The sequence below is a fragment of the Brevibacterium sp. BRM-1 genome (genome assembly GCF_026802075.1).
GTDB classification, from domain to species: domain Bacteria; phylum Actinomycetota; class Actinomycetes; order Actinomycetales; family Brevibacteriaceae; genus Brevibacterium; species Brevibacterium rongguiense.
In genome coordinates this window covers 2,853,510-2,909,764 of record NZ_CP113788.1, presented here as the reverse complement: position 1 = coordinate 2,909,764, position 56,255 = coordinate 2,853,510, and the positions used below count along the sequence as shown (strand labels likewise).

48 protein-coding genes and 1 tRNA gene (2 of these 49 cut by a window edge) are annotated in these 56,255 nt (G+C 73.6%); 16 read left to right on the top strand and 33 right to left on the bottom strand.

Annotation, left to right across the window (positions count from 1 at the left end; genetic code table 11):
• Nucleotides 1–521, top strand: partial view of a hypothetical protein gene (locus tag BRM1_RS12810; RefSeq protein WP_160952507.1) — the 3' portion only. The gene continues 331 nt to the left of window position 1, outside the view; only the last 521 of its 852 coding nucleotides appear in the window; its start codon lies off the left edge, out of view; its stop codon occupies nucleotides 519–521.
• 209 nt (nucleotides 522–730) lie between these two features.
• Here BRM1_RS12810 and BRM1_RS12805 read toward each other — a convergent pair whose 3' ends face one another.
• From BRM1_RS12805 to BRM1_RS12785, 5 genes are all read right to left on the bottom strand, one after another.
• Nucleotides 731–2,233 (bottom strand): peptide MFS transporter, encoded by a 1,503-nt coding sequence (locus tag BRM1_RS12805; protein WP_268526409.1) that lies wholly within the window; start codon nucleotides 2,231–2,233, stop codon nucleotides 731–733.
• Nucleotides 2,234–2,540: 307 nt separating this feature from the next.
• On the bottom strand, nucleotides 2,541–3,050 hold the full coding sequence (locus BRM1_RS12800) for a GyrI-like domain-containing protein (RefSeq protein WP_268526407.1): 510 nt from the start codon (nucleotides 3,048–3,050) through the stop codon (nucleotides 2,541–2,543).
• Nucleotides 3,047–4,690 carry a long-chain fatty acid--CoA ligase gene (locus BRM1_RS12795; RefSeq protein WP_326957225.1) on the bottom strand — a complete coding sequence of 548 codons (1,644 nt, stop codon included), beginning with the start codon at nucleotides 4,688–4,690 and terminating at the stop codon, nucleotides 3,047–3,049. Before BRM1_RS12795 ends, BRM1_RS12800 begins: the two co-directional genes overlap by 4 nt.
• Before the next feature lie 117 nt (nucleotides 4,691–4,807).
• On the bottom strand, nucleotides 4,808–5,686 hold the full coding sequence (locus tag BRM1_RS12790; RefSeq protein ID WP_268526405.1) for an enoyl-CoA hydratase-related protein: 879 nt from the start codon (nucleotides 5,684–5,686) through the stop codon (nucleotides 4,808–4,810).
• 3 nt (nucleotides 5,687–5,689) lie between these two features.
• On the bottom strand, nucleotides 5,690–6,709 hold the full coding sequence (locus BRM1_RS12785; protein ID WP_268526403.1) for an NADPH:quinone oxidoreductase family protein: 1,020 nt from the start codon (nucleotides 6,707–6,709) through the stop codon (nucleotides 5,690–5,692).
• Nucleotides 6,710–7,061: 352 nt separating this feature from the next.
• On the opposite strand from BRM1_RS12785, the gene BRM1_RS12780 reads away from it, so the two are divergent.
• The 5 genes from BRM1_RS12780 (at nucleotide 7,062) to BRM1_RS12760 (ending at nucleotide 12,744) form a co-directional block, all read left to right on the top strand.
• Nucleotides 7,062–7,820, top strand: coding sequence for a hotdog domain-containing protein (locus BRM1_RS12780; protein WP_268526402.1), 759 nt, complete (start codon nucleotides 7,062–7,064; stop codon nucleotides 7,818–7,820).
• 150 nt (nucleotides 7,821–7,970) lie between these two features.
• The gene (locus BRM1_RS12775; RefSeq protein ID WP_268526401.1) at nucleotides 7,971–9,113 is read left to right on the top strand and encodes a thiolase family protein; all 1,143 of its coding nucleotides are present in this window, start codon (nucleotides 7,971–7,973) and stop codon (nucleotides 9,111–9,113) included.
• Between the two features lie 255 nt (nucleotides 9,114–9,368).
• Nucleotides 9,369–9,974, top strand: a complete 606-nt coding sequence (locus BRM1_RS12770; RefSeq protein ID WP_268526399.1) for a TRAP transporter small permease — start codon at nucleotides 9,369–9,371, stop codon at nucleotides 9,972–9,974.
• Nucleotides 9,971–11,464, top strand: coding sequence for a TRAP transporter large permease (locus BRM1_RS12765; RefSeq protein WP_268526397.1), 1,494 nt, complete (start codon nucleotides 9,971–9,973; stop codon nucleotides 11,462–11,464). The genes BRM1_RS12770 and BRM1_RS12765 overlap by 4 nt, the downstream gene beginning before the upstream one ends.
• Before the next feature lie 17 nt (nucleotides 11,465–11,481).
• Complete coding sequence (locus tag BRM1_RS12760; RefSeq protein WP_268526395.1) at nucleotides 11,482–12,744, top strand: C4-dicarboxylate ABC transporter substrate-binding protein; 1,263 nt, start codon at nucleotides 11,482–11,484, stop codon at nucleotides 12,742–12,744.
• Between the two features lie 18 nt (nucleotides 12,745–12,762).
• Here BRM1_RS12760 and BRM1_RS12755 read toward each other — a convergent pair whose 3' ends face one another.
• Both BRM1_RS12755 and BRM1_RS12750 read right to left on the bottom strand, forming a co-directional pair.
• The gene (locus tag BRM1_RS12755; protein ID WP_407925001.1) at nucleotides 12,763–13,950 is read right to left on the bottom strand and encodes a trans-sulfuration enzyme family protein; all 1,188 of its coding nucleotides are present in this window, start codon (nucleotides 13,948–13,950) and stop codon (nucleotides 12,763–12,765) included.
• 70 nt (nucleotides 13,951–14,020) lie between these two features.
• Nucleotides 14,021–14,980, bottom strand: coding sequence for a LysR substrate-binding domain-containing protein (locus BRM1_RS12750; RefSeq protein WP_268526392.1), 960 nt, complete (start codon nucleotides 14,978–14,980; stop codon nucleotides 14,021–14,023).
• 88 nt (nucleotides 14,981–15,068) lie between these two features.
• Here BRM1_RS12750 and BRM1_RS12745 point away from each other — a divergent pair, with 88 nt between their 5' ends.
• Together BRM1_RS12745 and BRM1_RS12740 are read left to right on the top strand one after the other, a co-directional pair.
• The gene (locus BRM1_RS12745) at nucleotides 15,069–16,211 is read left to right on the top strand and encodes a YeiH family protein (protein ID WP_268526389.1); all 1,143 of its coding nucleotides are present in this window, start codon (nucleotides 15,069–15,071) and stop codon (nucleotides 16,209–16,211) included.
• 198 nt (nucleotides 16,212–16,409) lie between these two features.
• Nucleotides 16,410–17,873 carry an SLC13 family permease gene (locus BRM1_RS12740; protein ID WP_268526388.1) on the top strand — a complete coding sequence of 488 codons (1,464 nt, stop codon included), beginning with the start codon at nucleotides 16,410–16,412 and terminating at the stop codon, nucleotides 17,871–17,873.
• Nucleotides 17,874–17,955: 82 nt separating this feature from the next.
• Here the strand turns inward: BRM1_RS12740 and BRM1_RS12735 are convergent, their stop codons facing one another.
• Genes BRM1_RS12735 through BRM1_RS12725 form a run of 3 tightly spaced genes read right to left on the bottom strand, consistent with a single transcriptional unit; the run spans nucleotide 17,956 to nucleotide 20,821 of the window.
• Complete coding sequence (locus BRM1_RS12735; protein WP_268526386.1) at nucleotides 17,956–19,167, bottom strand: MFS transporter; 1,212 nt, start codon at nucleotides 19,165–19,167, stop codon at nucleotides 17,956–17,958.
• Between the two features lie 5 nt (nucleotides 19,168–19,172).
• The gene (locus BRM1_RS12730) at nucleotides 19,173–19,883 is read right to left on the bottom strand and encodes a GNAT family N-acetyltransferase (protein ID WP_268526384.1); all 711 of its coding nucleotides are present in this window, start codon (nucleotides 19,881–19,883) and stop codon (nucleotides 19,173–19,175) included.
• Entirely contained in the window at nucleotides 19,880–20,821 is a 942-nt protein-coding gene (locus BRM1_RS12725; protein ID WP_268526383.1) for an ornithine cyclodeaminase family protein, read from the bottom strand. Before BRM1_RS12725 ends, BRM1_RS12730 begins: the two co-directional genes overlap by 4 nt.
• Nucleotides 20,822–21,144: 323 nt before the next feature.
• Here BRM1_RS12725 and BRM1_RS12720 point away from each other — a divergent pair, with 323 nt between their 5' ends.
• Nucleotides 21,145–21,456 carry a GNAT family N-acetyltransferase gene (locus BRM1_RS12720; protein WP_268526381.1) on the top strand — a complete coding sequence of 104 codons (312 nt, stop codon included), beginning with the start codon at nucleotides 21,145–21,147 and terminating at the stop codon, nucleotides 21,454–21,456.
• Between the two features lie 206 nt (nucleotides 21,457–21,662).
• Here BRM1_RS12720 and BRM1_RS12715 read toward each other — a convergent pair whose 3' ends face one another.
• On the bottom strand, nucleotides 21,663–22,037 hold the full coding sequence (locus BRM1_RS12715) for a DUF488 domain-containing protein (protein ID WP_268526380.1): 375 nt from the start codon (nucleotides 22,035–22,037) through the stop codon (nucleotides 21,663–21,665).
• A gap of 258 nt (nucleotides 22,038–22,295) precedes the next feature.
• On the opposite strand from BRM1_RS12715, the gene BRM1_RS12710 reads away from it, so the two are divergent.
• Nucleotides 22,296–23,753, top strand: coding sequence for an NAD-dependent succinate-semialdehyde dehydrogenase (locus BRM1_RS12710; protein ID WP_268526378.1), 1,458 nt, complete (start codon nucleotides 22,296–22,298; stop codon nucleotides 23,751–23,753).
• 110 nt (nucleotides 23,754–23,863) lie between these two features.
• On the opposite strand, the gene BRM1_RS12705 is transcribed toward BRM1_RS12710, so the two are convergent.
• The 4 genes from BRM1_RS12705 to galU all read right to left on the bottom strand — a co-directional run bounded on the left by BRM1_RS12705 (nucleotide 23,864) and on the right by galU (nucleotide 28,290).
• On the bottom strand, nucleotides 23,864–25,987 hold the full coding sequence (locus BRM1_RS12705; RefSeq protein ID WP_268526376.1) for a hypothetical protein: 2,124 nt from the start codon (nucleotides 25,985–25,987) through the stop codon (nucleotides 23,864–23,866).
• 144 nt (nucleotides 25,988–26,131) lie between these two features.
• A complete protein-coding gene (locus tag BRM1_RS12700) occupies nucleotides 26,132–26,713 on the bottom strand; it encodes a GNAT family N-acetyltransferase (protein ID WP_268526373.1) in 582 nt (193 codons plus the stop codon).
• Between the two features lie 51 nt (nucleotides 26,714–26,764).
• Entirely contained in the window at nucleotides 26,765–27,388 is a 624-nt protein-coding gene (locus BRM1_RS12695; RefSeq protein ID WP_268526371.1) for a hypothetical protein, read from the bottom strand.
• Nucleotides 27,385–28,290 (bottom strand): UTP--glucose-1-phosphate uridylyltransferase GalU, encoded by a 906-nt coding sequence (gene galU / locus BRM1_RS12690; RefSeq protein ID WP_160953392.1) that lies wholly within the window; start codon nucleotides 28,288–28,290, stop codon nucleotides 27,385–27,387. The genes BRM1_RS12695 and galU overlap by 4 nt, the downstream gene beginning before the upstream one ends.
• A gap of 22 nt (nucleotides 28,291–28,312) precedes the next feature.
• Between galU and BRM1_RS12685 the strand changes: the two genes are divergently transcribed.
• The 4 genes from BRM1_RS12685 to mscL all read left to right on the top strand — a co-directional run bounded on the left by BRM1_RS12685 (nucleotide 28,313) and on the right by mscL (nucleotide 31,162).
• Nucleotides 28,313–28,948, top strand: a complete 636-nt coding sequence (locus BRM1_RS12685) for a 5-formyltetrahydrofolate cyclo-ligase (protein WP_268526368.1) — start codon at nucleotides 28,313–28,315, stop codon at nucleotides 28,946–28,948.
• Nucleotides 28,949–28,998: 50 nt separating this feature from the next.
• A complete protein-coding gene (locus tag BRM1_RS12680) occupies nucleotides 28,999–29,466 on the top strand; it encodes an FmdB family zinc ribbon protein (protein ID WP_268526367.1) in 468 nt (155 codons plus the stop codon).
• Nucleotides 29,467–29,664: 198 nt separating this feature from the next.
• Nucleotides 29,665–30,318, top strand: a complete 654-nt coding sequence (locus BRM1_RS12675; RefSeq protein ID WP_268526365.1) for an SAF domain-containing protein — start codon at nucleotides 29,665–29,667, stop codon at nucleotides 30,316–30,318.
• Nucleotides 30,319–30,661: 343 nt separating this feature from the next.
• Nucleotides 30,662–31,162 carry a large conductance mechanosensitive channel protein MscL gene (gene mscL / locus BRM1_RS12670; RefSeq protein ID WP_268526363.1) on the top strand — a complete coding sequence of 167 codons (501 nt, stop codon included), beginning with the start codon at nucleotides 30,662–30,664 and terminating at the stop codon, nucleotides 31,160–31,162.
• Nucleotides 31,163–31,381: 219 nt separating this feature from the next.
• Here mscL and BRM1_RS12665 read toward each other — a convergent pair whose 3' ends face one another.
• The 3 genes from BRM1_RS12665 to BRM1_RS12655 form a co-directional block, all read right to left on the bottom strand.
• Nucleotides 31,382–31,669 carry a hypothetical protein gene (locus tag BRM1_RS12665; RefSeq protein WP_268526361.1) on the bottom strand — a complete coding sequence of 96 codons (288 nt, stop codon included), beginning with the start codon at nucleotides 31,667–31,669 and terminating at the stop codon, nucleotides 31,382–31,384.
• A gap of 8 nt (nucleotides 31,670–31,677) precedes the next feature.
• Nucleotides 31,678–37,245, bottom strand: a complete 5,568-nt coding sequence (locus tag BRM1_RS12660; RefSeq protein WP_268526359.1) for a DUF4011 domain-containing protein — start codon at nucleotides 37,243–37,245, stop codon at nucleotides 31,678–31,680.
• A gap of 135 nt (nucleotides 37,246–37,380) precedes the next feature.
• Nucleotides 37,381–38,319, bottom strand: coding sequence for an NAD-dependent epimerase/dehydratase family protein (locus tag BRM1_RS12655; RefSeq protein ID WP_268526357.1), 939 nt, complete (start codon nucleotides 38,317–38,319; stop codon nucleotides 37,381–37,383).
• A gap of 303 nt (nucleotides 38,320–38,622) precedes the next feature.
• On the opposite strand from BRM1_RS12655, the gene BRM1_RS12650 reads away from it, so the two are divergent.
• Nucleotides 38,623–38,695: transfer RNA gene (locus tag BRM1_RS12650), tRNA-Arg, on the top strand.
• Nucleotides 38,696–38,885: 190 nt separating this feature from the next.
• Here the strand turns inward: BRM1_RS12650 and BRM1_RS12645 are convergent.
• The 12 genes from BRM1_RS12645 to pdxH all read right to left on the bottom strand — a co-directional run bounded on the left by BRM1_RS12645 (nucleotide 38,886) and on the right by pdxH (nucleotide 52,963).
• Nucleotides 38,886–40,826, bottom strand: a complete 1,941-nt coding sequence (locus BRM1_RS12645) for an amidase (RefSeq protein ID WP_268526355.1) — start codon at nucleotides 40,824–40,826, stop codon at nucleotides 38,886–38,888.
• 6 nt (nucleotides 40,827–40,832) lie between these two features.
• The gene (locus tag BRM1_RS12640) at nucleotides 40,833–42,200 is read right to left on the bottom strand and encodes a metal-dependent hydrolase family protein (RefSeq protein WP_160953401.1); all 1,368 of its coding nucleotides are present in this window, start codon (nucleotides 42,198–42,200) and stop codon (nucleotides 40,833–40,835) included.
• A 42-nt stretch (nucleotides 42,201–42,242) separates the two neighbouring features.
• A complete protein-coding gene (locus tag BRM1_RS12635) occupies nucleotides 42,243–43,244 on the bottom strand; it encodes a low temperature requirement protein A (protein ID WP_268529856.1) in 1,002 nt (333 codons plus the stop codon).
• Complete coding sequence (locus BRM1_RS12630) at nucleotides 43,244–43,468, bottom strand: low temperature requirement protein A (protein ID WP_268526353.1); 225 nt, start codon at nucleotides 43,466–43,468, stop codon at nucleotides 43,244–43,246. The genes BRM1_RS12635 and BRM1_RS12630 overlap by 1 nt, the downstream gene beginning before the upstream one ends.
• Before the next feature lie 92 nt (nucleotides 43,469–43,560).
• Complete coding sequence (locus BRM1_RS12625; RefSeq protein ID WP_160953402.1) at nucleotides 43,561–45,063, bottom strand: polysaccharide deacetylase family protein; 1,503 nt, start codon at nucleotides 45,061–45,063, stop codon at nucleotides 43,561–43,563.
• 228 nt (nucleotides 45,064–45,291) lie between these two features.
• Nucleotides 45,292–46,299, bottom strand: a complete 1,008-nt coding sequence (locus tag BRM1_RS12620) for a universal stress protein (protein WP_160953403.1) — start codon at nucleotides 46,297–46,299, stop codon at nucleotides 45,292–45,294.
• Between the two features lie 91 nt (nucleotides 46,300–46,390).
• Nucleotides 46,391–46,894, bottom strand: a complete 504-nt coding sequence (locus BRM1_RS12615; protein ID WP_160953404.1) for an HNH endonuclease — start codon at nucleotides 46,892–46,894, stop codon at nucleotides 46,391–46,393.
• Between the two features lie 495 nt (nucleotides 46,895–47,389).
• Entirely contained in the window at nucleotides 47,390–48,247 is an 858-nt protein-coding gene (locus BRM1_RS12610; protein WP_268526349.1) for a C40 family peptidase, read from the bottom strand.
• Between the two features lie 518 nt (nucleotides 48,248–48,765).
• Nucleotides 48,766–49,530 (bottom strand): C40 family peptidase, encoded by a 765-nt coding sequence (locus tag BRM1_RS12605; RefSeq protein WP_268526347.1) that lies wholly within the window; start codon nucleotides 49,528–49,530, stop codon nucleotides 48,766–48,768.
• A gap of 365 nt (nucleotides 49,531–49,895) precedes the next feature.
• Complete coding sequence (locus BRM1_RS12600; protein ID WP_160953406.1) at nucleotides 49,896–50,573, bottom strand: metal-dependent transcriptional regulator; 678 nt, start codon at nucleotides 50,571–50,573, stop codon at nucleotides 49,896–49,898.
• Between the two features lie 128 nt (nucleotides 50,574–50,701).
• On the bottom strand, nucleotides 50,702–52,165 hold the full coding sequence (locus tag BRM1_RS12595) for an aldehyde dehydrogenase family protein (protein ID WP_268526345.1): 1,464 nt from the start codon (nucleotides 52,163–52,165) through the stop codon (nucleotides 50,702–50,704).
• Between the two features lie 66 nt (nucleotides 52,166–52,231).
• Entirely contained in the window at nucleotides 52,232–52,963 is a 732-nt protein-coding gene (pdxH, locus tag BRM1_RS12590) for a pyridoxamine 5'-phosphate oxidase (RefSeq protein WP_268526343.1), read from the bottom strand.
• Nucleotides 52,964–53,071: 108 nt separating this feature from the next.
• On the opposite strand from pdxH, the gene serC reads away from it, so the two are divergent.
• Nucleotides 53,072–54,208, top strand: coding sequence for a phosphoserine transaminase (serC, locus tag BRM1_RS12585; protein ID WP_160953409.1), 1,137 nt, complete (start codon nucleotides 53,072–53,074; stop codon nucleotides 54,206–54,208).
• Nucleotides 54,209–54,265: 57 nt separating this feature from the next.
• On the opposite strand, the gene BRM1_RS12580 is transcribed toward serC, so the two are convergent.
• The 3 genes from BRM1_RS12580 to BRM1_RS12570 all read right to left on the bottom strand — a co-directional run.
• Entirely contained in the window at nucleotides 54,266–55,258 is a 993-nt protein-coding gene (locus BRM1_RS12580) for an EamA family transporter (protein ID WP_268526341.1), read from the bottom strand.
• Nucleotides 55,259–55,383: 125 nt separating this feature from the next.
• Nucleotides 55,384–55,878 (bottom strand): DUF456 domain-containing protein, encoded by a 495-nt coding sequence (locus BRM1_RS12575; protein WP_160953411.1) that lies wholly within the window; start codon nucleotides 55,876–55,878, stop codon nucleotides 55,384–55,386.
• Nucleotides 55,878–56,255, bottom strand: partial view of an MFS transporter gene (locus BRM1_RS12570; RefSeq protein WP_268526339.1) — the 3' end only. Its footprint extends 879 nt past the window's final position; 378 of the gene's 1,257 nt are visible here — the last part of the coding sequence; the start codon falls outside the window, past its right edge; the stop codon is at nucleotides 55,878–55,880. The genes BRM1_RS12575 and BRM1_RS12570 overlap by 1 nt, the downstream gene beginning before the upstream one ends.

Here is a 56,255-nt window from a genome sequence, read left to right as displayed (position 1 = left end):
TGGGCCGCGGGACCGGCGCGGCGATGAAGCTCCACCAGCGGCTCTGGTGCCTCAGCCACGGGATCCGCCAGATGACGTGGACCTTCGATCCGCTGATCGCGCGCAACGCCTACTTCAACTTCCACCGCCTGGGCACGAGCGCGCAGGAGTACTTCGAGGACTTCTACGGCCAGATGCGCGACGGCGTCAACGCGGGCCAGGCCTCCGACCGCATGCTCGTCTCCTGGCGCCTGGACCGCCCCGCCCGGCGCGAGGCGCTGCCGGCCGACGTCGCCGAGCGCTGCAGCCCGGCCCTCACCTGCGATGAGGCGGGCGAGCCGGTGCTGACCGAGGTGCCGCGCACGGCCGATTACGTCTCCGCGCGCGTTCCCGCGGACATCGAATCGCTGCGCGGGGACAACCCCGAACTCGCCACCCGCTGGCGCGAGGCGCTGCGCACCGCGCTCACTGGCCTGCTGGCCGACGGGTGGGAGATCGTCGGCTTCACGCGCACCGGCGAGTACATCCTCACGCACGCCTGAGGCTCCACGCGCACGCCGAGCGCGCGCCCGGCCGCACGCCGACCCCATGCGCTCGGTCCCGAGCCGGCCCGACGCGCCCGGCTACGGGGCCACACCGCCCTGCCCGCGCCAGCCATGCTGTCCGGCTAGCGCAGCAGCGTCACCCTGCCCGCGCCGGCCATGCTGCCCGGTTAGCGCAGCAGCGTCGCCCGGCCCGCGCCTCGGCGGCCCTACCGGATGCCGCGCATCATGGCCAGCAGCGGCTTGGCGATGAGCAGGATGACGACACCCACGGCGATCGAGGCGAGCCCCAGCGTCGTCCAGTACGGGACCTGGTTGGCCTCGTCGTAGTACTCGGCGAAGACGCCGGAGAGCGCGGTGCCCACGGCCGAGGCGAGGTAGAACAGCGCGATCATCTGCGCCTTGAAGACCTTGGGCGAGAGCTTCGTGGCCAGCGAGAGGCCCACGGGGCTGAGCATGAGCTCGCCCACGACGAACAGCATGAGCACGAACGACACGTAGAGCACCGGGGTGGCGTTGGGGCCCGCGCCGGAGAACGGCAGGAACAGCAGGTACGCCCCGCCGATCGACAAGAGGGCAAGGCCGAACTTCACCGGTGTGGAGGGCTGCCGCTCGCCCAGCTTCACCCACAGCAGGGAGGCGAACGGCGCCAGGACGATGACCCATGCGGCGGGGATGAGCGCGATCCACGCGACGGGCGCCTGCCAGCCGAGGATCGTGCGGTTCATCCGGGTGTCCGAGTACGCGGTGAGGACGGAGAACACCTGCTGGTAGAGGGCCCAGAACACGACGGAGGCCAGGAAGAAGGCGATGAAGGACCGGGTCCGGGACTTCTCGTCGGCGCTGACGCGGCGGTTGGAGAGGATGACCGTGAAGTAGACGACGGCGGCCAGCGCGGACACGCCCGCGGTCCACCAGGCCAGGTTGTCCGGGTTCATCGCGCCGGTCAGCCACAGCAGCGCGATCGCGCACACACCGGCGAGGACCGCGAGGACGACGAGCCACACCCGGTTGAGGGCGATGGGGTCGGGCACGAGCTGCGCGCTCTCCGGCAGGCGCTTGCGGCCGGTCAGGTAGATGCCCAGGCCCAGCGCCATGCCCACGGCCGCCGCGCCGAAGGCGATGTGGAAGCCGATCGTGTCCTGCAGCAGGCCGGTGACGAAGGGGCCCAGCAGGGCGCCCACGTTGACGCCCATGTAGAAGATGGAGAAGCCGGCATCGCGGCGGGGATCGTTGTCCGTGTAGAGGCTGCCGACGATCGCGCTGGCCGTGGCCTTGAGCCCGCCCGAGCCCAGCGCGATGAGCACGAGGCCCACCGCCACGCCGCCGAACCCGGTGAGCAGGGCGAGCGCGATGTGGCCGAACATGATGATGAACGCCGAATAGAGGAGCACGCGCTCGCTGCCGAGCACGCGGTCGGCGATCCACGAGCCCAGGATCGTGGCGAGGAAGACGGCGCCGCCGTAGGCGCCCACGATCGCGAGCGCCACCGGCCGGTCCATGGCCAGGCCGCCGTCGGCGATCGAGGAGTACAGGTAGATCGCGAGCACGCCGGTCATGCCGTAGTAGGAGAAGCGCTCCCACAGCTCCAGGCCGAACAGCTGCGACAGCGGCAGCGGGTGGCCGAAGAAGCGCCGGTCCTGCTGGACGACCGCGTCGTCGGTGGCCGGCAGGTGCTTGAGGTGGGGCTGCTTCGAGCGGGGCTCGGTCATGCGGGCGGTTCTCCGTTGCTCTCCAGGGCGCGGCACTGCCCCGCGCGGGTGTGCGCGGGGCAGGGGTTCGGCTGCGCACGCGCGCAGGGCCGAGGGCGGGCCGCGCTGACGCGCGCGCTCCGCCCTCGGCCGTGACATGGCCACCGCGTGGGCGGCCGCCGGTCAACGGTGAGCCACCCTACACCCGCGCGGCACCGGCACCGTTCAGGTCGGATGGGCCGGTGGTCCGGGGTGCGAGCACCGGCGCCGAGGCGCGGGGCACCGGGCGGGGGCTGCGAGGCGCGGGGTGCAGGTGGGCACGCAGCGCTCAGCGCACCAGCGTGACGAGCTCGGTGCGCAGCCCGCGGGGATCGCCACCGGGCTGCGGCTGGTCGAGGTAGACCTCCCAGCAGGGCTGGACGGCCTCGCGGCCGGCGGCCCGGAGCTCCGCGACCAGTGCCTGCCACGCGGCGGGCAGCCCGTCGTAGCCGCCCACGTGGACGGTGCTGGCGACGGTGCCGGCCGGCAGCTCGAAGCCGCGGATCTCCACCTCCTCGTCGAGCGCGAACGGCTCCACGAGCGCGGCGCCCAGCGGCACGCCGATCTGCACGTCCACGGTCTCGCCCACCCGCGTGTAGAGCCCGTACGGGGCACCGGCGGGCTCGATGCCGCGGCCCACGAGCGCGGCGAAGAGCTGGGAGAACACGCGGTCGTAGAGCTCCGGCAGGCGGTCGAAGGCCACGTCCGCGAAGGCCGCGGCGGCGGTGGGCACCGCGGCGCGCTTGGCGATCTCCACCGCCGGGCCGCCTCCCGCGCCCGCCGCCGCGGCGCGGCTCACTTCTCCCAGTCCTTGCGCAGCAGCTTCTTGTCGAGCTTGCCCACGGAGGTGCGCGGCAGCTCGTCGGTGAAGATCACCTGGTCGGGCAGCTGCCACTTGGCGAACCGGCCGAGCAGCCCCTCGTTGACCTGCTCCTGGGTGAGCTCCTCGCCCTTGCGCGTGACGACGTAGGCCACGGGGCGCTCCTGGAACTTCTCATCCGGCACGCCGATCACCGCGGCCTCGAGGACCTTGGGGTTGTCGAGGATCGCGTTCTCCATGTCGATGGACGAGATCCACTCGCCGCCGGACTTGATGACGTCCTTGAGTCGGTCGGTGAGCTTGAGGTAGCCGTTCTCGTAGAACATGCCGACGTCCCCGGAGCGCCACCAGCCGTCGAGGAACCGGTCGGCGGAGTCGTCGAGCTTGAAGTAGCTCTCCGTGATCCACGGCCCGCGCAGCAGCACCTCGCCCATGGACTTGCCGTCCCAGGGCAGCTCGTTGCCCTCCGGGTCGACGACCTTGACCTCGATGCCGGGCACGTAGAGGCCCTGCGAGCGCTTGAGGTCCCACTGCTCCGCCTCGCTCAGGCCCGCCATGTCCGGCTTGAGCTTCCAGTTCGTCGTGACGAGCGGCGTGGTCTCCGAGGCGCCGTAGGCGTGGATGACATCGGCGCCGGTGGCGTCGCGGAAGCCGCGCATGAGCGAGAGCGGGGGCTCGGTGGAGCCGGAGATGAGGCGCGTGCTGCTGAGGTCCGGTGCCTCATCCTGGGCGCGGAAGTGCTCGAGCATGGGGGCGAACAGCGAGGGCGCGCCGTTGGCGATCGTCACGTGCTCGGCGGCCAGGGCATCCGCGACCTGCCCGATGTCCTCCGCGCTGAAGCGGCCCGGCAGCACGAGCTTGGCGCCCGCGGCCAGGGCCATCTGGGGGAAGCCCCAGGACAGCACGTGGAACATGGGCGTGACCGGCATGACGACCTCGTCGTAGCTGGCCTTGAGCGCGGCCATGATCGACAGGGTGTGCAGGTAGATGGAGCGGTGCGAGTAGTAGATCCCCTTGGGCCGGCCGGTCGTGCCGGTCGTGTAGCCCGCGTAGGCCGCCGTCGTCTCCTCGATGAGGGGGTAGTCGTACTCGTCCGAGGCCTGCGCGAGGAGGTCCTCGTAGAAGTGGACGTTGGGCAGGCTCGTCTCGATCTCCGAGGCCGGCCGGTCGCTCATGACCACCCAGCCCTGCGCGTAGATCTTGGGCGCCAGCGCCTCCGCGACCGGCAGCAGCGACTCGTCGACGAAGATCCACTTGGCCTGCGAGTGGTCCGCGACGTATTCGACGTCGTCCGGGGCCAGGCGCAGGTTGAGCTGGAGGAACGTGGCGCCCACGGCGGGCACGCCGAAGTACAGCTCGAAGTGGCGCAGGTTGTTCCAGTCGAGCACGCCCACCATCGTGCCCGCGCCGATGCCCAGCTCGCCCAGGGCGTTGGCCAGGCGGCTGACCCGCTTGCCGTAGGCGCCGTAGTCCGTGCGCGCCCAGCCGCCGTCCGCGGTGCGGTAGACGATCTCCTGGTGCGGGAACAGGCGGGCCGCCCGCTTGAGGAAGGTCGTCGTGTTGAGGGGGTAGCTGTCGCCCTGTGTCGAGGCGATTCCCTTGAGCATGTGCTGCGGCATCGCCGCTCCTAGTCTTCCGTGCCGGGTCGCCCCGGCGGTGCTGGGCTGGTGGGTGGTGGCTGGAGTGCGCAATCCCCGACCGGCGGGCTCGGGTGCGCCCGCCGCCGAGGCGCGGGGCTACTTGTCCGTGAACACGGGCGCGCGCTTCTCCCGGAAGGCCGCCGAGCCCTCCGCGAAGTCCGGGCAGGCCAGCAGTCGCTGCTGGCCCTCCTCCTCGCGGTCGAGGGCGGCGTCGAGGCCGCCCAGGGTGGCGGCGTTGATCGCGAGCTCGGTGGTGCCCAGGGCCTTGGTCGGGCCGGCCGCGAAGCCCGCGGCCAGTTCGAGCGCGCGGGTGAGGTACGCCTCGGGCGCGGCGACCTCGCTGGCCAGGCCCCACTCCAGTGCGCGGTCGGCGTAGACCTTCTCCGCGGACAGCGCCATGCGCAGGGCGCGGTGGCGCCCGGCGCTGGCCGCGACGAGCGCCGTGGCGCCGCCATCGGGCATGAGGCCGATCTTGGCGAACGCGAGCATGAGATAGGACTTCTCGCTCATCACCACGTAGTCGCAGATGAGGGCAAACGAGCAGCCCACCCCGGCGGCGGGCCCGGAGACCGCGGCGATGGACGGGATCGGCAGGTCGCGGATCCGCCGGATCGCCTCGTTGATGACGTCGAGGCCGACGCCCTTCGCGCGCGCGGCACCGTCCGCTGCACCCCCGGGGGCCTCGGAGCCCTCGGAGGATGCGCTCGCGGAGGACGCGCCGCCGCTGAGGTCGGCGCCGGAGCAGAACGCCCGCTCGCTGCCGGTGAGCACGAGGACGCGGGCGCGCGCGGCGGCGGTCTCGAGCGCCTCGAGGAGGGCGAGGCCCACGTCCCGGGTGAGCGCGTTGAGCGTCTCCGGGCGGTTGAAGGCCACCGTCATGACGCCGGCGGCGTCGAGGACGACGCGCAGGCCGTCGTTCGTCGTGAGGTCCTGGGCACCGGTGCCGGCTGCGCCGGCGGTGTTCGCGCTCGTCATCGCTCAGGCCTCCGTTCCGAAAGCGGTGCCGGCGGCGTCGCCGTCGCCGGCAGCGGGGTCGCCGGGGACCAGGAGGACCTTGCCGCGCACGGCCCGGCCGTCGAGTTCGGCGAGGGCCGCGGGTGCGTCGTCGAAGCCGTAGACGGCGTGGATGTGCGGATCGAGCCGCCCGTCCTCCGCATACGGCAGCAGGACCTTCCACTGGCTCTGGATGAGCGTGGGGTCCAGGTGCATGGCGGCACCCCAGGCGACGCCGGCGACGGAGATGTTGCCCAGCAGCAGGCGGTTGACCTTGACCTCCGGGATGGATCCGGCGGTGAAGCCGAGCACCAGGAGGGTGCCGAACGGGGCGAGGGTGCGCAGCGAATCGGTGAAGCGATCGCCGCCCACGGGATCGGCCACGAGGTCCACACCGCGCGGGAAGGCCTCCTTGACCGCGTCCTTGAAACCCTCCGCCAGCACGACGTGCTGGGCGCCCACCTCGCGGACGACCGCGGCCTTCTCCTCCGTGGAGACGACGGCGATGACCTCGGCGCCCATGGCGAGCGCCACCTGGATGAGCGCGATGCCCAGGCCACCGGCGGCCCCGTGGACGAGGACGGTCTGGCCCGGCTGCAGGCCGCCGCGCACGCGCAGGGCGAAGTCCGCGGTGAGGATGTTCATGGGGATGCCGGCCGCCGTGCGGAACGACATGGAGTCCGGCAGCGCGAGCGTGGCCGTGTCATCGGCGATCGCGTATTCGGCCCAGGAGCCCTTGCCGCCGATGAACGCCACCCGGTCGCCTACGGCGAATGCGGAGCCGGGCCCGGCCTCCTCGACGGTGCCGGCGCCCTCGGAGCCCGCGGTGTACGGCAGCTCGTGCTTCGCCTGGTACATCCCGCGGGTCTGCAGGAGCTCGGGGAACGTCACGCCGGCGGCGGCGACCCGGATGAGCGTCTGGCCGGGGCCGGGCGCGGGCCGCTCGACCTCGGCGCTCGCGACTGCCTGCGGGCCGGTGAGCTCGCTGATCTGAACGGCTTTCATGTGTCTCCTTCGACGGGTCCGCCGGGCGGCGGGGCGCACTGCACGGCGCTCCCGCTGCGCTGCGACGGCCGTGGGACACACGGTCGCCCGGCACGCGCGGGTGCTTGGCGCTGAGCCTATAAGGGGTTCGAACGATTGTTCAAGAAGTGGGCGGCGGCGCGCCGATCACCGGACGATTCTGGGTTCGCTCCGCGGCGCCGGGAGCGGGCGGAACCGCGGGCGCGGTAGTCTTCAATCCGCACGAACGAACGTCCGGTTCGTGGTGCGGCCGGCTGCGCCCGCCGCACCCGCACCCCGCCTGCACAGCCGCACCGCCCCACAGCCCCACGGTCCCACGAACGGAGAACACCCCATGACGAGCGCACCCCAGGCCGGCCCCGGAGCGGCGAGCACCGCGAACACCCCGGATGCCGCGGACGCTCCGGGTGCCCCGGGCGACGGTGCGGCGACGAGCGCAGACGGCGCCCGCGGCCTCGCCGAGCGGGCCGCCGCACTGGGCCGCGAACTCGCCACCGCCCTCGTCTCCGCGGACGACGAGGCCCGCCTTGCCGCACAGCTGCGCGAACTGGCCGCCCGCCTCGGCGGCCTGGCCGGTCCTGCGCCCGCGGACGGCACGCCCCCGGCGGACACCCGCGCCCGGCCGGCCGCGCACCACGGGCAGGAGCCTGCCAGCAGGAGTGGGGCCGTCGGGCCCGACGAGGACGATTCGCCCGTGCGGCGCGGCGACATCACCCCCATCAGCTCGCCGCGCAACCCGCTAGCCCCGCCGCTCGTCATCGAGCGGGAGGCCGACGGCTCCGCGGTGGGGCGGGCCAGCCTGCCGCTGCAGTACCAGGGGCCCCCGGAACGGGTGCACGGCGGGATCGTGTGCCTCATGCTCGACCAGGTGCTCGGCTCCGCGGCACACCCGAAGGGCGCGGCACCGGCGTACACGCGGGTACTCGAGGTCGAATACCTGGCCGCCACCCCGCTCGACGCGCCGCTCACGGTGCGCGGCTGGATCGAGCGGACCGAGGGCCGCAAGCGCTTCCTGGCCGGCACCGTGGCCCACGGGGACACGATCACCGCCCGCGCCACGGGCCTGTGGGTCGCCCCGCGCGAGGCGGGCTGAGACCCCGAACGGCACCGCACGGCGAAGTGTAGGCTGTTGCCGAACATTCGTTCAGTGCCCGCGAGCCCCCGGCTCCGGCCGGACGCCCCACCGGCGCACCGCGGACCCGAGCCCCTCACGCCTACCCGAGAACCCGACAAAGGAGTCGTCATGTCCGACGCAGTCATCGTGGCAGCCCGCCGCACCCCCACCGGCAAGCGCGAGGGCGCCCTGGCCGGCGTCCACCCCGCCGATCTGTCGGCCACCGTCCTCAGCGACCTCGTCGCCACCGCAGGCGTGGACCCGGCCATCATCGACGACGTCGTGTGGGGCTGCGTGACCCAGGCCGGCGAGCAGACCGGTGACATCGCGCGCACCGCCGCCCTGGCCGCGGGCTTCCCCGAGTCGGTCACCGGCGTCACCGTCGACCGGCAGTGCGGCTCGTCCCAGCAGGCCGTGCACTTCGCGGCCGCGGGCCTCATCGCCGGGCAGTACGACGTCGTCGTGGCCGGCGGCGTCGAGTCGATGTCGCGCAACCCCATGGGCTCCTCGGCGCAGGGCAAGGACGCGTTCGGCCCCAAGTACATGGAGCGCTACGACGGCGTGCGGCCCAACCAGGGCGTGGGCGCGGAGATGATCGCCGAGCGCTGGGGCTTCAGCCGCCAGCAGCTCGACGAATTCAGCCTCCGCTCGCACGAACTCGCCGCCCGAGCCCAGGACGCGGGTGCGTTCGACGGGCAGATCGTGCCGGTCGAGACGGCGGACGGCACCGTGTCGAAGGACGAGGGCATCCGCCGCGGCGGCACCCTCGAGGGCCTCGGCAAGCTCAAGACCGTCTTCAAGGAGGACGGCGTGGTCACCGCGGGCAATGCCTCGCAGATCTCCGACGGCTCGGCCGCGCTGCTCATGATGACCTCCGAGAAGGCCGCGGAGCTGGGGCTCAAGCCGCTCGCGCGCATCCACACCGCCGTGCTCGCCGGCGCTGACCCCGTCATCATGCTCACCGCCCCCATCCCGGCCACCGCCAAGGCGCTCAAGAAGTCCGGGCTGAGCATTTCCGACATCGGCACCTTCGAGGTCAACGAGGCGTTCGCGCCCGTGCCGCTGGCCTGGCTGCAGGAGACCGGGGCGGAGACGGACCTGCTCAACCCGCACGGCGGTGCGATCGCGCTGGGCCACCCGCTGGGCGGCTCCGGTGCGCGGCTCATGACGACGATGGTGCACAACATGGTGGACAACGACATCCGCTACGGCCTGCAGACCATGTGCGAGGGCGGCGGCCAGGCCAACGCCACCATCCTCGAACTGCTCTGAGCCCGGGACCGGGCGGCGGCTCGTCGAGCGCCGCCCGGGCCACGGGAGCGCTCCACCGGCACTCCCGCGCCGTGAGGGAGGTGCGCTGCCGCGCCACCCGCTGCAGCCCGCCGGATTCCGGAGGTGTCGAAACGGCATCGATTGCCGACGGCAGCGCTCAACCTTCCCCGAACGACCGTTCGAGCCGGTAAAGTCTCCTTCGATTCGCACCGCTGCGCCACCGCTGCCTGCTCATCGAAGACGAAGGCGACTCCGATGTCCAAACTCACGACAGCCCTGACGGCCCTGCTGTCCTACGTCACGGCCTGCGCGCTCATCCTCATGCTGCTCCACGTGGTGGCCCACGCCATCTCCCGGCACTTCTTCAACGCCCCGATCTACGGCACGAACGAGATCGTGTCGTTCTGGTACCTGCCCATCATCGCGCTGCTCGGCATCCCCGCCGCCCAGCTCAAGGGTGAACACATCGCGGTCACCCTCGTGATCGACCGGCTGGGCGAGGCGTCCGCGCGCATCCTGCGCACATTCGGGGCAGCCCTGGGCTTCGCCCTGAGCGTGGGCTTCGCCTGGTTCGGCCTGGCCAAGGCGATCGAATACACCGCATCGAAGGCGACCGCGGGAGTCACCGACATCGTGACGTGGCCCGTGTACTACCTCGTGCCCCTCGTCTTCGCGGGCCTCGCGCTGCTCTACCTGCTCGCCATCGGCCAGCTCTGGCACCTCGTGCCCGGGCAGGCGCCCGCCGTCACCCCCGACGCCGAGCTCACCGAGCTGACCGACCTCGGCGCCCCGGCCGCGGGGGCGGGCCATGGCAGCACCGAGCATCCGCAGCGACCCGAGGGCGGGGGTGGGCGCGCATGAGCACCTCGGCGACCACCGCCTCGGCCGCCCCGGCGCAGGCTGCGCGCCCCCGCCCCAGGCGCTTCGCCTCGCCCCTGGGCGCGCTCATCGGGCTCGCGGTCGTCGCCGCGTGCACCATCGGCCTGTTCCTGAGCCCCACGCTTGCCGTGGCAGGCGTGTGGTGCATCGCGATGATGCTCTCGCTCATGTTCCTCGAGGTGCCGGTCGCCCTCTCGCTCGCGATCCCCAGCCTCATCGGCGTCTACGGGATCGCCGGGATCCCGGCGGCCAAGAACATCCTCGCCACCGCGCCGTTCCACGCGGTCTCACAGTGGTCCTACTCGGTGCTGCCGATGTTCATCTTCATGGGCATGCTCCTCTCCCACTCCGGCATGACGAGCAAGATCTACCAGGCGACATCGGCCTGGTTCGGGTGGCTGCCCGGCGGCATCGGAATCGGCACGACGTTCGCCGGCGCCGGGCTGGCCTCCGTCTCCGGCTCGACCATCGGCATGACGTATGCGCTGGGGCGCGCGGGCATCCCGGAGATGCTGCGGGCCGGCTACGACAAGCGCATGGCCGTGGGCACCGTGCTCGTGGCGGGCCTGCCCGGCAACCTCATCCCGCCGTCCATCCTGCTCGTCGTCTACGCCGGCATCGCCAACGTCGCAGTCGGCCCGCAGCTCATCGCCGGCGCCGTGCCCGGTGTCCTCATCGCACTGACGTTCGCGCTGTTCACACTGCTCATCGGCGCGTTCGCCCCCCGCCTCGTGGGCCGCGGCCGAGGCGAGGACCGGGAGCCCGTCACCTGGCGGCGCCGCTTCAGGGCGCTCGGGGAGGTATGGGGCTTCCCCGTCATCATGGTCGTGCTGTTCGGCGGCATGCTCTCGGGCCTCTTCACCCCCACCGAGGCGGGCGCCGCGGCGGCCCTCACCGCGCTCGTCCTGTGCCTGTTCTACGCGCGCGGGCGCCAGCCGCTTAGGCTCATCGCCCAGGCTGCCTTCTCCACGGTCACGGCCTCCGCGGCGATCTTCTTCATCATGATCGGCGCGCACATGCTCACCAAGCTGCTCGCCATGACGGGCCTGGCGCAGCACATGACCGACCTCATCCTGAGGATGGGCCTGAGCCGGGTGGCCTTCCTGCTTGTCGTCATCGTGCTCTACCTCATCCTCGGCATGTTCTTCGACACCCTGTCGATGATGCTCCTGACGATCCCCATCCTGCTGCCGACCCTCGAGGCGATGCAGGTCAGCCCCCTGTGGTTCGGCGTGTTCGTCGTCCTGCTCGGCGAACTCGGGATGATCACCCCGCCGGTGGGCATCCTGTCCTACATCGTCCACGCGATCGGCAAGGAGCCCCAGGTGAATCTGGGGCAGACGATCTCCCTGCGCGACGTCTTCACCTCGCTCGTGTGGTTCCTGCCCGTGGCCGTCCTGTTCCTGTTCATCATGATCGCCTTCCCGCAGATGGCGACCTGGCTGCCCGGCCTCATGGCCGGGGGCTCCTGAGACACGCCGGAGGCACCATGAAGAAGATCGCCGCGCTGCTCACGGCCTGCCTGGCCAGCATCGCCCTGACCGGCTGCGCCGGGAGCATCGCCAAGGCCAGCCGCAGCGGCCCCGGCGGGGAGGGCTTCGGCTTCGGCGCCGAGCAGGCCGACGTCAACTCAATCGTCGACCGGCTCGAGCCCACGACGATCACGTTCCAGCCCTCGGCCAGCTCGCCGAAGTCGATCATGGCCGACAACGGCCTGTCCTTCAAGGAATACGTCGAGAAGCGCTCGCACGGCCGGATCAAGGTCGACATCGTCTGGGGCCAGGCCATCGCCGGGTACTCGGAGGTCCACGACTCGCTGGCCGACGGCCGCGTCGACGTCTCCTACACCCTGCCCGGGTATCTGCCCACCGACTACCCCGCCGTCAACGCCCTCGGCACCGCGATGTCCGCGCTGCCAGCGGCACAGCCCGTGTCCGGGGAGCTGATCGCCAACGGCTCCGCCGCGGAGCTCGGCTGGAACAACGAGCAGGTGCTCGAGGAATACGCCGACCGCGGCCTCGTGACGCTCCACCCCTTCATCGCCTCCGGCGGCTACTACGGCATCTGCACGGATCCCCTCACGTCGCTGGCGGACTGGAAGGGCAAGCAGGTGCGCATCGCCACCGCCTCGCAGGGCCAGGTCGTCACGAAGATGGGCGCCTCCCCCGTCTCGCTGGCCTTCCCGGAGACCTACGAGGCCCTGCAGCGCGGCACGGTGGACTGCACCCTGGGCCAGATGCTGCCGAGCGCGGAGAGCCACATCTTCGACGTCGCGCCGAACATCGCCTACACGACGAAGACGAGCTTCTCCCGCACCCCCGGGGCCTACCTCGCGGGCCTGACGTACACGAAGATGCCGCTGGCCTACCAGCAGATCGTCTTCGATGCGATGGGCGAATCCGCGGGCCGCAACATCGCGACCGTCATGAAGGGCACCGCCGACTCGGTGCGCCAGTCGCGGGCCGCAAAGGGCACGATCGAGGCGATGGACGACGAGGCGCAGACCGCGATCGGCGAATCCTTCAAGGGGCTCGTGCAGCGCGATATCGAGCGCGGCACCGCAGCCGGCGACATCCGCAGCACCGTCGACGAGGTGCAGGCAGCCTGGACCGCCCGCGTGAAGGAGATGGACGTGCCCGACGGCGACCTCGCCACGATGGACAAGTGGTACGACGCCGAGCAGGCGAACTTCCAGGGCTACGCGGACGCCATCACCTCGCTGCCGGGCTGGCGCTCGCACCGGCCCAGCTGAGCGCCCGCCAGCCCGCGCTCAGTCCGCGAGCGCCGCGCGCAGGGCCGCCGAGAGGTCGGCCCAGAGGTCCTCGACGCTCTCGATCCCGATGCTCAGGCGCAGCAGGCCCTCCGGGACGCTGGCCTGCTCGTCGGCGTTGCGGCGGCGGCGCTCGATGAGGCTCTCGACGCTGCCCAGCGAGGTCGCCGGGGTGAACAGCTCGACCGCGTCGACCACGGCATCGGCGGTGGCGGCGTCCGGCAGCTCGAGCGCGATGATGGCGCCGTAGCCGGTCATCTGCGCGCCGGCGCGCGCGTTGCCCGGATCGTCGGGCAGCCCCGGGTAGCGCACCGCGATGCCCGCGACGTCCGTCAGGCGCGTGGCGAGCTCCATGGCGTTGTCCCCGGCGCGCTCGACGCGCAGGGCGAGCGTGCGCAGGCCGCGCAGGGCCAGCCACACCTCGAACGGCCCGGCGATGCCGCCGGCCTGCGCCCGGTGGGCGAGCATGAGCTCGCGCAGCGCCGGATCGGAGGTCACCGCGATGCCCAGGATCACGTCGGAGTGGCCGGAGATGTACTTCGTGGCCGAATGGACGACGACGTCGGCGCCGAATTCCAGCGGCCGCTGCAGCAGCGGGGTGGCGAACGTGTTGTCCGCGACGACGAGCGCGCCGGCCTCCTGCGCCGCGGCGATGATCGCGGGCAGGTCCGCGACCTCGAGCATGGGGTTCGTGGGCGTCTCGACCCAGAGCATGAGGCGCGCCCGGCCGGTCTCGTCCCGGCCGGAGCCGTCCGCGGCGGCGGCCGTGAGGGCCGCGCGCACGGCGTCCGTGTCCGCGATGTCGACGGTGACGAGGCGCAGGCGGCCCAGCTGCTGCGCGGTGAGCGCACCGGACAGCGTGCCCATGTAGCTGTGCCGGGGGGCCACGAGCGTGCCGCCGGGGGCGAGGAGCTCCTGGGCCGCCGTGATCGCGGCCATCCCGGAGCCGAAGACCAGCCCGGGCAGCTGGGCGCCCTCGAGCCGGGCGAGGGCGCCCTCGAACGCCTCCCACGTGCTGTTGTGCGAGCGCCCGTACGTGCGGTCGTCCGGGCCCGGAACGCCGGTGGCCACGAACGTGGCGGAGAGCTCGATGTCGGGGCTGACGGCCGCGTTCGGCTCGCGCGGGGGCCGTCCCGCGTCCACGACGATGGTCTCCGGGGCCAGGCTGCGCTCACTCATGGCCCCCATCGTAGGCCCGCGCCCGCCGGTTTCCGGGCCGCTTCCACCGGCCAAGACTCCCCACGCAGGCGGGCCGCGCTCATTCCTCCGGCGCCGAGGCGAGGGCGAGGAACTCCTGCGCCGCGCCTCGGGGGCGGCGATCGGCGGGCCAGAGGGCGCGCAGCGGGCGGGAGAGGTCGAGGTCCGCGGCGAGCGGCAGCGAGGCGAGCCGGCCGGCCCGCAGCTCCTCGGCGACGGTGAGGGCGGACAGCGCGGCCGGGGCGAGACCCGCGGCGGCGGAGACCTTGAGGGCCGCGGTCGAGGTCAGCGCCGCCGCGATCGTGGGCCCGCCGTGGGCCGCGAGGGCTGCATCGACGACATCGCGGGTGCCGGAGCCCGCCTCGCGCACGAGCAGCGGCTGGGCCGCCAGGGCGGCGGCCCCGAGCGGCGGGCCGGCCAGGGCGGGGTGGTCGGGGCGGGCGACGACGACGAGCGAGTCGCCGCCGAGGACCCGCCCGCGCACGCCGCCTGGCACCCGGGGCGATTCGATGAAACCCAGGTCCGCGGCGTGCGAGCGGACATCGGCGGCCACCGCCTGCGAATTGGCGACGCGCAGGGCCACGTGCGCCTCCGGGCGCGCGGCGCGGAAGCGGGCGAGCCAGCCCGGCAGCAGGTATTCGGCGATCGTCTGCGAGGCGCTGATGCGCAGGTGCACCGTCTCCTCGCCGCGCAGGGCGGCCAGGCCCGCGAGCAGGCTGTCGTAGTCGCCCATCACCTGCCCCGCCCAGGCGGCCACGGCCGCACCGCGCTCGGTCAGGCGCGAACCGCGCGGGGAGCGCTCGAGGAGGTAGACGCCGTGCACGCGCTCGAAGGCGCGCAGCAGCCGCGAGGCGTTGGGCTGGGCCATCCCCACCTCGCGCGCGGCCAGCCCGATCGAGGCGTGGCCGCGCTCCTCCTGCAGCCGCGCGAGGCGGTCGAGCAGCGCGAGCACCCGGGGATCCGGATAGGCCGCGGGCACCCCCGCCGGGCCGGGGGCTGCCTGGGAGCGGGATTCGGCCATGCGCCCATCGTGCCATATCAATCCCGCATGACCCGGTGCGGCGGACGCGCCTACCGGCCGCGGCGTCCCGGCGGCATAGTGGGACACCATGAGCCCCCAACCCCCAGCCCCGCAGCCCGCGCAGACTCCCGCCCCGCACCCGACGGGCCCGCACGACGCCCGCCCGGCCGGAGCCTCGGCAGCCGCGGATGCGCCCGCGCCCTGGCCGCACCGCCTCGCCGCCCTGCTGCCCGGCCTCGCCCTGTGCGCGGCGGCCGCGGCGCTCGCGGTGGTGCTCTCCGGCGCCATCCCGTTCGCGGGCTCGGTGCTCATCGCAATCGTGCTGGGCGCGCTCCTGCGCAACCTCGTCGCGGACATCCCGGCCGTCTTCGCCCCCGGCATCGCGGTCACAGCAAAGACGGTCCTGCGCCTGGGCATCGTCCTGCTGGGCACCAAGCTCGTGCTCGGCGACATCCTCGACCTGGGCTGGGGCGCCATCGTGCTCGTCGTCGTGGTGGTGGGCGTCGGCCTGTCCGGCGCCGCGCTCATGGGCCGCTGGCTGGGGGTGGGCCCCGAGCTCAGCCTGCTCATCGGTTGCGGCTTCTCCATCTGCGGGGCCGCCGCGGTCGCCGGTGCCCAGGCCACGCTGCGGGCCAAGAAGGAGGACACCGCCGCGGCGGTCGCCCTCGTCGTGCTCTTCGGCACGCTCATGATCGCGGTGGTCCCCGGTGTCGCCGCCCTGACCGGCCTCTCGCCCCGCGCGGCGGGCCTGTGGGGTGGGGCCTCCACGCACGAGGTCGCGCAGGTGGTGGCCGTCGGCGGGATCCTGGGTCCCGAGGCCCTCGAGCCTGCCGTCCTCGTCAAGCTCGCCCGCGTGCTCATGCTCGCCCCGGTCATGGCGGTCCTGGGCGGACTGGCGCCGCGCATCATCCGCGCCCAGCGGGCCGCCGACGCCCACGGCCGGACCACCGCGCCCGAGGCGCCCGGCAAGCGCCCGCCGATCGTGCCCCTGTGGGTGCTGGGCTTCGCGCTCGCGGCCCTCGTGCGCACGCTGGGCTGGCTGCCCGCCCCCGTCGTGGGCGCGGCCGACACCGCCCAGACCTGGCTGCTGACGGCCGCGATGTTCGCACTCGGCTGCGGCGTCCACGTCCGCTCGCTGCTGCGCCTGGGGCTGCGGCCGCTGCTGCTGGCCGCGCTCACCACGCTGCTCGTGGCGGTCGTCGCCTTCGCCGGCGTCGCACTCCTGGGCTGAGCCTCTGCCGCGGCGCCGGGCGGGGCGCCCGCGAGCAGGGCTCCCCTCGTGCGCCCACCGGCCGAGGCCCCGCAGCACGGTGCCGAGCGGTGCCGGGCGGTGCTGGGCGGCCCGCCCCGCGCGCCTGCGGGGCCGGGGCCGATTGCCTGCGAGAATGGTGGCTCTCCCGCCGCTCGCCCCCACCCCCGGAGCCGCCTCATGGTCACCGCCCAGCTCGCCGCCCTCGCCATCTTCGTCGCGCTCTTCGCGCTCGGCGCGATCCGCGGGGTCCACATCGGCATCCTCATGATCGCCGGGGCCGCCGGCACGGGCCTGCTGCTCGCCCACATGAAGCTCGCGGACATCATCGCGGGCTTCCCGCTCGACATCATGGTGCTCCTCGTGGGCGTCACGTACTTCTTCGCGATCGCGCAGACCAACGGCACGATCGACAAGCTCATCGACCGCGCCCTCACGAAGGTCGGTTCGAACGCCTTCGCCCTGCCCATCGTGTTCTTCCTGCTCACCCTGGGCATCGCCGCAATGGGGGCGCCGCTGGCCGGCCTCGTCATGATGCCCGTGGGCATGCAGGTGGCCCGGCGCTACAACATCGACTTCGCGCTCATGGGCCTGGCGATGTGCTTTGCGATCGGCGCCGGCGGCTTCGCACCGACGAGCCTCTACGGCATCGTCACCTACGGCACCGCGCACAAGGCCGGGATCGCGCTCAACCCGCTGCTCCTCTTCGCGATCGCCCTGGCCACCTACCTCGTGCTCCTCGCCGCGGCGTACGTCATGTTCGGCCGCCGTGGCAAGCGCGCGGCGGGCCTGCGCCTCCACTCCCCCGACCTCGCCCACGCGGGCCCGGCCGGCAATCACCCCTTCGAACGCGAGAGCGCGCTGAGCAGGGGCGGCGCGACCACGGCGAGCGCGCAGTTCGGCGAGGGCGACGACGAGGCCGCCTACGGCATTTCGGCCGATGACCCGGACGCCGCCGCTGGGAGCACGGCCCAGCCCGCTGCCGAGGGCCAACCCGGCTCGGCCGCGCCCGCCGAGGCCCGCTTCACGGGCGTGCAGATCCTCACGATCGTCTTCATCGTGGGCCTCATCGCCGCCGTCGTCGCGCTCGCGGCCCTGGGCAGGAAGCCGGACGTGGGCATCCTGTGCTTCGCGTTCGGCGCCGCGCTCACGCTCATCGACCCGACGACGGGCAGGAACGCGATCTCGAAGATCGACTGGTCGACCGTGCTCCTCGTAGGCGGCATCATCACGTTCGTGGGCGTCCTCCAGGAGATGGGCGCCGTGGACCTGCTGGGCGAGGGCGCCAAGGCGATCGGCTCCCCGCTCGTGGCCGCATTCGTGCTGTGCGCGGTGGGCGGCCTCGTCTCCGCGTTCGCCTCCACCACCGGCATCCTCGCGGCCCTCGTGCCCCTGGCGCTGCCCATGATCGCCGATGGCCACCTGCCCGGCTGGGCGCTCATCGCGGCCCTGGGCGTCTGCTCGGCCGTCGTGGACGTCAGCCCGTTCTCCACGCTGGGGGCGACCGTCGTGGCCACCGCCCCGGATCCCGCGAAGCCGCGGCTCATCCGGATCCTCACGACCTTCGGCATGTCCATGGTGATCGTCGGCCCGATCCTGCTGGTGGGCGGGCTCGTCCTGCCCGCGATGCTCGCCGGCGGCTGAGCCGAGGGGAGTCGGCGGGGCCCGGTGCGCGCCCGGTGGGCGCCCACCGGGATTCTGCGTGGCTCGGCGCGCCCAGCGCGGTTCAGCGAGTCTCTGCGCGCGCCCGCCGGGCCGCCGGCAGGGCGAAGAGCGCGGTGAGCGCCATGGCGATGAGCACGGCCGTGGCCATGATGTTGATGCCCAGGAATCCGCCCAGGCCCAGCACGGTCCCGGCGAAGGCCGCCATGAGCGCCCCGCCCAGGTTCATCGCCGCATCGGAGAACCCCTGGAGCGAGACCCGCGCCGCCGGCAGCGCCTCGCGGGTCAGCAGCGCCGAGCCGCCGATGAGGAACATCGACCACCCCAGGCCCAGCAGCAGGAGCGCGGTGCTCAGCAGGCCCATCGACGAGGCGGGCCGCAGCGCATCGACGACGCCCAGGACGATCGTGAGCGCGAAGACGCCGGCCCCGGCGCCGATCACGCTGAGCGGGCCGAAGCGGTCGGCCATCCAGCCGAAGACGGGCGAGAGGCCGTACATCCCGGCGATGTGGACGCTGACCACGATGCCCACGGCGGCCAGTTCGAAGCCCTGGTGCTCCATGTGCACCGGCGTCATCACCATGACGTTCGTCATCATCATCTGCCCGGCCACGATCGTCACGATGGCCAGGAGCACCAGCGGCCGGCCGCGCACGGAGCGCAGGGCGGCCACGAGGCCCACCCGCTCCTCGGCGGAGGCACCGCCGTGCCCGCCGTCACCGGGCAGGCTGGCCGCGATGAGGGAGGCGAGCGCGAACGCGACGAGCGAGATGAGGTAGGGCCCTGCGAGCGGGGCAAGGCCCAGGGCCGAGCCGAGCGCGGCGCCGGGCGCCGTGAAGTTGGGCCCCAGCACGGAGCCCACCGTCGTGGCCCACACGACGAACGACATGGCCCGCGCGGCCGCGCCCGGCGGGGCGGAGTCGACGGCGGCGTAGCGGGCCTGCAGCCCCGAGGCCGTGGACGAGCCGCACATCATCATGCCGAGCATGAAGACGGGCATGGACGACAGCGCGGCGCCCAGCAGCACGACGAGCGTTCCGGCGGCCCCGATCCCGAAGCCCAGTCCCAGCGCGAACCGGCGTCCCCGCCGGCCGGCCAGTGCGGCCAGGGGGTAGGCGATGAGCCCGGCGCCCAGGATGACGCTCATCTGCGCGAAGCCGGCCATCGCGGTGTGGCCCGTGATCTTCTCCGCGAGCATCCCGCCCACGGCGTAGCCCGAGGCGGTGCCGGCCCCCGCGAAGAGCTGGACGGCGATGAGGGTGAGCAGGGCGCGCACGGCGCTCAGCCCCTGTCGGAGGCGGGCGGGGCCTCGTCGCCGGCCGCCAGCGGCTTGCTCAGCTCGACGAAGTGCAGGTCCTCGACCTTGGGCTGGCCGAAGCGCTCGTCGCCATAGGGGAAGGGGGAGGTGGCCCCCGTTCGCACCCAGCCGCGGCGCTCGTAGTAGGCGATGAGGTCCGCGCGCCGGTCGATGACGGTCATCCGCATGCCGCTCACGCCCCAGCGCCGCTGCGCCTCCGCCTCCGCGGCGGCCATGAGCGCGCTGCCCAGTCCCCCGCCCTGGCGTCCGGGCGCGATTGCGAAGGTGCCGAAGTAGGCGACCTCGCCCTCCCGGCGGATCTGCACGCACCCGAGCAGGGCAGACCCGGGCACCGCGAGATCGGGGGCGGCGGCTGCGGCCTCCTCGGCCAGGAGGATCGCGCTGTCGGGCTCGGCGAGCATCTCGAGGGCCATCGCGTGGTCGAGGCGCTGGCCGCCCAGCAGGTCGGCCTCCGTCGTCCAGCCCGCGCGCGAGCAGTCCCCGCGATAGGCCGATTCGACAAGCGCCACGAAGGCGGGCATATCGGCCCGGCCCGCCTGCCGCAGGGAGAACAGCGCGCTCTCCGCACACTGCGCATCCTCCGCGTTCGACGCATCCCCCGCGCTCGGCGCGCTCTCCGCGTCCGGGGCGGCCTGCCCGCTCGGGGCGGCCTGCTGTCCCCGCTGGGCGCTCATGCGCGGCTCCGCTCGTAGATGGCGGCCGCGATGGCCGCGTCCTCCCAGGACATCCCGGTCGTCTTGAACACGACGGGGCGCCCCTCGAGGACGAGGTCGCCGTGGGACTCCACCACCTGCTTGAACGTCAGCGCCTCGGCCAAGCGGCAGTGCCCCTCCCCCTCCGCCAGGACGACGTCGCCCGCCTCCGCCTGGGCCGAGTGGTGGGACTCGACGAGCACGGTGGCGCGGGCCAGCAGCTCGCCGGGCACCTCGCGCTCGGCCGGCGAGTGCGAACCCATCGCGACGACGATGGCGTCGTCGGACACCTCGGCGGCGGCGAACAGCGGCTCCGGTGCGGAGGTCGCGGTGACGATGAGCCCGGCGGCGGCCAGTGCGGCGGCGCGCTCCTCGTCTGCCACCTCGTCGGCCTCGATGCCGAGCTCGCGCAGCTCCCCGACGACCGCGGAGCCGCGGCCGACGGCGCGGACGATGACGGCCACGTGCTCGACGGGCACGACGGCGAGCGCGGCGAGCACGTGCGGCACGGCCTGGACGCCGTTGCCGAAGACGGCCATCCGCACGCCGGCGCCGAACCGGCGGCGCAGCACATCGGCCACTCCGGCCAGCGACACGGCGGGGGTGCGCAGGTTCGTCAGCGCGATGCCGTCGATGATGGCCCGCGGCTCGTGCGTGCTGCCGTCCAGCAGCAGGCAGATGCCCTGGATGCGGGGCACGCCGTTGGCGCCGTTGTCCGGGGTGACGGTGAGGATCTTCGCGGCCGCGTACTCGCCCACCTGAGCGGGCATGAAGAGGAACTCGCCGTTGGCCAGCGGTGCGCTCAGCCGGGGCGAGTCCTCGGCCGGGTCGAAGCCGGCGGCAACGGTGTCGCGCAGCACCGCGATGGCCTGCCGGAAGTCCACGGCGCGGCTCACCGCCTTCGCGTCGATGAATTCCACGTCTCCTCCTGGTGCGGTCGTCTGGTGCAGTCGTCGGGCAGGATCTGGGGCACGGTCTGGGCCGCGGCCTCGGGCAGGCGCACCGCGCCCGCGCTTGAGCGCCACCCTACGTGGACGCGGGCGTTCCGGGGCACCGCGTCCGCGCGCGAGATGACGGCGGGAGGGGTGTCAGGAACCCGGGGGGGGAACTCCGGGGCCTCCGGAGTACGGGCACTCGGGGGGATGGAGCAGGCACCCCCGAGCGGACAGCACCGAGCGAACGGCACCGAGCGCGGCGGCCACCCGGCCCGGAATAGCCGGGCACCCCGCGCCGTTTGCCCACCATGAGCGATGAGCGAAGCACCGAGCAGACCGCAGGCGGCGTCACCGTGGCCCACAACGAGGCGCGCGAGCGGTTCGAGGGCCGCCTGGGCGACGAGCTGGCCGGCTACGCCGCCTACGCCGACGCGAACGGGGTGCGCGACTTCAACCACACCGTGACCTTCCCCCAGTTCTCCGGTCGCGGCGTGGCCGGCGCCATCGTGAGCGCCGCGCTGGACGCCACGGTGGCCGCGGGCCTGAAGATCCACCCGAGCTGCTCCTACGTCGACGCGTACGTGCGCAAGCACCGCGAATGGGACGACGCGCTGGTCTGAGCCCGCCCCTCGCACCCCGGTGCTGACCCGAACCCCCGCGCTGGCATGAGCCCCGGTGCAGGTCTGAGCCCCCGGGACTGGCATCGCCCGTGCACCGGCATGAGCAGTGCCTTGCCCCGCGCGCCGATGCGGCCCGCCTGGCGCGCAGCGCAGCCCGAGCGTGCCCGCCCCTCAGTGCTCATCCCTCAGTGCTCAGTGCTCAGTGCTCAATCCAGCGTGAGCTTGCCCAGGTAGTCGGCGAGCACGCGGGCGTTGTTGTGCTCGGTGTCCTTGGCCCCGAACAGCAGCACGAGCCGAGGCCGCCCGGATTCGCGCGCCCGCTCCAGCAGCGCGCGCGGCGCCTGCGTGCCCGCCAGCTCGTGCTCGTAGGTGCGGCGGAAGTCGCCCCACGCCATCCCCTCGTGGTGGAAGCGCCGGCGCAGCTCCTCGCTGGGCGCCACGTCCTTGTCCCACGCCACTCCCGGCAGCGCCGCCTTCGCCACGCCGCGGGGCCACAGCCGGTCGACGAGCACCGCGCAGTCCCCCTCGGCCGGCTCATAGCCGTAGACCCGCGCGGTCCCTATGCTCAGCTCACCACTCATGCCCCCACGGTAGCCCCGACCAGCGGCACCCCCGCACGCCCGCACGCTCGTGCACGGCCAGGGCGCCCGGCTACGGCACCCGCCCAGGACACCCGGCCACGGTGCGCAGACGACCCCGAGCCCCGGGCACCGGATCCCTCGGTGGGCAGGCGGTCAGGCCGAGGCCGAGCCAGTGCCGAGCGGCCGGCGGACAGGGAGCGCGAGAGCCGCGAATCCGCGGCTACACTGACCGCAAGCCCCCAACCGAAAGGCACGATCATGGACCTGCAGGCCATCCTCGACTCGATTGAGACCGGTGTCTTCATCGGCGGCACGTGGCGCCCGGCGGAGGGCGGCAAGACCATCGAGGTCATCAACCCCGCCACCGCCGAGGTGCTCACCACCGTGGCCGACGGCTCGGAGAACGACGCGCTCGAGGCCATCCGCGTGGCCGGAGAGACGCAGCAGTCCTGGGCGGCCACCGCCCCGCGCGAGCGCGGTGAGATCTTGCGCCGGGCATGGGAGCTGCTCATGGAGCGCCAGGACGAGATCGCCGCCGTCATGACCGCGGAGATGGGCAAGAGCTTCGCCGAGGCCAAGGGAGAGGTCGCCTACGGCGCCGAGTTCTTCCGCTGGTTCTCGGAGGAGGCCGTGCGGATCGGCGGCGACTTCACGAAGTCGACCGACGGCGCCAACCGCCTCATGATCTCCCACGAGCCCGTGGGCCCAGCCGTCCTCATCACCCCGTGGAACTTCCCGCTGGCGATGGGCACGCGCAAGATCGGCCCCGCCATCGCCGCCGGCTGCACGATGGTCTTCAAGCCCGCCAAGCTCACGCCGCTGACCTCGCTCATGCTCGCACAGGCGCTGCAGGACGCGGGGCTGCCCGCCGGTGTGCTCAACGTCGTGACCTCCCAGTCCGCGCGCCGGGTCGTCACGCCGTGGATGGAGTCGGGCATCGCTCGCAAGGTCACGTTCACCGGCTCCACCGAGGTGGGCATCGGGCTGCTCGAGCAGGCGGCGCAGAACGTCATGAAGACGTCCATGGAGCTGGGCGGCAACGCCCCGTTCATCGTCTTCGAGGACGCGGACATCGACAAGGCCGTCGAGGGCGCGATGCTGGCCAAGATGCGCAATGTGGGCGAGGCGTGCACCGCGGCCAACCGCTTCTTCGTGCACAGCTCCGTGGCCGATGAGTTCTCCCAGAAGCTCGCTGAGCGGATGGGCGCCATGACGATCGGCAACGGCCTGGACGAGGGGGTCGAGGTGGGACCGCTCGTCGAGGAGCCCGCGCTGGAGAAGGTGCAGGCGCTCGTCGACGGCGCCGTGGAGAAGGGCGCCACGGTGCTCACCGGCGGCAAGCGCGTCGACCGCCCCGGCTACTTCTTCGAGCCCACCGTGCTCACGAACATCGCCGAGGACTGCGAGCTGCGCCGCGAGGAGATCTTCGGCCCGGTGGCGCCCATCATCACGTTCGACACGGAGGACGAGGCGCTCGCGCAGGCCAATTCCACCGACTACGGCCTGGCCGGCTACATCTACTCGGAGAACATCGGGCGCGCGCTGTCCGCCTCCGAGCGGCTCGAGGTGGGCATGATCGGCCTCAACACCGGGCTCGTGTCCAACCCGGCCGCGCCCTTCGGCGGCGTCAAGATGTCCGGCCTGGGCCGCGAGGGCGGCCGCGTGGGCATCGAGGAGTTCCTCGAGACGAAGTACGTCGCGGTCCCCCGCGACTGAGCGCGGGGCTCTCCGCACACGACGAGGGCGGTCTCTCCAGTTGGAGGGACCGCCCTCGTCGCGTGGGCGCCCGGGCACGCCCCGCTCGGGGCTCGCGCGGGGCCGTGCGCTCAGGCCCGGCGGCGGGCCAGCGCGTCGTCGATCTTCGCCTGTGCGCTGTGGGCCGTGGAGCCCGGCCGGGGCGGCCGGTCCGTGCCCAGGGCGGCGCGGCCGTGCGCCAGGGGGTCGGACGCCGAGGCGCCAGCCGCGGCATCCGCCTTGGGCTCGGCAGCCTCGCCGGTCCGGGCGGCGTCCTCGATCTCCGGCCGGTAGCCGAGCTCGGCTGCGAACCGCTCGGCCAGCGATTCGCGGGCGGCCGGGGCCGCCGACGACGCGTCCGCGACGACCGGCTCCACCGGCTCGCGGGGGGCCTGCGGCACCTCGGTGTAGGTGGGGGCGGGCACGCGGGCGGGCTTCCAGCCCACGGACCCCAGGCGATCGGCCAGCGGGTCGCGGTGCTTGGCCGTGCGCTCGGTCTCCGCGGCCTCGGCTGCGGATTCCTGGTGGGCCACGCGCACGGGCTCGGCCGGACCCAGGTGCAGTTCCGGAGCCGCGTGGCGACCGGCGGTGCTTGCGGCGGGCGCGGTTTCGGCGTCGGCCTGGGTGGCCTGCGCCGCAGTCGAGGGCCCTTGGGTGGACTGCGCCGGGGTGGACTGCGCCGCGACGACGGGGATGGGCCCGGTCGCGGCCTCTTCGGCAGTGGTGCGGGCGCGGGCCGCGCGGCGGGCGGCGGCGTGGGCGACCGCGGCCCCGGCAGGCTGATAGGCACGGAGCTCGCGCTCGGCGGTGCCGTGGTCGGCGGTCCCCGCCGCCTGCGGCTGCGCACCGCGGGAGGTGTGCTCCGTCTGCTGCGTGTGGGCGGCGGCGCGGCGCTGCGCGGCATCGGCCACGGAGATGACCTCGCGCACCGGGGCCGCCGCGGCGGGGCGGCCGGCCTGCGCGCGGTCCTCCCCGGGCCCGGCCAAGCCGGCGCGGTGCCGGGAGCGCGCCTCGACGGCGGCGGGCCGGGTGCCGTGGTTCCGGCGACCGGCTTCGCGGGAGGTGCGGGGCGCAGCGTCCTGGGTCGGGGCGTCCTGGGGTGCGGTGTCCTGGGGTGCGGTGTCATGGGACATCCGGCCCGCGTCGTGGGACTCCGCCGGGGCGCGCAGGCCGTTGAGGGCCATGACGACGAGCAGGCAGCCCAGCGCAAGGGCCAGGCTGAGCACCGGCACACCCCACGACAGCGCGGTGAAGAGGCAGCAGGCGGCGGTGATGAGCGCGAGCAGCCCGAAGGCGGCGAAGCCGAGCCCCAGCGCGCGCATGGCCCGGCGCGGCGGCGCCTGGCGCCCGGCTGCCTCGCGCGCGGGTGCCTGCGCGGTCGAGCGCGCGCCCGGCTCGGCGGGAGCAGGGCGGCGGGCCGCGGCCGCACCTGTCGGGCCGGGGCGGCGGGCGCTCGCGGGGCGGGCCTGCCGGGCGGGGCGGGGAGAGCGTGAGTCAGTCATGGCGGCATCCATCGGGTGCGTCGGGGCGGCGGGCGCGGGGCGGCGGTGGTCGGGGCGGTGCGTGTCCGGGCTGTGCGAGGAGACCGGGCTGTGCTGATCGGGGCCGAGCGAGGAACCGGGACCGTGCGGAGAAGCAGGGCTGTGCGAGGCAACAGGGCCGTGCGAGGCAACGGGGCTGTGCGCGGTACCGGAGGGCGAGCTCGGGCCGCGCGGTGCGGCGGCCGCCGGGCCGGAGCTCAGCACCGTGAGCGGGGGCAGCGCGGCTCCCTGGCCCGCGGCGAGCGGCAGCTCGGCCAGCACGGGCTCGGCCAGCGACGACTCCGCCTGCGCAGCCTCGGGACGTGCGGCTTCGGTAGGCGCGGATTCGGTTCGCGCAGACTCGCCCCGCGCCTCGGCGGCCGCGATGCCGGCCTCGCCTGCGACGACGGCGAGCGCAGCGCGCTCGCGGCGCAGGGAGAGGGCGGGGGCTTCCTGGGCGAAGGCAGGGGCGGCGGGCAGCCGGACGCTGCCGGGGGGTGCGGTGGCCATGCCGGGGGCGTTGGCGCTGCCGCGGCAGGCGCCCGGGGTGCGGGCCGTGACGGGCGATGCGGTGTCCGGCAGGGTGTGGCGGTCCGCGGGCTGGGCGGCCGCGGGATCCCAACGGCGCAGGAGCGCGGGCAGGGTGAACGCGAACAGCACGGCGACGACGATGACGATGGTGATGCTTGTGTCCACACGACAACGATATGCGGGCCGCGCAGGTCACGATCGGATCACATCGGGTGTGTCATGAAAGTGGCCCATAAACTTCCCCGGCCACCACGGCTGTCACCGCTCTCGGCGGCCCGTGAGGGCGGGCAAGCGGCCCCGGCGGGCGGCTCAGCGGCCGAGCGCGCGGGGCAGCAGCCCGCCGGGCACCTCCTCGGCCGTGACCGCGAAGCTGCGGTGGTCGGCCCAGGCGCCGTCGATGTGCATGTAGTCCCGGCGCAGGCCCTCATCGCGCAGGCCCAGCTTCTCCACCACGCGCAGGCTCGCCGCGTTCTCCGGCCGGATGTTGATCTCCATCCGGTGCAGCCCCAGGTGGAACAGGCAGTAGTCGCAGGCCAGCGCCACCGCCACGGGCGTGTGGCCCTGCCCGGCCACCCGCCGGTCGATCCAGTAGCCCAGCGCCGCGGAGCGCAGGGAGCCCCACTGGAAGCCGCTGACCGTCAGCTGGCCGCGGAACGCGCCGTCGACCTCCATGGCCAGGGGCAGCAGGGCGCCGCGGCGGGCCTGCCGGTCGAGCAGGCGCCGCAGGTGCTTGAAGTCCGGCAGCGCGTAGTCCGGATCGGGGCTCGTGGCCTCCCAGGGCCGCAGCCAGTCGCGGTTGGCCCGCCGAACCTCCGCGTAGGACGCCGCGTCGGAGCGGGTCAGTGCGCGCAGGCGCAGCGGCCCGCGCGCCAGGGTGATCGGCCACTCCATCACGGCCCGCCCAACGCGGCCGCGCGGCCGGCTCCGTCAGCCACACCCGCCTCAGACGAGGGGATTGTCCGGCGGGGCGGTGGGCCGCGGCATCCGCAGGATCGTCGCATCGGGCCGGTTCTCGTCCTCCGGCAGGTCCGCGGCGGTCTCCGCGCCCGGCGGCACGACCTCGAACGCGGAGGGGTGCTCGGACGCATACCCGCGGACCTCCGCGTGCGCGGCGACGAGCTCCGCGAGCGACTCCGCCAGCACCTCGCGCTGGGCGGGGAGGGTGACGGCCAGCGCGCCGCCCAGCCAGCCCGCGGCCGGGGACTCGAACACGGCGCGCGCGTACCCGGTCTCCACCTGCACGCCGCGCAGCATGTCGACGACCCCGGGCAGCGGCGCCGTGAGCACCGAGCGCAGCGCGTCCGCGACATCGGGCTGCGGGCCCACCGTCAGGCCGCCCACCACGGCGCACAGCTCGAAGCCGGCGACCACGGCGGGGCTGAGGTCGGCCAGCTGGGCCTGGGCGTCGTCGAGCACCGTCTCCACGACGTCGTAGCCGTGGTCCTCGAGCACCTCGCGCGCGGTGGAGCGCACCGGGAACGGCACGGCGGTGCTGGAGACGACGAGGAGCACGCGCGGGGCGCTCGCCTCGTCGTCACCACCGCCGGAGTAGCTGCCGGTGCTCACGCCCGCCGGTCCGCGACGTAGTCGGCCAGCCAGGCGTTGAGGTCCTCGCCCAGGTCATCGCGGCGTCCCGCGATCGTGATGACGGCCTTGAGGTAGCTGAGCTTGTCGCCCGTGTCGTAGCGGTCACCGGAGAACACGACGCCGTAGACGCCGTGGGAGTCCGGATCCTGGGCGAGGGCCTCGAGCGCATCGGTCAGCTGGATCTCATCCCCGCGCCCGGGCTTCGTCTCGTGGAGCACCGGGAAGATCTCGGGGCTGAGCACGTAGCGGCCGATGATCGCGAGGTTCGAGGGCGCATCGGCGGGATCCGGCTTCTCCACGAGGCCGGTGATGCGCACGGCGCCCTCGACGTCGGTCTGCTCGACCGCGGCGCAGCCGTAGAGGTTGATGGTCTCCGGGGGCACCTCCATGAGCGCGACCACGGAGCCGCCGGTGGCTTCCTGGACGCGGATCATCGTGGGCAGGATGGGGTTGCGCTCATCGATGAGGTCGTCGCCGAGGAGCACGGCGAACGGCTCGTCGCGCACGTGGAGCTCCGCCTTGAGCACCGCGTGGCCCAGCCCCAGCGGGTCGCCCTGGCGCACGTAGTGGATGTCGGCGAGCTCCGAGGCGTGCTGGACGGCAGCCAGCTTCTCCTCGTCGCCCTTCTTCGCCAGGGTCCGCTCGAGGCCGTCCACCCGGTCGAAGTGGTCCTCGAGCGGCCGCTTGTTGCGCCCGGTGATCATGAGGACGTCCTTGAGGCCGGCGTCCACGGCCTCCTCCACGACGTACTGGATGGCCGGCTTGTCGACCACCGGCAGCATCTCCTTGGGCGTGGCCTTCGTCGCGGGCAGGAAGCGCGTTCCGAGCCCGGCTACGGGGATCACGGCCTTGCGCACGGCGGTTCGCTGTTCGTTGTCCATGCTCCGATTCTAAGGTGAACGCATGTCCCCCGATTGTGCCGCAGATGAGAAGGCGAAGCTGCGCGCCCGCGTGCGCGCCGCGCGCCGCTCCACGGCGCCGGCTCAGGCCGCGCTGGCCGATGCGCAGCTGAGCGCCCACGTGACGGCCTGGGCGACCGGTGCGCAGACGCTCATCGCCTACGCGGCGCTGCCCTTCGAGCCCTGCGTCGATGCCGCCCTCGAGGCCGCCCGCTCCCGCGGGGCGCGCGTGCTCCTGCCGATTGCCCGGCGCGGGCGGGCGCTGGGGTTCGGCGCACTGGGCGGGCCCATCGAGGGTCTCCCGCGCGCCGGCCGCTGGCAGATCCGCGAGCCCGCGCCCACGCACACCGCCGCCGAGGCGCTCCTCGCCTCCTCCGCCCCGTCCACCGCGCTGCTGGTCCCGGGCCTGGCCTTCGACCGGGCGGGGATGCGGCTGGGCAACGGGGGCGGCTTCTACGACCGCACGTTCGGACCCGATGGCGAGGCGGGCCCGCTGCTGGCGCGGCTGCGCTCCGCCGGGCTGCGCGTCGCCGGGGCCTGCCGGGCGGCGGAGGTGCTCGACGCACTGCCGTGGGCACCGTGGGACCTGCGCGTGGACGCCGCGCTCACGGAGGCCGGGTGGCAGGAATTTCGCGCATAGGCCAGCGCTTATACTCGTCACGGCTTCGCACGAGACCACGAAAGGCGGCCATGCCCACCTACTCCTACGCCTGCAAGAACTGCGGCAACGCCTTCGACATCCACCAGGCCTTCACCGACGATGCGCTCACGACGTGCGAGAAGTGCGGCGGGCCGCTGCGCAAGGTCTTCGGCAATGTGGGGGTCTCGTTCAAGGGCTCCGGTTTCTACCACACGGAATCGGGTTCCGGGAAGTCCGGCTCCTCTGCAGGCAGCCACGGTGCCTCGGGCACCGGCTCCGGTTCCACGGGCGGTGGCGACTCGGCCCACGGCGGCTCCGGGGACTCCGCGGGAGCCGGGGGCACGGCGGCGGGCGCGGCGAAGGAATCCGGTGGCGCGAGCTCCGGCTCGGGCGCCGGTGCGTCGAATGGTGCGGGCGGATCGGGCAGTGCCGGCGGTTCGGGCGGTGGCAAGGCCGGCGCCGCGCCGGCCTCCGCTGGTTCCGGCGGCCGGGCGACGCCTTCCGGCACCCCCGCCTGACTGCCCGCCGGGGCGGCGGTGGGCAGTCAGGGCCTCTGCCGTTGCGGGCCACGGCCGCTCCGTTGCGGGGTACGGCCTCCCTACCCCGGGGTCACAGCCTCGCCGCGCCGGGGTCACAGACGCGCACACTCCGCCGCGACGGTGCACAGGCCGGGCCGGCCGCGCACCCGGCCGCCGCGGGCACCCCACGCTGAGGCCATGAGATTCCCGTTCCCGCGTGCCCTCCCGGCACTGCGCGGGCGCCCCCAGCGCCGCATTGCGGCGGCGCTGTGCTTGGGAGCCGCCGTCGCGCTCATCGCCTGGCTCGCGATCCCGCGTCAAGCGGGCACCGCGGTGGCGGTGGCCGCCCACGACATCGCGTCGGGCACGCAGCTGGCCGCCGGGGACGTCGAGGTGCGCCGCTATCCCGCCGAGCTCGTGCCCGCCGGTGCGCACGCGAGCGCCCAGGATCTGGTGGGCAGCACCGCCGGCGGCGCACTGGGCGCCGGCTCGCCCATCACGGATGCGGGCCTGCTGGCACCCGGGGCGCAGCCTGCCGCGGCGGGCGAGGTGCTCGTGCCGGTCTCCGTGGCCGATGAGGCCGCCGCATCCGTTCTGCGCCCCGGTCACCACGTGCGCATCTACTCGACCGCGGAGCAGAAGGGCACAGCCGACGGCGGCTCCGACGCCCTGCCCGGGGCATCGGATGGTGCACTCGTCGACGACGCGGTGGTGGCCGCGGTCAAGCGCGATGCCGGCTCCGCGCTGGCCGGCGGCCCCTCCACCGTGCTCACGCTCGCGGTGCCGGCCAAGCGGGCGGCCGCCCTCGCGGCATCCGCCGGCGCGGGGCTGGGGTTCGCGCTGTTGAACTGAGCGCAGAGCGCACCGCACTGAGCACGGCACCCAGCGCACTGCGCCCAGCGCACTGCGCCCGGCGCCCGCCGCGCTGAGCAGGGCAGCCGCCACTCAGAGCACGGCACCCGTCGCCCCGATCCAGTTCCGCGACTGCCACGCCCCCGCGATCGGGCCACCGCCTGTGCCTTTCCCGCACCGGCACATTCCCCCGCACCGGGCGCGAATTGTCGCGCAGGGGCGTATGCGGCGCACGTCACGGGCGTGTCTGCGGCATAGGCGCGGAATTGCGCGGATTATGGTTCAAAGTGGTATCGCATATATACGAGGGGAGCCATTCCCCGAATCCGAAAGGACTTCCCGCATGCTCAAGGGATTCAGGGATTTCATTCTGCGCGGCAACGTCATCGAGCTGGCCGTCGCGGTCATCATCGGCGCCGCGTTCACCGCGATCGTCACCGCGATCTCCGACAAGCTCATCCGGCCGCTCATCGCCTCGCTCGGCGCTGCGGACATGGGCGGCCTCGGCTTCGCCATCCGCCCCGGCAATGACGCCACGTTCCTGGACTTCGGCGCCGTCATCACCGCGGTCATCAACTTCCTCATCGTGGCCGCCGTGGTCTACTTCGTCATCGTGCTGCCCATGAACAAGTTCAACGAGATGCGCGCCCGCGGCCAGGTCGCCGAGGAGGTGCCGCCGACCTCGGAGGAGCTGCTCCTCGAGATCCGCGACCTGCTCGCCGCACAGCAGCAGGGCGGCGTCGCCCCCCACGTGAGCCAGCAGGGCGGCGTCGCCCCCCACGTGAGCCAGCAGACCCCCGGCACCCCGATCGTCGATCAGGGCGGCACGCCCCCGCGCCACTGAGACACCCCGCGCCGCTCGGACGGCGAAGCACGAAGGGCCGGCTCCCCACGGAGCCGGCCCTTCGTGCGTTCCGCACACGCATCTGCGCGCTCACCGCGTGGGCGTTCGCACACTCCACGCAGACGCGAGTGCGCACCACCGCGGCCCGGCGCACTCGCCCGACCCCGCGGCCCCGGCTGCGGGCCGGCCCCGCCCAGTTCAGGGCACACCGGTGCGCTCCTAAACGGGCGGCAGCGGGGACTTGGGCTGCCAGTGCGGCGGTCGGTCGCCCAGCAGCCGTTCGTCGTTGGCGCCGGCCCCGGATCGCGGGGCGGGGGCATCCGGGGCGGCCTCGTTGCGCACCGTCGCCCGGTAGGCCTCGACGGCCCGCCGCAGGCGCTCGCGCCGCTCGGCCTCGCGCCGCTGGGCAGCGTGCTCCTCGGCGCTGCTCCCCGCGTCACCGGCGCCCTGAGCGACCCCGGCAGCGTGGGCACCGCGGTGCGCGGCGCCGCCCGGCACGGTGCCCATCCGGGGCCTCAGTCCCGTCCGGGGCGGTTGCGATCCCCGCGCTCGGCATCCTCGTCGGTCTCCGCCGGCCGCAGTCCCGCATCGATGATCTCGTCATCGCGCAGCATGCCCGTGTCATAGCTCGGCATGACGTCCTCGTGGCTGATGACGGGCCGGGCAGACGCGCGCTCGGAATCCGTTTCCCGGGCCTGGGCGACCTCCCCCGCGGGACCGTCGGCCGCGGGATCGGCGCGGCGCGCGTGGCTGCGGGAGCGGTAGCGCTCGACGACCTCGGCGACGGCGGAGGCCTCCGGACCGCGTCGCTTGAGCGCGAGGGTCTGACTCAGCTGCTCGGCAAGCTCCGGTCCATCGCGGAAGACGCCGTCGGAGCGGATCCAGTCGAGCATCGCGAAGAGGTCGGACTCGTCGTAGGCGCGCAGGGAGAGCCCCGGCGTCATCTTGGGCCGGGCGCCCTGGCGGCCCACGACCACCGCGGCGGCGCGGGCGGCGCTGAGGACGGCCTCCGGGGAACGGCGCTCCACCGTCTCGCTCCACGCCTCGAAGATGCGATCGGCCTCGCCCTGCGGGTCGACGAACGCATCGGTCGACCACAGGCGCAGGTAGGTCCAGCCCCGGCGCTGGAGGGCGGAGCGGCGCAGGCGCTCGCGCTCGCGGATGCTCGGCAGGCCGCTGTAGGCCCGCCCGTCGCCCTCCACGGCCACGGCCATGCCCTGGTCCTCCGTCCCGCCCACCGGCAGCGCGAGGTCGATGCCCCGGTAGTCCTCGACCGGTGCGACACCGCGGCGCAGCAGACGCTCGGCGATATCGCCCATGAGCGGATCCGGTGCGGCCGATTCGGCGCGCGCACCGGCACTCGGCAGGCCGCTGGCGGCCGCGGCGAGGAGGTCGGGCAGCACGGCGGCACCGTGGTGCAGGCGCCCGCGATCGAAGTCGCCGGGCTCAAAGCAGCTGACCACCGTGAGCTTGCGCCGGGCGCGGGTGACGACGGTGGCGAGCAGGCGATCGCCGCCGGGCTGGGAGAGTGCCCCGAAGCTGTAGACGACCCGGCCCTGGAGTGTGCGCCCGTAGCCCAGGGAGAAGATGACGGCGTCGCGGACGATCCCCTGCACCTGCTCGGCGTCCGTGACGACGAAGGGCTCGCGCCCGCTGTCGTTGAAGAACGAGGCGACGTAGGGGTAGTCGCGGATCGCCTGCTGGATGCCGGCGGCCACGCGCTGGGCGTGCCACGGGGTGAGGGTGACGACCGCCAGCGACTGGCGGGCGCGGGTGCGCGCGTGGCGCAGCACGAGGTCGACCACGCGCCGCACCTCGGCGTCGGGGCTCTCCACCTGCCCCGTCGCGCTGTCGGGGGCGCCCAGCGCATCCGGCACATAGGCGAATTCCAGCCCGGAGCCCTCGTGGGTGTGCGCCGTGGGCAGGCTGCGCAGGGTGGAGGCGTAGAACTGCTCATTGGCCAGCTCGGTGAGGCTCTGCGGGCTCACCCGGTGGTTCGTGTGCAGCCGGTAGGCGGGCAGGAAGCGGCTGAGCTCGACGAAGACGCTGGGGTCCTCGGCCTCGCGCTGGCCGCGGCGGTCCACGGCCACGGAGAACTCGCGGGGGCCCAACAGGTGGTCATCGCCGAGCGCGATCACCTGGCCGGCGCGCGCGATGGCGGGGATCACCTCGGGCACGGACAGCCGGTTGGCATCGGCCAGGATGACGGTGTCGAACAGGGGCGCGTCGACGAAGTACTCGGGGACCTGGAACGGGCTCATCATCCACACCGGGGCGAGCGCCTTGAGGACGTCCGGTGCGGTGGAGCTGAGCTCGTCGACGTGCAGGTGACGCGAGCGCAGCGCGGCCCGGATCGCCTCGGCCTGCTCGCGGTACTCGGCGATCGCGCGCTTCCAGCCGGTGGCGTGGCTGTAGCGCAGGCGCTCGGCGCCGGCGGCCACGTAGCGGCTGTCGGCCTCGGCGAAGGCCTCGGCCGCGGCGTGCAGCCGCTCGCCGTCGTGACCACCCACGCGGGAGTCCTCCGCGGCCATCTGCTGGAGGACCGTCGCCCAGTAGGCGAGGTCGAATTCTGCGCCCACGAGGGCGTGGCGCACACGGCGCTCGCGCAGGTCGTCGACGAGCTCGCCGAACCCGGCGCCGCGCAGGCGCTCCTCGAGGCGGGTGCGCCGCGGCAGATCGGCCAGGCTCTCGCGATCCTCGCCCAGGGCGGCGAGGCGGCCCTGCATCTCCTCGACGAGCATGGCGTCGAGGTCCCCGCCGTCCGGGGTCTGGGACAGCACGGGGCGCAGCGCGTCGATGTCCGTGCGCACGTCGTCGGAGATCTTCACGGCCGCGCCGAGCGCCTCGGGCATGCGGGGCAGCCCGTCGCGCCCGGAGACGGTGCGCAGTGCCGCTCGCTCATCGCGGGCCGCGACGAGCGCGCCGTGCAGATCGTCGGCCTGGACGCCGGTGCGCACGAGCTCGCGGGCGGCGCGCTTGTGGCGGCCGCGGTCCAAGAAGCCCATCTCGATGCCGTGCTCGCGGCGGTACTCCCCCGTCCCGGTGGCGGCGATGAGCGGCTCGAGGTCGACGGTGAAGGCCTCGGGCTTGAGCGTCGTCAGCGTCTTCTCCACCGCGGTGAGCACGTGGAGGCTGCGGTTCCATTCGGCGGCGCTGCGCGGCGGGTTGAGCCCGGCCTCGCGCAGCACGGGCTCCACCGCGGCCACGAGGTCCGGCACGCGGCGCGCCGTGCGCTCGGCGATGCTGCGGGCGCGCTCGGCCTCCTCATCGGAGTCGAAGCGGGCGCCCAGCCACACGGTGTCCTCCGTGCCCAGCGTGAACGCCCCCAGGTCGGAGAGCTCGACGAGCGCCGCGCGCAGCTGCGCGCGCTCCTCGGCCGGCAGGCCCATGACCTGCTCGGAGAACCGCACGCCGGTCGAGGGGCCGGGGTCTCCCCCGGTGAGCTCCGCGAGCTTCTCCATCGTGTCGTAGACGGACGTGTGCCAGGGCTCGCGGACGCGGTGCAGCGCGTGCTCGTGGTCGCGCAGCGTCTCGCGCTGGGCGTTGAGGTCCGCGAGGAGGTCGCCGAGCTCCGGGCGCTTGGCGCGCTCGGCGGCGCTGATGAGCGAGATGAGCCGCTGCTTGAGCTCTCCCGCGCTGGCCCGCCCGTCCACCGCGAAGTCGGGCAGGCCGGCCTCGGCGAGGCGCTCGGAGAACTCGTCGAGCACATCGGAGCTCTGGGCGATGTAGAGAACGCTGTGGCCCGTGTGGGCGAGCGCCGCGGCAAGCGCCACGGCGGTCTGCGTGGCGCCCGTGCCGGGCGGCGTGTGGGCGACGAGCGAGGTGCCCTCGAGCGCGGCGTCGATGACGGCCTGCTGATCGCCGTCGACGTCGATCGCGAGGAACTCCTCCTGCGGCAGCCGGTCGGGCAAGGGCAGCGGCTCGGGGTTGAGCACCGTCATGCGCGCGGCTGCGGGCGGCTCTGGCTCGCGCTGGGCGCGCTTGGAGCCCACGTCCGTGCGCGGGGGCAGCAGGCGGCGCGGGCGGGCGGTCGTCAGGGCCGAGCCCGAGGCGCGCTCGTCCTCGTCTGCGCCCTCACCAGCGGCGGCGGCGTCGCTTGCTGCGGGGTCCGATTCATCGGGGTCCGCATTGTCGGCGCCCGCATCGTCGGCATGGCCGGCAGCGGCAGTGCCGGCAATGGCACGGTCCGTCTCGGCGGGCTCTGTGCCGGCGGGCTCCGAGTTGTCTGCGGGAGTGCCCGCAGTGGCAGCGGCGTTGAGGTCGGTGGCAGCGGAGCCGACACCGGAGCCATCGGGGGCCACGTTCGATGTGTCGGTGCCGGCTGCGGCGGGCTCGCCGACTGTATCCGCTTCGCCGCGCTGGACGTGCATGAGCTCGGTGCTCGTGGTGCGCTGCGCTTCGGCGACCGTGGGGAACTCGACCTCTTTCGAGGTATCGACGACCGCACCGTCGGCGGGATCTATGACCGTCTCGGACGCCGTCTCATCCGGCGCCGTGCTCTGCGCGGCACCGGTGGAGTGAGCTTCCGCCCCCGAGGCGGCGGCGTTCGGGTCATCGGTGCTGGGCGTGGCGATCTCCGCACCTTCGGCAGACGAGGCACCGGGGACCCGGCGATCCGCCTTGTCCGCTTCTGCCTCGTCCTCGCGGGCAGGGCCGCCGTCTGCGGTCTCGGCGGTCTCCGCATCCGCTCGGGGTGTGCCGACTGCGTGGCTGCCGGCGTCGCTGGGCCGGTCCGAACCGCCGGCTGCACCGGCGGACTTCGTCCGCTCGGACGCCTCCGCATCGGCGCCCGCGGATTCCAGGTCGGCCGCGGCGTTGGAGGACTCCGGGGCCCCGGCATCGGCCGCTCCGGCCGCACTGGGGGCGTCGTCCCGCTCAGCGCGTGACTCGCTGGTCGCGGTCGGGTCGGCCGGGCGCACTGCGGCTGCCTTGGCCTCGTCGGCTTCGCGCTGTTCGGCCGCGGAGGCGACGCTCACCCCATCGGCGGGCAGGCCGCTGTCGGTGCGCACGGGATCGGCGGGGGCGGCCGGGGCGGAATCCTCGGCGGCTGCTCCACCATGGGAGGAGTCGTCGGCGGGGGCATCCTCGCGGGCCTCGGCGGCCGTATCCGCTCGTGCACCGCTCTGTGCCGCGGCCTCGGCCGGCGCGGTGTCAGCGGCACGCACAGTCCCATCGGTGACCACAGCACCGCCGGTCGGCACAGTGTCCCCGGCAGGTTCCGGGCTGTCGGACCGGGCATCGGCCTCGTGCACAGCGGCCGGGTTCCCGTCGGCCTCTGCCGCACCGGCATCGGCGGGCTCCTCGGCCGCCGGTGTCTGCGCACCGGAGCCGGCCTGCGCCTCGGCGGCGGGGGTGCCCAGCGCGCGGCGGGCGGCCACATCGCCGGCGAGTGCGCGGATGACCGGGTGCTCGGCGGGCACGGTGTCCTGCGTGAACGGGGTGGCGAGGTTGGCGAAGGTGGAGACGACGAGGCGCTGGTTGACGAGCAGCCCGGGCACGGACTTCGTCGCGGCGCGCAGCCGCTCGTAGACGGGGGCGGGGTCGAAGCCGTGCGAGAAGCCGGTGGCGGCGACCCACTCGTCGACGTCGATGCGCACGCCGTGCGCGCGCTCGAGGAACTCGACGAGGGCGGGGTTGACCGTGATGTCGTCGGCGAGCGCGATCTCGAAGTCCTCGACGCGGGAGCCGCGGGGCACCAGGCGCACGTGGCGCAGCAGGATCGGCGCGGCGTATTCGCGACGGCCGCCGTCGGCATCCTCGGACCAGGTGGCGAAGCCGATCGCGAGGTGGGCTGCGGTGATGCCGCGCTCGTAGCTCAGCTGCTCGGCCTTCTGGCGGATCGAGCGGGCGCGACGGCGCGCATCGGCGAGCAGGTCCGGGTCGCGGACCAGGCTCGACAGGCGGGTGGAGCGCCCGGCCAGCAGCTGCGCGAGACCGGAGGGGTGCGCCCCGCTCAGGTCGATCGAGCCGTCGCGGGAGTCGCGGTACTGCAGCATGGTGTCGCGGCCGCCGAGCCTGGCGGCCTGTTCCTTCCACGCGGCAATCGACGCGCTGACGGTCGGTGAGGAATCTGCATATGCCACGGACACGACACTATCGGCCATGGCGCCCCGGCCGCGGCTGCCGCACCGCGGGCCGGGCGGATTTATGTCCGGGCGACCCGAGTCTCGGGGCCCTCGGCCGCGCTCGGGGACCTCGACTCCCTGCATGCTCCGCGATCAGCGGACGGGTTGCGCGAGGAGCTCCTCGATGCCCTCGCGGTAGCCGGTGACGCGGAAGCCGGGGAATCGGGCGGCAAACTTCGCAGAGTCGAAGATGTTGTCGTGCGCGTAGCGGGGCAGCAGCTCCCTGACCTCCCCGAGGGCGGGGACGAGGCGGCCGCCGATCGTGAAGACGGGCCGTGGCAGCACCGTCCACCCGATCGCTCTGCCGGCGGCACACGCGGCAAGCCCGATGAGCTCCCGGTAGGTCCGGCGGTCCGGGTCGATCGGCAGGTGCCAGGTCTGGCCGTACGCGTCCGGAGTGTTGCCGAGCAGCGCCATGGCCCGCGAGGCATCGGGGGTCCAGATGAGCGAGCGCTTCGTGTCCGCGCTCACCGAGACGAGCGGTCGCCGCTGCGCGCGGATGCGATCGAAGACCAGCCGGTTCGTGAGGCTCTTCGTCTTCCCCGGGCCATAGAACTCGGGGGCGCGGCAGATGAGCGCCTCGATCCGACCCGCGTCCATCTCGCTTTGGAGCATCGTGGCCAGCCGTGCCCGCACCCGCCCCTTGGGTCCGTTCGGCGCAAACGCGACCTGCCCGTCGACCTGCGGTGCCGGTGTGCCCGGGTACATGTAGGTGTTGTCGAAGAACTCGAGTCTGGTGCCGTGCCGCTCGCAGGCGTCGATGGCATTGCGCATCATCACGGGGAACCGTGCCTCCCACTGCGCCGCGTCCATCGGCAGGCCGACGGTGAAGTAGGCCGTGTCGCTGCCGGCCACGGCGCGCACGGTCGCCTGCGCGTCCAGCAGGTCAGCCGCGACGAGCTCATCGGCGTCGGCGACCCGGTGCGGGTGCCGTCCGACCAGGCGGATGTCGGCCGTGTAGTGGGCGCGCAGCTCACGGACGAGCTCATCGGCGATGGGGCCCCCTGCCCCCCAGAACGGTCTGCATGGCATTCCCCTTCACGTGAGACCGACGCCGCGGGCGGAGCCCCTTCACCGCCTCGGATGGCGTTGCCCCACGCTACTCCTCGCCTGCCCGGCCGGGCGGTGGCTGGCCTCCGGGCGGCCTCTCTCACTGCACTGCAGCACCGCGGGGCGGTCGCAGGGAATCGAGGGCCCCGCAGCCTTACGACCACCCCGGGGGTCGCGTTCGCTGGGGCTCGGGGCGCGGGCCTGCTGATACGATGGCGCAGGCTGTTTCGCGCGGCTCGCGGTACCGGCCCCTGCCGGACGGAGGCGCGGGTGCCGAAGCGGTTTGCCCCCGTAGCTCAGGGGATAGAGCACCGCTCTCCTAAAGCGGGTGTCGGCAGTTCGAATCTGCCCGGGGGCACAGACACTGACCAGCCGAAACGCTGAAATGCGTGGCGGATCCACCTGTTCTGCAGGGCAGATGCTGGGCCCATACAGCGCAGGGACCCCCCACGCGCGTTCGGCAGCCGGGCCAGCGCATGGCAGCTGGGCTCGCACACACTTCGCATGCAGCGCCACGGTGCGCTGTGTCGCCGCGGCCGTCCTCGTCTCTACTCGACGTCAGATGCCCTCGCACCCAGCGCCGTCGCACCCGAGCGCATCGCGGCGGCCAGCGGGGCGATCGCCCGGACGTCGCTGGCATCGGCGGGCAGCCCTGCGGCAGCGAGGGCTGCGCGGACGTCGGCAGCAGCGACCGCCCCGGCACCGCCCGCCTGCGAATCGGCGGCCTCGCCCTGTTTCCCATGAGCGACCACATCTCCATCCGGATCGCTCACCGGCGGCGTTACGGCATCTGGGTCCAGCGCGGGAACCAGCAGGTGGTGGGCCGTGCGCTCCTGGAACGCCTCGCCCAGCGCGAGGATCGCGTCCTCCCCGCCGCGGGCGCCGATGAGCTGGAGGGACACGGGCAGTCCGGCGCCCGGCGACCCCTCCGGCACGAGGCCCATGGGCAGGGCGAGCGCGGGGTGGCCCGTGATGCACACCGGGGCGGTGAGGTTCCAGTCGTCCTGCGGGGTCCCGCCGGCGAACGTGTACGGCGGCGCGGGCTGCGGCCACGTGGGCAGTGCCAGGGCGGCCAGTCCCGCCTCGGCGAACAGGGCCTCGAGTGCCCCGCCCGCCCGCTTCCCCGCAGCGAGCGCCGCCGTGTACGCCGCATCGTCCACGAACGCCCCCAGGGCGGCCAGCCTGCGGAACGAGCGGCCGTACTCGTGCCACCGGGGCCCGAGCGTCGCGCGGTGGGAGTCGTACATCTCGCGCACCATGACGAGCAGCGTCAGCCCGATCATCGCGTCGATGTCCGGGGCGGGCACCTCCACGAGGATCGCCCCCGCCGTCTCGAGTTCGCGCAGCGCCTCCCGGAAGGCCTCTGCGACCGCGGGCGCCATGCGCGGATCGTCGAGCAGCGCGGCCGGCACCCCGATGCGCCGGTCTGCGGCACCGTCTCCGGTCCGGGCAGCAGGGCCCGCCGCCTGCGCGGCTGTGCCGCCACCGTCCGCGGTCGAGGCGCCGGCCGGCCCGCCGTCGGCGCGCCCCTCGGGCGCGGCTGCGGACGGCAGGCCGGCCGCGGCACTGGCGGTCCCGGGGCCGCCGCGCATGATGTCGAAGAGCAGCCGGCAGTCGCGGGCGCTGCGCGCCATGGGCCCCACGACGTCCAGGCTGGGCGCGGCGGGCAGGATGCCGTCCACGGGCAGCGCACCGTGCGTGGGGCGCAGGCCCGTGATCCCGCAGAACGCCGCGGGGATCCGGCAGCTGCCGGAGGTGTCCGTGCCGAGGCCGGCGGGGAAGAGACCAAGCGCGATCCCGATCGCGGTGCCGCAGCTCGAACCGCCGGGCCAGCACCCCAGGTCCCAGGGGTTGCGCGGCAGGGGGAAGTCGAGCGCCGGATCGGGACGGCCGGCGGCGTGCTCGGCCATCGTCGTGGTCCCCGCGATCCCCGCTCCCGCCGCGCGCAGCCGGGCGACGACGGCGGCATCGGCACCGGCGCTGAAGGCGGGGTCGAAGACGCGGCTCTGGCCCGTGGGCACGGCCTCGCGCACTGCGATGAGCGCCTTGATGCCCAACCGTGCACCCGCCAGGGCGCCCGGCTCGCCCGCGCGGGCTGCCTCGCCCCCGAGCGCGCCTTCGCTCGCGGTCCCGGCTTCGCCCGCGCTGGTCCCGTCCCCCGCACGCGCGCCTTCGCTCGCGCCGACGCCCCTGACCTCACCGTGGTGTGCGGCCCCCCTGTCGGCACCGCGGGAGTCGGATGCCCCGCAGCGCTCGAGGAACGCGCCCACGATGGGGTCGTAGACCTCGGCGGCGGCGGAGCAGGCGGCGGCGAACTCGTCCGGGTCGAGCCGGCCCGAGCGGAAGCCCGCGAGCTGCGCGCTCAGGTCCGGGTACGCCGCGCACAGCTCCCGCCAGCGCGCCAGCTCGGCACCGCGTGCCGGCTCAGTGCCGCGCACCGCCTGAGAACCGCGCCCGTCGGGACTCGCGGCGTCTGCGTCCGCGCCCATCCGAGCTCAGCCCAGCGCGGGGCGGACGGGAGCGAAGCCGAACCAGTCGGCGGTGTCCTTGACGAGTGCCCCGCCCTGGATGACGGCCTTCACGTTGTCCGGTTCGGCGAGCGAGTCGATGTCGGCCAGCGGGTCGAAGTCGACGACGATGAGGTCGGCGAGCTTGCCCTCCTCCACGGTGCCCAGGTCATCGGCCAGGCGCAGCAGCTGCGCGGCGTTCGAGGTGCCCGCGACGATCGCCTGCATGGGGCTCAGGCCCAGCTCCACCGCGTGCGCGGCCTCGCGCAGGTTGACCCCGTGGGGGCAGATGCCGGCGTCGGTGCCGAGCGCCACCTTCACCCCGGCGGCGAATGCGGCGGCGACGCGCTCACGGGCGATCGCGGACCACTTCACCTTCTTCTCGTAGAGGTAGCCGGGGACCAGCGCGGGGTCCGGCACGCGCAGGGCGGACGAGAGCGTGGGCACGAGGAACGTGCCCTGGGCGAGCATGAGCTCGATGCCCTCGTCGTCGATCCCGTAGCCGTGCTCGACCGAGTCGATGCCCCCGCGCAGCGCCTCGAGGATCCCCTCGGCCCCCTGGGCGTGCGCGGCGACCGGCTGACCGGCGCGCTTGGCGGTCTCTGCCTTGATGAGCGCCACGTGCTCGGCGGGCACGCCCACGTCGTCCGGGGTGTCCGAGGGGCTGGAGACGCCGCCGGTCGTGCACACCTTGATGGCGTCGGCGCCGGAGCGGATGAGCAGGCGCACGGTGCGGCGCACATCGTCGTCGGTGTCGATGATGGGATCGACGGCGCCGAGTTTCATGGTCTCCGTGCCGTTGGGCAGGTGGTGGTCGCCGTGGCCGCCGGTGGGCGAGAGCGGGACGAGCGCGATGTGCAGGCGCGGGCCCTGGATGAGTCCGGCCGCAATGGAATCGCGGAAGCCCGCGTCGACCCCGCCCAGGTCGCGGGCGGTGGTCACACCGGCCATGAGGGTCTTGCGCGCGTTCACGGCGGCGCGGAACGTGCGCTCCGAGTCGAAGCGGCGCAGGTTGGCCAGCTGGTCCTCGAGGTCAAGGCCCAGGTGGACGTGCGCGTCGATGAAGCCGGGCAGGATGGTCCGCCCGGCCAGGTCCACCGTGCGCACCGCGCCGGAAACGCCGCCGGCCGCCGCGCCCGAGGCGCCCGCGGGCTGCGCGTCCGAGGCGCCGGACGCGCCCGCCCCGGCCCCCGCCTCGGCGGGCCGCCGCGGGCCCGCGTAGACGATGCGGCCGTCGGCGAGCTCCACCTCGGCGTCGCGCAGGGGCTCACCGCCGGTGCCGTCGATGAGCGTGGCGCCCGTGAGCAGCAGGCGCTGGGCGCCGGTGGGCACGGTGGGCAGCAGGGCGGACTTCATGGGCGATCCCCTCGGACGGCGAGTGCGGTTGCCCCTATCGTCTCACTCCCGGCCGGCGAGCTCCGGGGAGGGGCCGTCGCCGTGCGCGGGTGCGCCGGACTCCGCCCGGGCTGCGGGAACGGGCCGGCGGATGACGAGCACGGCCACGAGGGCCGCGAGGATGAGAACGGTCGTGAAGATCGGCGCGCTCACGAGCGGAGCCAGGAGGATGAGCGCGGCGGCCGTCACCATCGCGGTGCTCACGATCGCGTCCGCGCTGCCGCGGAAGGCCGTCATCCAGACGAAGAGGAGGAACGCGGACACGGGGATCGCCACGGCCAGCCCGGCGGTGGCCTCGGAGATCCCGCCCTCGATCGCGGAGTCGATGTCGATCTCGATGCCCACCGACAGCGCACCGGCCGCGGCGAAGACGAAGTAGTGCCCGTAGCCGAACAGGGTCGAGGACAGCATCGACGTGATGGTGCGGTGGTGGACGGGCCAGAAGTACACCCACCACAGTCCCGCGGTGATGAGCAGCGTCATGGCGGCCAGCGGGATCAGGTTGCCCACGGCCTCGGCCTCCTCATTGGCCTCGATGAGGGCGTTCGTGCTGGCCAGCAGGCTCTCGCCCAGGACGATGAGGGTGAAGAGCCCGTAGCGCTCCGTGATGTGGTGCGGGTGCCACGGCGTGCTGCCCACGCGCTCGGCGAGCACGGGCACGAGGAGTTCGACGACGATGAGCGAGAGGAAGAGCGGGGTCCGGAACGGGCTCTCCGGGAGCAGGAGCCACAGCACCCACAGCACCTGGGTGGCGAAGATGCCCACGGCGTAGACGAGCGCGGCCCGGCCGGCCGCGCCGCCGCACCGCGAGGCGCGCAGCCACTGCGCGACCATGAAGATGCGCATGACCACGTAGCCGCCGATGAGCACGGTGTAGCTGTTGTGCTCGAAGGCCGGGGCGATGCCGGCGGCGAGCACCATGACCCCGCTCATCTGCCCGATCGTCATGAGGCGGTAGAACCAGTCGTCCGTGTCGAACGAGGTGGCGAACCACGTGAAGTTCATCACGCCCACCAGATCCCGAAGAACACGATCCCGTAGTGGGCCAGGCCGTCGGCCAGGTGCCCCTCGGCGATCGCATGGTGCAGGTTCGACGAGGCATTCGAGACCGCCACGACGAACACGAGGTCGAAGACCAGCTCGAGCGTGCTGGCGGTGCGCCCCTGCTCGTGGGGCGAGCGCGGGCGCATGGGCGTGAGCCTGAAGCGGCCGGCGGCGGGAGTGTTCACGGGTGGCCTTCCGGGAGTGGGGATGCTGGCCCCACTCTAGGCACAGGATCGGGTGCGCACCGCCACCCGGGCGGGCGGCGCCGCCCGCGGTCTCAGTCCTCCGGGGCGGGCTTGGCCTTCGCCTTGCCCTTCTCCACCATGGGGTGCTCCGGGTTCGAGCACATGGCGGAGCGGTAGCCGCGGCAGAAGTACTCGCCGTGGGCCTCGAACGGCAGGCCCTTGAACAGGTAGCCGCTGGTCACGGGGTAGAGGCCCTTGGCCTTGAGGTTCTTGTACAGCTGCGGGGCGGCCTTGATAGTGGGCTCGTGGATCGAGTGCATGAGGATGACCGAGCCCGGTTGCGACATCGACGTGCCCGTCTTCACGGTCTTCGGGGTGCTGCGCGTCTTCCAGTCCAGCGTGTCGACGTCCCACTGGATGATGCGCTTGTCGACCTGCTTGTCGACCGCCGCGCTCGTTGCGCCGTAGGGCGGGCGCAGCATCGTGGACTTCGGGACCCCGGCCGCCTCGAGCGCCTTGTCCGTCCGGTCCAGCTGCTGGGCGAGCTTGGACCCGCTCAGGCGGCTGAGCTGCGGGTGGTTCCAGCTGTGGTTCTCCACCTCGTTGCCCATGTCGAGCAGTTCCTTGTTCGCCTTGGGGTACTGCTTGACGTTGGTGCCGATCTGGAAGAACGTGGCGCGGATGTTCGCGTCCTTGAGGTAGCCCTTGAGCTCCTTCGTCTGCTGGGGCGTGCCGGGCCCGTCGTCGTAGGTCACGGCGACGCACGGCAACAGGCCGCAGGAGTAGTCCGGCTCGTAGCTCTTGTCGTCGCTGGGCAGCTGGAGGTCCTCGCCCATGGCCTGGCGCACCTGGGTGCCCAGGTCGGACAGGTCGCCCTTGTCCACGGCGCTGCCGTCGACGACGGGCAGGGCCTTGTCGTCCACGGTCATGGCGCCCACCTGGTCCGCGCCGTACTTCTGGGCATCGGAGAACAGCGCCGAGCCCGGCTGGGTCTCGTTCTTCTCCAGGTCCGTGACGAAGACGCGCTGCGTGGCCTGGCCGCCCACCGTGGTGCTCAGGCGGGAGACGAGGAAGTGCCCGCCGGCCGCCACGACGGAGTTCTCGGCCGTCACCTTCTGCTCCTTGCCCTTCCCCGCGCCCGAGGTGCTGCTCGCGGTGGCGCCGCCGCTGGCCTGGCTGGTTGAGCCGGCGCCGTCCTGGCCGGTCGCGCTCGCGGTGGGCCCCTGGCCGGGCTGCTCGATGAACTTCGGGGCCTCCCAGCGCTCCTCGGGATCCGTCAGCGCCGGGTCGAGCGCGCGGCGGCCGTGGAAGGCGCCGCCTGATTTGAAGGCCTTGAGGATGTCCTTCTCCATGGCCTCGGACAGGCTCGAGGCCCCCGTGATGCCGAAGAAGTGGGCGTCGAGCTTCGAGTTCTCGCTCGTGTGGACCGCGTAGCTGTTGAGGCGCTCGGCCAGGGAGTCGGGGACGCCGTCGAAGTGGCCGCTGTCGCTGCCGCCGCCGCCCGTGCCCCCGGAGCCGCCGGTGCAGCCCGTGAGGAGCAGCGCGACTGCCGAACCTGCGGCCGCCAGTGCCCCGAATCTGCCAATGAACTTCACGATCTCACCCTCTGCTGGCTGTGGTCCCTGTGCTGTGGTCCCGGCGCGCCGCTTGGGCCGCGGGCCCCTGCCGAGTCTAGTGCGCGCCGGTCACGGGACGGCCACATTTGTGTATGCCCTGGCATAGCGCTTCCTGTGTCGCTCCTGTGAAAGGCCAGAACACCGTTCAGGAACATAGCGGGGCGCCCCGGCGGCCATCCGCCGGAGCGTCCCGCTGGGTGGCGTGCCTCAGCCCTCGCGCTTGGCGCGCACCACCATCGTCGGGCACTTGGCGTAGGGCAGCACCGACTGCGAGGTGGAGCCGAGCAGCAGGCCGGCGAAGCCGCCGCGCCCGCGCGAGCCGATCACGAGGATGTCCGCGGTGTCGGAGGCGCGCACGAGCACCTCGGCGGGCTGCCCGTCGAACAGCGTCCAGTCGACGGTGAGCTCCGGGTGCTGCTGCGCCACCGCCGCCGCGGCGAGCGCGATCTTGTCCGCCCCCTCGTCGACGAAGCGCTTCATGTCGCTGGCGCTCGGCAGCCACTCGGGGCCCACGACCGTCGTCGTGATGACGCCCACGATGTGCAGCGGCGTGCCCCGGCGCACCGCGATCTCCGCGGCGGCCCACAGCGCCGGCGAGTCCTTACCCAGCGCGTCGATGCCCACGACGACGGAGCCGGAGAAGTCCAGCCCCGGATAGGTCTCCCCGTCCCCGCCCTGCTCGAAGTCCGCCCCGCGGGCGCTGCGCACCGGCTGGGAGGACGAGACCTCGGGCCGGCGCTGGCCGTCGAGCGACCAGGAGACCGGGACGACGATCGTGGGGGCCAGGCTGTGGGCGGGCAGCGCCGAGGACACGGTGCCCAGCAGGCGGCCGGCGAACCCGCCGCGCCCCCGGGAGCCGACGACCGCCAGCGATGCCTGCCGGGACTCCTCGACGAGGACGCCGGCGGCATCGCCGATTTCGATGACGGCCTCGACGCCCACGCCCGCGGCCCGCACCTCGGCGGCGGCCTCCTTGAGCGAGGCCGTGACGGCGGCGCGCACCGCGGAGTCGTCGATGGGGACGTAGGAGACGTCGATGGTGGCCGCGGCGACGCTGGGGATCGTGTAGGCGCCCACGAGTCGGATGGTGCGGCCCATGGCCTGGGCCTCGCCGATCGCGAACGCCAGTGCGTTCCGGCTCGCCCGGGAGCCGTCGATGCCGACGATGATCGCCTGCGGATCGGCGACCTGGGGTTCTGCGCGTTCCTCTGCCATGGCGTCTCCTCACGCGGGTGGGCGGAACGAGGCTGCCTGCCCCGCTACCCAAACCCTACTCAGCCCCGCGGCCCAGATCACCCCGCGGCCGTCATGCGGCACGGCGGAAGTCGAGGAATGGACGCCACTGCTCCGCGGGGGCGTCGAGGTCGCGCAGCCACCAGCGCCCGGCGTGCGGCGCGCGAGGGGCCCGGGCGAGCCGCCAGCCGATCTCCTCGGGGGTCCGATCGCCCTTGCGGTTGTTGCACGCCCGGCAGCACGCCACGAGGTTCTCCCACGAGTTCGCGCCCCCGCGCGAGCGCGGCAGCACGTGGTCGACGGTCCCGGCGGCCGCCCCGCAGTAGGCGCAGCGGTGGCCGTCGCGGCGCAGCACCCCTCTGCGCGACAGGGCCGCGGTGCGCCCGTGGGGCGGGCGGACGTAGCGGCACAGGAGGATGACGGAGGGGCAGTCGAGCTCGCGCACCGCGCTGCGCACGCGCACCCCGGGGTAGGCGGCGAGCACGCTGGCGCGCCCGGCGAGGACCAAGACGATGGCGCGGCGGTAGGAGACGACGGACATCGGCTCGAAGCCCGCGTTGAGGACGAGGGTCTTCACAGCCCCGCTCCCCGTGCGGTGGCCACCGCAGGCGGGCGGGCCTGCGCACCGTGCGGCCGGGCCGCGCGCAGACGCGAACGGGCGCCGCACCTGTGTGCGGCGCCCGTGGCGGGAGTGGGTGAGGCGGCTATGAACTCGGCGCCGCGACTGTGCGGGCGGCGAGCCGACATGGGGCGGGGTGCTGACATGCGCGTTCCCTTCGGCCAGGGCCCAGCCCCGCTGGGCCTGGGCCCACCATAGCCCGCGCGGGCGCCCCCGTCACCGGGCCAGGGCACAGCGGGCGGCAGAATTCGCCTGCCCGCAGGCCCCCGTTCACCACGTCAAGCGACCGGCCCCGGGGCGCGCAGCAGCGGGCCCAAGTCGGCTCGGGCCCGCTGGACGACCGGCGCCGGTGGGCCGGAAGGGAGGACGATCAGGTGCGGCGGACGGCCCGGTGGGCCGATGGCCTGGGATGAAGGGGCCGCGGCGCGCGCGGCCCCGCCGGCCCGGGCCGCCTCAGAGCACGCGGCGGAACGATGCGCCGGCGGAGACCATCCAGTCGATGGAGCGCTTCGACGTGTCGACGCGGGGGTTGCCGGCGTCGTACATCATGCCGTTGCCCGCGTAGATGCCCACGTGGCCCGGCGAGACGATAAGGTCACCGGCCTTCGCGTTCGACTTCGACACCGCCTTGCCCGCCCCGGCCTGGCCGCCCGAGGTGCGCGGCAGGTGGACGCCCACCTTCTTGTAGACGTACGAGGTGAAGCCGGAGCAGTCCCAGCCGCTCGGCGAAGTGCCGCCGGAGACGTACGGGGTGCCGAGCCCGCTCTTGGCCAGCGCCATGACCTGCTGGACCTTCGACCCGCTGGGGACGGGGGCGTCCTTCGAGGACTTCTTCGAGGACTTGCCCGACGACTTGCTCGACGACGACTTCGAGGACTTCTTCGTCGACGACTTCTTGTCCTGCTCGGCGGTCGAGTGCTGGGCGCTGGCCTGCGGGGCCGAGGAACTGCTCGCCTTGGCGGGCGCCGGCTTGGGCTTGGGGGCCTTCGCGGCGGTCACCAGCGAGGTGCTCGTGGCGGCCTGCGACTTCTCCGCCTTGGCGGGGGTGCTGTCGACCTTCGTGGCGGCCTGGGCCTCGTAGTCCGCGGCGCCGGCCGGCTGCGACTCGCTGGCCACGACCGCATCGCCGCCGTGCTCGCCCAGCATGCTCGGCAGGCTCGCCGAGGCCAGGAGTCCGCCCGCGGCGGCGACGACCGCCGCTCGGCGGCCCACGGTCCCGGAGCTGGCGCTCAGGGACTCCGTGAGTTCGGTCAGGGGGGTCTTCACTCGGGTGGCCGCCGCCCGGCGGCCGTGCTGCTGAGAATCAGGCACAGGTCATCCTTCGCTGCTGCGTGTGTGGGGCTCCGTCCACGGTAACGAAGGCGCACCCGAATGTCACATTCCCGTTACAAAACTCCGACCGGATTATGACGACTGCGCGTGTCGGCACTGGTGAGAACGGCACTCCACCCCGAACTCCCGGGCGTGTCGGGCAGACGAGGTCCATCCGGAGACACCGAGCACGCTCCCGAAATCATAACGTTTCGTTACCGAAAGCGAATGGACGCGGCGCGGCGGGCGTCGTCATCGGGTCCCCCGGGCGGGGTGCATCGTGGGGGTTACGGCCGTTACGAGAGAGCGGCACAAGGCTCCGGTGCCGGGCCGGAGGAAGCCCGCGCGATACTGCGGCGCAGGACCAGCCGCGAAGGGCCGGGGTACGGCCGGCACGCGGAAGCGGCAAGAGGCCGCGGCACGGACCCGGGCCGCCGGCGCAGGCGCCGGAGCCAGACGTCCGCAGACGCACAAGCGCCCCGGCCCAACAGGGCCGGGGCGCTTGGAAACCGCTGGGCTCAGAGCACGCGGATGAAGACCGCGTCGCTCATCCAGGAGTCCGAGGTGTGCACCGTGCCGACGCGCGAGTTGCGCGCGTCGATCATCTTGCCGCCGCCGGCGTAGATGCCGACGTGGCCGGGGTGCCACATGAGGTCGCCGGGCTTGGCCTCCGAGGCGGAGACGGTGCGCCCGGCGCTGCGCTGCGAGCCGGAGCTGTGGTCGAGCTTGACGCCCACCTTGCCGTAGACGTACGAGGTGAAGCCGGAGCAGTCCCAGCCGCTGGGGCTCGTGCCGCCCCAGACGTATGGGGTGCCCACGTAGCTCTTGGCGATGGAGACGACCTGCTCGGCCTTCGAGCCGTTCGGGGCCGCGGCGGAGCCGGAGGCGGCGGTTGCCTTCGCGGGCTCCGCGGCGGGCTTGGGCTTGGGCTTCGAGGCCTTCTTCGCGGTGACGTTCTCCACGGCGGCGGTGCCGGCGACGGCGGAGGCCTTCTTCTCGGACTTGGCGGTCTTCGCGGCCGCGACCTTCGTGGCGGCCTGCGCCTGGTATTCCGGCTGCGCGGTCTTCGAGGAGTCCTGCGCGGAGACGACGGCATCGTCGGACTTCGTCGCGTTCGCCGCGGTGGGCAGTGCGACCGAGGTGAGCAGACCGCCGGCTGCGACGGCAACCGCTGCGCGCCGACCGACCGAACCGGAGTTGGCGCTCAGCGCCTCGGTGAGCTCCGAGAGGGGGGTCTTGACGCGAGAGTCGGCCGCACGACGGCCATGCTGCTTCTGAGCCACGGATTACTTCCTTCACATTGCACAGGACGGTGGGCCTGCTTGTGCTTCTGCTGAGTGGGGGGCTGGGGCCTGAGTCGTCCCGGTCGCCGTGTCGGCTGCGATGGCCGCCGACAGCCCAACGGTATAGGAGGGTTACGCGATTGTCACAATCCGATCACGAGAATCTTCCTGTGAAAACCGACACAGCGGCGTCTTCGCTGGTGAGAGGCTTTGACGGCAGCGGCGGATTCGTTACCCACAGATTACGAACCGGGCCGGACAGGCTGTGGACAGCGCAGAAGCCGCCCGCCTCCCCCGGCGAGCGGGGGCTGCGGGCGGCTTCCGGCGTGACTGGCGCGCGGCGTGACTGGCGCGCGGTACGCAGCTCAGCGGGTCACGAAGATGTGGGAGGCGGTGTCCGGCGGGAGGTCGAGCACGTCATCGGCACCGGGCACGCCCACGGTCACGTAGTCGCCGAGCACCTTCGACACGACGGCGGCACCCGGGACCACGCCCGTCTGGCGCAGCTGGGCCAGCAGGTAGGAATCGACCTGGAGCGGCTCCGCGATCCACTCGATCGTCGCGGAGACCTCCTCGTCGCCGGCGACCGCGGTGAGCGGCACCGCGTCCGAGGGCGTGTACGGGGCGTCGATGGCGCCGCGCTCCGGGATCGGGTTGCCGTACGGGCTGGTCGCGTGCTCCTCCAGGAGCCCCACGAGGCGCTCCTCGACCTGGTCGCTCATGACGTGCTCCCACCGGCACGCCTCCTCGTGCACGAGCTCCCAGTCCAGCCCGATGACGTCGCTGAGCAGGCGCTCGGCCAGGCGGTGCTTGCGCATGACGGACATCGCGTGCTCGCGGCCGGTGGTCGTGAGCTCCAGGTGGCGGTCCGTGTCGACGACGAGCAGGCCGTCGCGCTCCATGCGGGCGACCGTCTGGGAGACGGTGGGGCCCGAGTGCTCGAGCCGCTCGGCGATGCGCGCGCGCAGCGGCGTGATGCCCTGCTCCTCGAGCTCGATGATCGCCTTGAGATACATCTCCGTGGTATCGACGAGGTCGTTCATGGCTTCCCTCCAGCGTTGCCCGCCGGGCGCCCCTGCCCAGCCTTCGAGATCGCGTGTCCTGCCCCGCGACCAACGGTCTGACCACTCATCCTATTCCCAGCCCGGTCCATCCGCTGTGTAGGCACACCTCACTCCGGAGCGCCCGCGTTGATGTAGGCCGTCTTGTGGACCGTGAAGAACTCCCGCGCGGCCCTGCCCTGCTCGCGCGGGCCGAAGCTCGAGCCCTTCCGGCCGCCGAACGAGGCGTGGTAGTCCACCCCGGCGGTCGGCGCGTTGACCATGACCATGCCCGCCTGCGCCCGGCGCCTGAAGTCCGCGGCGTGTGCCAGGGAGCGGGTGAAGATGCCGGCCGAGAGTCCGAACGGCGTGCGGTTGGCTACCGCCAGCGCCTCCTCGTAGTCGGCGACCCGGATCACGCTGGCGACCGGGCCGAAGACCTCCTCGCGGTTGATCGTCATCTCCTCCGTCGTGTCGGTCACCAGGGCCGGGGCCAGGAAGTAGCCCTCGGCGTCTGCCTGCACCCGGTGGCCGCCGTGGACCGTGGCGCCCTCCGCCGCAGCGCCGTCGATGTAGGCGCGGTCCTGTTCGAGCTGCTCGGCGGAGACGACCGGGCCCACCGTGGTCTCGGGGTCGCGGGCGTCTCCCACCCGCAGGCGCCCCATCCGCTCGAGGACGAGGTCGACGAACTCGTCGTGGACATCGGCGGTGACGATGAGGCGGCTCGAGGCCGTGCACCGCTGCCCCGTGGAGAAGAAGGCGCCGTTGACGGCGGCATCGGCCGCGGCCGGCAGGTCCGCGTCGCCGAGCACGACGAGGGGGTTCTTGCCGCCCATCTCCGCCTGCACCTTGGCCCCGGAGGCGGTGGCGGCGGCGATGACACCGGCGCCCACGGCCGCGGAGCCCGTGAACGTCACGGCGTCCACCTCCGGCGAGTGCGAGAGCACGTCGCCCACCACGCGCCCGGAGCCCATGACGAGGTTGAGCACACCGGCGGGCAGCCCGGCCTCGACGAGGATGCTGACGAGCGCGTGCGCGCTGGCCGGCACGAGCTCGGCCGGCTTGAACACGACGGTGTTGCCGAACGCCAGGGCCGGGGCGATCTTCCAGGCGGGGATGGCGATCGGGAAGTTCCACGGCGTGATCACGCCCACGACGCCCACGGGCTCGTGCGTCATCTCCACCGTGAGCCCCGGGCGCACGGACTCGACGACCTCGCCCGTGTTGCGCAGCGTCTCGCCGGCGAAGAACTTCAGCAGCTGGGCCGCGCGCACCGCCTCCGCCCGTGCCTCGGCCAGGGGCTTGCCCTCCTCGCGGGCGAGGAGGGCGCCCAGTTCGTCCGCGCGCTCGCGCACCAGGGTGCCCGCGGTGTCGAGCACGTCGAAGCGCCGCTGCACGGTGCCGTAGGACCAGTCCGGCAGCGCCGCGCGGGCGGCGGCGATCGCCGCCTCCACGTCCTCGGCGCCGGCGCGCGCGAAGCGGCCCAGCACATCCGAGGTGTCCGAGGGGCTGATGTTCTCCCGGCGCTGCTGCGCGGGGACCCACCTGCCCCCGATGAGGTTGTCGAAGGTCGTCTCCGGGCCGTAGGCGGTCATGCGGGGCTCCTCAGGGGTGTGGGGCCGCCGCGCTGCGCGCGCCGCGGACACCGGGGGCGGTCGGGCTCAGGGGTTGAGCCGGACGATGGTCCAGGCACTGGGGTCATCGAGGCGGGCGGGCCGGCCGTCGGCGCTCGTGAACGCGTAGCGGTCGTGGAAGCGGTTGCCGCGGCCCTGCCAGAATTCGACCTCGCTGGGCCGCACGAGGTAGCCGCCCCAGTGGGCGGGCCGCTCCACGGGGCCGGAGCCGAAGCGCTCCTGCGCTTGCGCATAGGCGGCTTCGAGGTCGGCGCGGCTGCGCACGGGCTGGGACTGGGCGCTGGCCACCGCGCTCAGCTGCGCGCCGCGGGCGCGGGAGGCGAAGTACTCGTCGGACACCGCCGCCGAGGTGGGCTCGGCCACCCCGCGCACCCGCACCTGGCGCTGCATGTCGTGCCAGGGGAACGTCAGCGCGATGCGGGGGTCCGCGGCGAGCTGGCGGCCCTTGAGCGAGTCGTAGTTGGTGAAGAAGACGAAGCCCTCGGGGCCGAATTCCTTCAGCAGCACCACCCGGGCGCTCGGGCCGGAGGCGTCGGCCGTGGCGACGACCATCGCGTTGGGCTCGGCGACCTGGGCGGCCGCCTCCTCATACCAGGCGGCGAACTGGGAGCCTGGGTCCGCGGCGACCTCGCTCAGGTCCGCGGCCAGGTACTCCACGCGCTGGGCGGCGAGGTGGGACAGGGCGGTGTCGCGCGGTGCGTCCGCGGTGGCAGCCTGTTGGTCGTGGGCATCCGATTCGGGGCTCGTCCCTGCGCTCATGGCACCATGATAGCCCGCGCTCCCCGGCCGCCGCGCGCGGTTCGCATCGCGGTCGTCCGGCTGGGACGGTGCGCACACTGGGTGGGGCGCCGGGCTAGACTCGGGCGGGTGAGCGAAGACACCACTACTACCGTCATCATCCCGCCCGAACTCCTGCCCGCGGACGGCCGCTTCGGCTCCGGCCCGGCGCGCATCCGGCCCGAGCAGCTCGAGGCCCTGGCCGCCGCCGGCCGCACGGTCATGGGCACCTCCCATCGCCAGGCCCCGGTGAAGAACCTGGTGGGCCGCATCCGCACCGGGCTCGCGGAGCTGTTCGACCTGCCCGCCGGCTACGAGGTCGTGCTGGGCAACGGCGGCTCGACCGCGTTCTGGGACGCGGCCGCGTTCGGCCTCGTGCGCACGGCCGCGGCACACGGCTCGTTCGGCGAATTCGGGTCGAAGTTCGCCAAGGCCACCGACACCGCGCCCCACCTGGAGGCCTCCATCATCACGGAGTCCGCGCCGGGCACCTCGGCGGTCCCCACGGCAGCGGAGGCGGACGTCTACGCCTGGCCGCACAACGAGACCTCGACGGGGGTGGCCACGCAGATCCGGCGGCCCGAGGGCATCGCCGACGACGCCCTCGTCATCATCGACGCGACCTCGGCTGCCGGCGGCCTCGACGTCGACATCCGGCAGGCGGACGTGTACTACTTCGCCCCGCAGAAGAACATGGGCTCCGACGGCGGCCTGTGGATCGCGATCATGTCGCCGCGCGCCCTCGAGCGCGCGCGGGAGATCAAGGACTCCGGACGCTGGATCCCCGCCTCGCTCGACCTCGTCACCGCCATCGACAATTCGGCGAAGAACCAGACGTACAACACCCCGGCGGTCGCCACCCTCATCCTGCTCGCCGAGCAGCTCGACTGGCTCAATGGCAACGGCGGCCTGGCCTGGGCCGCCTCGCGCACGGCCGAATCCGCGCGCCTCGTCTACGAGTGGGCCGAGGCCAGCGACGTCGCCGCGCCCTTCGTGGCGGATCCCGCCGACCGCTCGAACGTCGTGGCGACCGTCGACTTCGACGAAGCGGTCGATGCCGCGCAGATCGCGCAGGTGCTGCGCGCCAACGGAATCGTCGACGTCGAGCCCTATCGCAAGCTGGGCCGCAACCAGCTGCGCATCGCGACGTTCGCCTCGGTGGACCCCGAGGACGTCAAGGCGCTGCTCGGCTGCATCGACTTCGTCCTCACCGCCCTCCCCCGCTGAGCGGCCGCGGCGGCCGGGCCGCAGCCGGTCGCCGGGCACAGGCGCGGCGCCGCCGGCTCACAGCGCCGGATCGGCCGGCGGCGGCGATCCCGCAGGACCGCCGCGGGCGGCGTCTCCCCCGGCACCGGTCCCCTCGGCCGCACCCTGGCCGGCCGCACCGCCCTCATTGGCCGCACTGCCCCCGTCGGCCTCGCCGGCTCCGCCCGCGGACACCCACACGACGAGCGCACCGGAGACCGCCACGAGCAGCACGCCTGCCAGCGCGGCCGGCGAGAGCCGCTCCCCCAGCAGGGCGAACCCGACGAGCGCGCCCATTGCCGGGTCGACCGCGAAGAGCGTGCCGATGACCCGGGCGGAGCTCAAGCGCCCGGCCAGGGTGTCGAGGCTGCAGGGGATCGCGACGCCCACCACCGCGCACACGGCGAGCAGGCCCAGATCGGCCGGCTTCACCTCGCCGACGTGGGGCGCGGCGAGCGGCAGCGTGAGCGCGGCCGCGATCCCCACCGACAGCGCCAGGCCGTCCAGTCCGGACCCGGCCTTGCCCACGCGCGCGGCCAGCAGCGTGTAGCCCCCGAACGCGGCCGCGGCGCACAGGGCCGCCGCATAGCCCGCGGCATCGAAGTAGCCCAGGGGGCCGGCGGAGATGAGCGCCACCCCCGCCAGTGCGAGCAGCGCCACCCCGGCCTCGCGCAGCCGGCGGGTGGCGGCCAGCGCGACGGCGCACGGGCCCAGGAACTCGAGGGTGACGGCGATGCCGAGGGGAATGCGGTCGATGGCGGCGTAGAGGCTGAGGTTCATGACGGCCATGGCCGCCCCGTAGAGGCCGATGCCCAGCCACTCGCCTGGGCCGCGCCCCCGCAGACGGGGGCGGATCACCGCGAGCAGCACCACCGCGGCGATGGCCATGCGCATGCCGCTGACCGCGAACGAGCCGTAGGCGGAGAACAGCCGCGAGGACAGCGCCGCGGAGACCTGGACCCCGGCGGAGCCGCCCACCACGAGCGCGGCGGCGCCCAGCACCGCGCGCGGGCTCAGCGCCGCCTGCGCCATGTCCGCTCCGCAGCCCTGGATCGTTCGCCCGTCTCTCCCACGGCCATCAGGCTACGCGCATCGGCTCCCCGCCGCCCAGCCGGCCGCGCGGGTCGCACCGGGCCCGCCGCGGTCCGTGGACTGCCTCAGGCGAAGTGCGCCCAGACCCCGATCCCGAACGCGCCGGCGGCGAGCGCCGCGCAGCCGAACTCCACGGCGATGCCCAGGCCCGCCGCGCGGATCGTCGCCCAGCTCGTCTCCCAGGCCCGGCGGGGGTCGCCCAGCCGTGCCCACTCGGCCAGGTAGAGCCCCGCCACGAAGCCCAGCAGCAGGCCCACAACGGGGAGGACGAAGAAGCCGACGACCCCCACCGCCAGCCCCGCGAGGAGGCTGAGGCTGGGCACGCCGCGCGCCTTGAGGCGCCGGCCGGTGATGACCCAGGAGGCGCCCATGCCGATGCAGGTGAAGACGGCCACGGCCGCGAACGCGGCCCACGCCTCGGGCCCGCCGACGATGATGGCCCACACGAGCACGGACACGAGGATGAGCGCGGAGCCGGGCAGCACCGGCACGACGATGCCGGCACAGCCCACGACGATGAGGAGCGCGACGACGAGCGAGGCGATTGCGGCGGCGCTCATCAGGGGTGCCCGTCGTAGGTGAGGTGGACGAGGCGGCGGGTGTGCGTGCGGTGGACGCGCAGGTGCTTCGCCCCGATGAGCCAGCACAGGCCCACGGCGATCCCGATGATGCCCGCCGAGCCGCCCAGCACGAGCGCGGCGCGCGGGCCCATGCCGTTGGCCACGAGCCCGGCGATGGGCGCGCCCAGCGGGGTGCCGCCCATGACGACGGCGGCGTAGATCGCCATCACCCGGCCGCGCACGACGGCGGGGATGGTGGTCTGCACGTAGGCGTTCGCGGCCGTCATCATCGTGATCGAGGAGAAGCCCACCCCGATGAGCGCGATGGCGAACAGCCAGTAGGAGGGCATCGCCGAGGCCAGCAGGCACGCCGCCCC

Excerpts from the sequence above, each read along its gene's own strand:
- BRM1_RS12595 (WP_268526345.1), bottom strand. The coding sequence starts at position 52,165 with ATGACCGCCTACGGCCCGGAGACGACCTTCGACAACCTCATCGGGGGC.
- BRM1_RS12665 (WP_268526361.1), bottom strand. The coding sequence starts at position 31,669 with ATGGGCACCGTGCCGGGCGGCGCCGCGCACCGCGGTGCCCACGCTGCC.
- BRM1_RS12645 (WP_268526355.1), bottom strand. The coding sequence starts at position 40,826 with ATGGGCGCGGACGCAGACGCCGCGAGTCCCGACGGGCGCGGTTCTCAG.
- BRM1_RS12680 (WP_268526367.1), top strand. The coding sequence starts at position 28,999 with ATGCCCACCTACTCCTACGCCTGCAAGAACTGCGGCAACGCCTTCGAC.
- BRM1_RS12620 (WP_160953403.1), bottom strand. The coding sequence starts at position 46,299 with ATGGCAGAGGAACGCGCAGAACCCCAGGTCGCCGATCCGCAGGCGATC.
- BRM1_RS12635 (WP_268529856.1), bottom strand. The coding sequence starts at position 43,244 with ATGAACTTCACGTGGTTCGCCACCTCGTTCGACACGGACGACTGGTTC.
- BRM1_RS12580 (WP_268526341.1), bottom strand. The coding sequence starts at position 55,258 with ATGGCGCAGGCGGCGCTGAGCCCGCGCGCGGTGCTGGGCGCCGCCGCG.
- BRM1_RS12640 (WP_160953401.1), bottom strand. The coding sequence starts at position 42,200 with ATGAAGTCCGCCCTGCTGCCCACCGTGCCCACCGGCGCCCAGCGCCTG.
- BRM1_RS12715 (WP_268526380.1), bottom strand. The coding sequence starts at position 22,037 with ATGAGTGGTGAGCTGAGCATAGGGACCGCGCGGGTCTACGGCTATGAG.
- BRM1_RS12730 (WP_268526384.1), bottom strand. The coding sequence starts at position 19,883 with ATGAGCGCCCAGCGGGGACAGCAGGCCGCCCCGAGCGGGCAGGCCGCC.
- galU (WP_160953392.1), bottom strand. The coding sequence starts at position 28,290 with ATGGACAACGAACAGCGAACCGCCGTGCGCAAGGCCGTGATCCCCGTA.
- BRM1_RS12775 (WP_268526401.1), top strand. The coding sequence starts at position 7,971 with ATGTCCGACGCAGTCATCGTGGCAGCCCGCCGCACCCCCACCGGCAAG.
- BRM1_RS12575 (WP_160953411.1), bottom strand. The coding sequence starts at position 55,878 with ATGAGCGCCGCCGCAATCGCCTCGCTCGTCGTCGCGCTCCTCATCGTC.
- BRM1_RS12745 (WP_268526389.1), top strand. The coding sequence starts at position 15,069 with ATGAGCCCCCAACCCCCAGCCCCGCAGCCCGCGCAGACTCCCGCCCCG.
- BRM1_RS12655 (WP_268526357.1), bottom strand. The coding sequence starts at position 38,319 with ATGCCATGCAGACCGTTCTGGGGGGCAGGGGGCCCCATCGCCGATGAG.
- pdxH (WP_268526343.1), bottom strand. The coding sequence starts at position 52,963 with ATGAGCGCAGGGACGAGCCCCGAATCGGATGCCCACGACCAACAGGCT.
- BRM1_RS12710 (WP_268526378.1), top strand. The coding sequence starts at position 22,296 with ATGGACCTGCAGGCCATCCTCGACTCGATTGAGACCGGTGTCTTCATC.
- mscL (WP_268526363.1), top strand. The coding sequence starts at position 30,662 with ATGCTCAAGGGATTCAGGGATTTCATTCTGCGCGGCAACGTCATCGAG.
- BRM1_RS12770 (WP_268526399.1), top strand. The coding sequence starts at position 9,369 with ATGTCCAAACTCACGACAGCCCTGACGGCCCTGCTGTCCTACGTCACG.
- BRM1_RS12600 (WP_160953406.1), bottom strand. The coding sequence starts at position 50,573 with ATGAACGACCTCGTCGATACCACGGAGATGTATCTCAAGGCGATCATC.
- BRM1_RS12765 (WP_268526397.1), top strand. The coding sequence starts at position 9,971 with ATGAGCACCTCGGCGACCACCGCCTCGGCCGCCCCGGCGCAGGCTGCG.
- BRM1_RS12755 (WP_407925001.1), bottom strand. The coding sequence starts at position 13,950 with ATGGGGGCCATGAGTGAGCGCAGCCTGGCCCCGGAGACCATCGTCGTG.
- BRM1_RS12685 (WP_268526368.1), top strand. The coding sequence starts at position 28,313 with ATGTCCCCCGATTGTGCCGCAGATGAGAAGGCGAAGCTGCGCGCCCGC.
- BRM1_RS12700 (WP_268526373.1), bottom strand. The coding sequence starts at position 26,713 with ATGGAGTGGCCGATCACCCTGGCGCGCGGGCCGCTGCGCCTGCGCGCA.
- BRM1_RS12790 (WP_268526405.1), bottom strand. The coding sequence starts at position 5,686 with ATGACGAGCGCGAACACCGCCGGCGCAGCCGGCACCGGTGCCCAGGAC.
- BRM1_RS12740 (WP_268526388.1), top strand. The coding sequence starts at position 16,410 with ATGGTCACCGCCCAGCTCGCCGCCCTCGCCATCTTCGTCGCGCTCTTC.
- BRM1_RS12805 (WP_268526409.1), bottom strand. The coding sequence starts at position 2,233 with ATGACCGAGCCCCGCTCGAAGCAGCCCCACCTCAAGCACCTGCCGGCC.
- BRM1_RS12760 (WP_268526395.1), top strand. The coding sequence starts at position 11,482 with ATGAAGAAGATCGCCGCGCTGCTCACGGCCTGCCTGGCCAGCATCGCC.
- BRM1_RS12675 (WP_268526365.1), top strand. The coding sequence starts at position 29,665 with ATGAGATTCCCGTTCCCGCGTGCCCTCCCGGCACTGCGCGGGCGCCCC.
- BRM1_RS12795 (WP_326957225.1), bottom strand. The coding sequence starts at position 4,690 with ATGCCGCAGCACATGCTCAAGGGAATCGCCTCGACACAGGGCGACAGC.
- BRM1_RS12780 (WP_268526402.1), top strand. The coding sequence starts at position 7,062 with ATGACGAGCGCACCCCAGGCCGGCCCCGGAGCGGCGAGCACCGCGAAC.
- BRM1_RS12750 (WP_268526392.1), bottom strand. The coding sequence starts at position 14,980 with ATGGCCGAATCCCGCTCCCAGGCAGCCCCCGGCCCGGCGGGGGTGCCC.
- BRM1_RS12720 (WP_268526381.1), top strand. The coding sequence starts at position 21,145 with ATGAGCGATGAGCGAAGCACCGAGCAGACCGCAGGCGGCGTCACCGTG.
- BRM1_RS12785 (WP_268526403.1), bottom strand. The coding sequence starts at position 6,709 with ATGAAAGCCGTTCAGATCAGCGAGCTCACCGGCCCGCAGGCAGTCGCG.